General features: G+C 34.5%; 34 protein-coding genes, 1 other RNA gene and 3 pseudogenes. 24 read left to right on the top strand and 14 right to left on the bottom strand.

The genetic code is table 11. The features are described from left to right. Positions 1-365: 365 nt before the first annotated feature. Positions 366-1187: a methyl-accepting chemotaxis protein gene (locus AC1RNS_RS07330; protein ID WP_492991651.1), complete on the top strand. Its 822-nt coding sequence runs from the start codon at positions 366-368 to the stop codon at positions 1185-1187. A gap of 212 nt (positions 1188-1399) precedes the next feature. On the opposite strand, the gene AC1RNS_RS07325 is transcribed toward AC1RNS_RS07330, so the two are convergent. From AC1RNS_RS07325 to AC1RNS_RS07290, 8 genes are all read right to left on the bottom strand, one after another. Beyond that, positions 1400-1921: a MerR family transcriptional regulator gene (locus AC1RNS_RS07325; RefSeq protein WP_492991650.1), complete on the bottom strand. Its 522-nt coding sequence runs from the start codon at positions 1919-1921 to the stop codon at positions 1400-1402. 199 nt (positions 1922-2120) lie between these two features. Then, entirely contained in the window at positions 2121-3296 is a 1176-nt protein-coding gene (dltD, locus tag AC1RNS_RS07320) for a D-alanyl-lipoteichoic acid biosynthesis protein DltD (protein WP_492991649.1), read from the bottom strand. Then, positions 3293-3526, bottom strand: coding sequence for a D-alanine--poly(phosphoribitol) ligase subunit 2 (gene dltC, locus AC1RNS_RS07315; protein ID WP_492991648.1), 234 nt, complete (start codon positions 3524-3526; stop codon positions 3293-3295). The genes dltD and dltC overlap by 4 nt, the downstream gene beginning before the upstream one ends. 47 nt (positions 3527-3573) lie before the next feature. Continuing rightward, complete coding sequence (gene dltB, locus AC1RNS_RS07310) at positions 3574-4737, bottom strand: D-alanyl-lipoteichoic acid biosynthesis protein DltB (protein WP_492991647.1); 1164 nt, start codon at positions 4735-4737, stop codon at positions 3574-3576. Continuing rightward, on the bottom strand, positions 4734-6206 hold the full coding sequence (gene dltA / locus AC1RNS_RS07305; RefSeq protein ID WP_492991646.1) for a D-alanine--poly(phosphoribitol) ligase subunit DltA: 1473 nt from the start codon (positions 6204-6206) through the stop codon (positions 4734-4736). The genes dltB and dltA overlap by 4 nt, the downstream gene beginning before the upstream one ends. 16 nt (positions 6207-6222) lie before the next feature. After that, positions 6223-6360 carry a teichoic acid D-Ala incorporation-associated protein DltX gene (locus AC1RNS_RS07300; RefSeq protein WP_054770455.1) on the bottom strand — a complete coding sequence of 46 codons (138 nt, stop codon included), beginning with the start codon at positions 6358-6360 and terminating at the stop codon, positions 6223-6225. Positions 6361-6677: 317 nt separating this feature from the next. Then, the gene (locus AC1RNS_RS07295) at positions 6678-8324 is read right to left on the bottom strand and encodes an alkaline phosphatase (protein WP_492991645.1); all 1647 of its coding nucleotides are present in this window, start codon (positions 8322-8324) and stop codon (positions 6678-6680) included. A 99-nt stretch (positions 8325-8423) separates the two neighbouring features. Then, positions 8424-9668 carry a transglutaminase domain-containing protein gene (locus tag AC1RNS_RS07290; protein ID WP_492991644.1) on the bottom strand — a complete coding sequence of 415 codons (1245 nt, stop codon included), beginning with the start codon at positions 9666-9668 and terminating at the stop codon, positions 8424-8426. 194 nt (positions 9669-9862) lie between these two features. On the opposite strand from AC1RNS_RS07290, the gene secG reads away from it, so the two are divergent. The 5 genes from secG (at position 9863) to ssrA (ending at position 14981) form a co-directional block, all read left to right on the top strand. Beyond that, a complete protein-coding gene (gene secG, locus AC1RNS_RS07285) occupies positions 9863-10090 on the top strand; it encodes a preprotein translocase subunit SecG (protein ID WP_492991643.1) in 228 nt (75 codons plus the stop codon). 220 nt (positions 10091-10310) lie between these two features. Then, the gene (locus tag AC1RNS_RS07280; protein ID WP_492991642.1) at positions 10311-11057 is read left to right on the top strand and encodes an alpha/beta hydrolase; all 747 of its coding nucleotides are present in this window, start codon (positions 10311-10313) and stop codon (positions 11055-11057) included. 33 nt (positions 11058-11090) lie between these two features. Further along, entirely contained in the window at positions 11091-13682 is a 2592-nt protein-coding gene (gene rnr, locus AC1RNS_RS07275) for a ribonuclease R (RefSeq protein ID WP_492991641.1), read from the top strand. Positions 13683-13800: 118 nt separating this feature from the next. Next, positions 13801-14268, top strand: a complete 468-nt coding sequence (smpB, locus tag AC1RNS_RS07270; RefSeq protein WP_492991640.1) for an SsrA-binding protein SmpB — start codon at positions 13801-13803, stop codon at positions 14266-14268. A gap of 357 nt (positions 14269-14625) precedes the next feature. Next, positions 14626-14981, top strand: a transfer-messenger RNA (tmRNA) gene (ssrA, locus tag AC1RNS_RS07265). Positions 14982-15113: 132 nt separating this feature from the next. On the opposite strand, the gene AC1RNS_RS07260 is transcribed toward ssrA, so the two are convergent. Continuing rightward, the gene (locus AC1RNS_RS07260) at positions 15114-16250 is read right to left on the bottom strand and encodes a site-specific integrase (protein ID WP_492991639.1); all 1137 of its coding nucleotides are present in this window, start codon (positions 16248-16250) and stop codon (positions 15114-15116) included. Between the two features lie 223 nt (positions 16251-16473). Here AC1RNS_RS07260 and AC1RNS_RS07255 point away from each other — a divergent pair, with 223 nt between their 5' ends. Beyond that, entirely contained in the window at positions 16474-16857 is a 384-nt protein-coding gene (locus AC1RNS_RS07255; RefSeq protein ID WP_036221140.1) for a cyclic-phosphate processing receiver domain-containing protein, read from the top strand. Between the two features lie 121 nt (positions 16858-16978). On the opposite strand, the gene AC1RNS_RS07250 is transcribed toward AC1RNS_RS07255, so the two are convergent. After that, positions 16979-17419 carry an ASCH domain-containing protein gene (locus AC1RNS_RS07250; protein WP_036221091.1) on the bottom strand — a complete coding sequence of 147 codons (441 nt, stop codon included), beginning with the start codon at positions 17417-17419 and terminating at the stop codon, positions 16979-16981. Positions 17420-17941: 522 nt separating this feature from the next. On the opposite strand from AC1RNS_RS07250, the gene AC1RNS_RS07245 reads away from it, so the two are divergent. The 4 genes from AC1RNS_RS07245 (at position 17942) to AC1RNS_RS07230 (ending at position 20818) form a co-directional block, all read left to right on the top strand. Next, positions 17942-18064: a hypothetical protein gene (locus AC1RNS_RS07245; protein WP_492991638.1), complete on the top strand. Its 123-nt coding sequence runs from the start codon at positions 17942-17944 to the stop codon at positions 18062-18064. A 542-nt stretch (positions 18065-18606) separates the two neighbouring features. After that, the gene (locus tag AC1RNS_RS07240) at positions 18607-18948 is read left to right on the top strand and encodes a hypothetical protein (RefSeq protein ID WP_107949305.1); all 342 of its coding nucleotides are present in this window, start codon (positions 18607-18609) and stop codon (positions 18946-18948) included. Positions 18949-19221: 273 nt separating this feature from the next. Continuing rightward, positions 19222-19446, top strand: coding sequence for a hypothetical protein (locus tag AC1RNS_RS07235; RefSeq protein ID WP_036221088.1), 225 nt, complete (start codon positions 19222-19224; stop codon positions 19444-19446). Between the two features lie 805 nt (positions 19447-20251). Beyond that, positions 20252-20818 carry a recombinase family protein gene (locus tag AC1RNS_RS07230; protein WP_492991637.1) on the top strand — a complete coding sequence of 189 codons (567 nt, stop codon included), beginning with the start codon at positions 20252-20254 and terminating at the stop codon, positions 20816-20818. Between the two features lie 316 nt (positions 20819-21134). On the opposite strand, the gene AC1RNS_RS07225 is transcribed toward AC1RNS_RS07230, so the two are convergent. Next, positions 21135-22286 (bottom strand): tyrosine-type recombinase/integrase, encoded by a 1152-nt coding sequence (locus AC1RNS_RS07225; protein ID WP_492991636.1) that lies wholly within the window; start codon positions 22284-22286, stop codon positions 21135-21137. Positions 22287-22320: 34 nt separating this feature from the next. Beyond that, entirely contained in the window at positions 22321-22701 is a 381-nt protein-coding gene (locus tag AC1RNS_RS07220) for a helix-turn-helix domain-containing protein (RefSeq protein WP_492991635.1), read from the bottom strand. 2614 nt (positions 22702-25315) lie between these two features. Here AC1RNS_RS07220 and AC1RNS_RS07215 point away from each other — a divergent pair. Then, positions 25316-25423 (top strand): annotated as a pseudogene (locus AC1RNS_RS07215) (hypothetical protein); the annotation flags it as partial. A gap of 214 nt (positions 25424-25637) precedes the next feature. Here AC1RNS_RS07215 and AC1RNS_RS07210 read toward each other — a convergent pair. Both AC1RNS_RS07210 and AC1RNS_RS07205 read right to left on the bottom strand, forming a co-directional pair. Continuing rightward, the gene (locus tag AC1RNS_RS07210; RefSeq protein WP_492991634.1) at positions 25638-27338 is read right to left on the bottom strand and encodes a DUF2357 domain-containing protein; all 1701 of its coding nucleotides are present in this window, start codon (positions 27336-27338) and stop codon (positions 25638-25640) included. A 9-nt stretch (positions 27339-27347) separates the two neighbouring features. Further along, positions 27348-28937, bottom strand: a complete 1590-nt coding sequence (locus AC1RNS_RS07205; protein WP_492991830.1) for a DUF8727 domain-containing protein — start codon at positions 28935-28937, stop codon at positions 27348-27350. A gap of 160 nt (positions 28938-29097) precedes the next feature. Here AC1RNS_RS07205 and AC1RNS_RS07200 point away from each other — a divergent pair, with 160 nt between their 5' ends. The 12 genes and pseudogenes from AC1RNS_RS07200 to AC1RNS_RS07145 all read left to right on the top strand — a co-directional run bounded on the left by AC1RNS_RS07200 (position 29098) and on the right by AC1RNS_RS07145 (position 43311). Continuing rightward, positions 29098-30972, top strand: a complete 1875-nt coding sequence (locus tag AC1RNS_RS07200; protein WP_492991633.1) for a DNA methyltransferase — start codon at positions 29098-29100, stop codon at positions 30970-30972. Further along, positions 30954-32111 carry a DNA cytosine methyltransferase gene (locus tag AC1RNS_RS07195; protein ID WP_492991632.1) on the top strand — a complete coding sequence of 386 codons (1158 nt, stop codon included), beginning with the start codon at positions 30954-30956 and terminating at the stop codon, positions 32109-32111. The genes AC1RNS_RS07200 and AC1RNS_RS07195 overlap by 19 nt, the downstream gene beginning before the upstream one ends. 625 nt (positions 32112-32736) lie before the next feature. Beyond that, positions 32737-32958: a hypothetical protein gene (locus AC1RNS_RS07190; RefSeq protein ID WP_492991631.1), complete on the top strand. Its 222-nt coding sequence runs from the start codon at positions 32737-32739 to the stop codon at positions 32956-32958. Positions 32959-33075: 117 nt separating this feature from the next. Beyond that, positions 33076-34845 (top strand): DUF262 domain-containing protein, encoded by a 1770-nt coding sequence (locus AC1RNS_RS07185; RefSeq protein ID WP_492991630.1) that lies wholly within the window; start codon positions 33076-33078, stop codon positions 34843-34845. Positions 34846-35520: 675 nt separating this feature from the next. Then, positions 35521-36444 carry a hypothetical protein gene (locus AC1RNS_RS07180; protein WP_492991629.1) on the top strand — a complete coding sequence of 308 codons (924 nt, stop codon included), beginning with the start codon at positions 35521-35523 and terminating at the stop codon, positions 36442-36444. A 251-nt stretch (positions 36445-36695) separates the two neighbouring features. Next, positions 36696-37703, top strand: coding sequence for a YcjF family protein (locus AC1RNS_RS07175; protein WP_492991628.1), 1008 nt, complete (start codon positions 36696-36698; stop codon positions 37701-37703). 637 nt (positions 37704-38340) lie between these two features. Next, the gene (locus AC1RNS_RS07170; RefSeq protein ID WP_492991627.1) at positions 38341-38535 is read left to right on the top strand and encodes a hypothetical protein; all 195 of its coding nucleotides are present in this window, start codon (positions 38341-38343) and stop codon (positions 38533-38535) included. 46 nt (positions 38536-38581) lie between these two features. After that, positions 38582-38884 (top strand): annotated as a pseudogene (gene tnpB, locus AC1RNS_RS07165) (IS66 family insertion sequence element accessory protein TnpB); the annotation flags it as partial. A 187-nt stretch (positions 38885-39071) separates the two neighbouring features. Next, positions 39072-39302 (top strand): hypothetical protein, encoded by a 231-nt coding sequence (locus AC1RNS_RS07160; RefSeq protein WP_492991626.1) that lies wholly within the window; start codon positions 39072-39074, stop codon positions 39300-39302. Positions 39303-39457: 155 nt separating this feature from the next. Further along, positions 39458-40006 (top strand): annotated as a pseudogene (locus AC1RNS_RS07155) (DUF559 domain-containing protein); the annotation flags it as partial. A gap of 342 nt (positions 40007-40348) precedes the next feature. Beyond that, positions 40349-42721, top strand: coding sequence for a RecQ family ATP-dependent DNA helicase (locus AC1RNS_RS07150; protein WP_492991828.1), 2373 nt, complete (start codon positions 40349-40351; stop codon positions 42719-42721). Then, positions 42709-43311 carry a hypothetical protein gene (locus tag AC1RNS_RS07145; protein WP_492991625.1) on the top strand — a complete coding sequence of 201 codons (603 nt, stop codon included), beginning with the start codon at positions 42709-42711 and terminating at the stop codon, positions 43309-43311. The genes AC1RNS_RS07150 and AC1RNS_RS07145 overlap by 13 nt, the downstream gene beginning before the upstream one ends. Positions 43312-43862: the final 551 nt, after the last annotated feature.

Genomic DNA, 43862 nt, shown 5'->3' with positions numbered 1-43862 from the left:
CGAGAACTGCTCGGGTAAGAAAGAAAATCGCTCAGGAAGAGTCGAGAACTGCTCGGGTAAGAAAGAAAATCGCTCAGGAAGAGTCGAGAATTGCTCGGGTAAGAAAGAAAATCGCTCAGGAAGAGTCCAACTACGCTCAGGTCGCGAAAAGAACTGCTCAATAAGAGCCCCAATATCCGTAGTATCACAAATTTAAACCCTGTCTAAAAATTAAAAAATACCTATTCATCAATTAGAACTTTACATGTCAAGAGATACAATTTTCTTAAAATTAAATATTACAAAATGACTAACATTTACCAATATTTATAACTCACGTACCATCCTATAAGGTATAATTGAGAGAACAAAGGGAGGGAGTTGCAATGGGGGTCATACAAGCATTAAAGGAAACATTACCAATTTTTCATGAAATATTTAAGAAGGAAATATCTATCACATTAAATGACCGTGTGACAAGAGAAGTGCTATTTGTTTTAGATGGGATAAAAGTAAAAACACATTTAAAAGTGGGCTTTATACCAGAGGATTCATCAGATTTTCGTCGCGTTGCAAAGGGGGAATTTTTAAAGCGTAGTGTTCCAAAAGAGTATTTTGGTATCCCGATGAATAGTGAGTTGTATCCTATACGAGAAAATGGTGAAGTCGTAGGAATATTAAGCTTGCTTTTTCCACTAGAGGCGCAAGAAAAAGTCGGAGCGTTTATGGAAAGTCTACAAGCAATTATTCAAGATTTACAATTAAAAATACATACAATAGCTGCACATTCTGAAGAGCTATCCGCAACGAGTGAATCCATCTCAGAAAAATCACGTCATGCTCTTGAAAATTCCTCACGCTCCAATGAGGTGACAGATTTCATTAAAACCATTTCCAAGCAAACCAATTTACTTGGCTTAAATGCATCCATAGAGGCAGCACGTGCTGGGCAATATGGAGCAGGGTTCAATATTGTGGCACAGGAGGTTCGGAAATTATCGAGTGAAACATCTACAGCTACAGAACAAATTGAAACTTCTCTTAAGACCATCACTAATAATGTTCAATCCTTGATGGAGAGCATGGAGCAAATTGAAGTGGCATCCAATGAACAAGCCGAACTAGTGCAGCAATTTAGTGAGGCAATTGAAAAATTAAGCAATGTTAGTACCCAAATGTCGTATTATGTGAAAGAAGTATTACGATAATTGATATAAAGAAATCGTTCTTTTGCCGTTTTAACATTGGACTATTTTTGATCAAACGGGTGGTTATAATGTAATGAAAGGAACATGGAACGCTCAAGAAGTAATAGACCGTTTGATTTGAAGACAGAAACGATGCCGAGAATTGTTTTGAATAAACAATAAAAGCTAAAAACTGTTTCTGTAGCTGATGTGGGGGTTGTCTAAAAAGTCCTTTATAAGAAATCGAATTTCTTTGATGAACCTTTTAGCCAACGCCTATTAGGGCTTCCTATATATTGATCCAATTGTCGAAACATTTCTGGAATTTCGCTTAATGAGGTTTTCTTACGATAAGAGATTACATGCTGTGATTTAATTTCCTTTAAGACAACGTCAAGTGACGATAAATCTTTTCGCTCATATTCAATGGTACGTAGGCTTTCTTTAATACGAAAAAGCTTAGCCTGTTCCTTCTCTAATATAGATTGAATTTCGTTTTGCTTGACTCTAAACATACCTCGAATATGTTCTAGGGGAATATTTTCGTCCATCATTTGTCGAATTTGTTCTAATGAAAACCCCAGCTCCTTGAAAGCCAAAATGCGATGAATTTGAAACATTTGCTCAGCTGAAAAATATCGATAGCCTGAAAATTGATCGGTATAAGCAGGCTTAAGTAAACCCAATTGGTCATAGTAACGTAATGTTTTGATAGAAACTTGGCTAAGCATTGAAAACTCGCTAATTTTAAACATTGAGTATCATCTCCTTTTAGAAAATCTAAAACATCGGGCTGTGTAACGCTGCTGCTTGAAGTTTACTTTATAAGTATATCTGTCCAGTTAAGGGGAGAGTCAAGAAGTAAGAAACAGATATTAGTAAAGAACAGTAAAAAAGACAGCCTTCAGTGATTAACACTTTAGACTGTCTTTTCATCTGTTAACAGAAAATAATTTATGATTGTGTCCAATAGTTATCTAGCTCTTGATCTACATAGACCCAGCCCTTCCATGCAATATGAATCGTATCCATAATAAAATAAGGGTCATATTCATGATCGGAGAAATCAACATATGGAACATTAGCATTTGTTAATACTTGCTCCATTTTTTCATAATATTTTTCACGACGTTCCTGTGGATATTCGTTGTAGTCATACCAATAGCCATTCACAGGAATAGAGATAAATAGCGGCTTTGCACCAGCATCCTTTAAAATATCTATGACGAGCTGAAAATCCTCATATTCGGGTGATACTGTATAATCTTCGTTCTTACGAGAGCCTTTAAACTTTGTTAAATCGGCATTAACAAGACGTTTATAAAATTTATTTTCAATCATTAAATCATTAGATACACGCTTCTTGCCATATTCTTCCGCATTTTTCAATTGCTGTTCAAATGTTTGATTTGCCACCAGCTTGTCATTATTTTTTAATTTATGTGACTCTCTAGGGAAAATCGAGTAATACAAATCTTTTTTCTCCAGCAGTGCTTTTTGGAAATGGCCTGCCATCATCGCAAGGCGTCCAACAACAGGTCGTTCTTTGCCATTCGATAATTGATACTGATAGATTGTTCTTAATAGCTGATCCCGATTCACCGTCTCAAATTCTAGCAGACGCTTCATTGCACGATTTCGAACCTCTACATCAATGTCCTTATTGTATGCTAAATCATAGGCATGCAGCATGGAATAGTTAGGAGAAAAGTGAAATTCACCCATTCCTTTTTCCGTAAACCATTGAGGAGAAACGATGAAAACAATTTTTTTATCCTTTAAATTTTTCTCCTGCGTAGCAAAATTTAAAAAGTGTGTAATAGACTGCATTCCCCCTCGTCCTATCATAAATGTCGAATACGGTGCATCTGTTGCCCGTGCATAATTATAGGGGTGGAAGGGGTCAAAGCGATTTAATTCTGATGAGCCGTATAAAGGCATTGAGTTCGGCTCCTGTAGCATTCTCTCCTGTAAATACATGCCTTGGAATACTAACGGAGACATGTTCGTTTTTGCCTGTTCTACATCTTCATCTGAAATCCAAGCTTTGATCCATGAATTTGGCAAAAATACGAAGACCGCAAATAGAACAAGGGCAATGAATAGTGATAAAAAGCCTTTCTTAATCATTGTCTTTCAGCTAATTTCGCTACAATACGATTTGGCGTGTTCCATTCCTCACGATTGAAATCAGTTATTGGTACTGAGATATCAAAGCGGCTTTCTATTTCCACTAATAGATTAATGGTACCGAATGAATCAAGTAGCCCTTCTTCAAATAAATCGATATCTGGGTTTTCTACAATGATATCGTCCTCGCATAATTCCACTAGCATTTCTAAAACTTGTTGTTTCTCCATAGTTAAAATTCTCCTTTATATTTAGGCTGTGTTTAATAAAGCCTTGTTTAAAATAATTTTCCTGAAAAAATATAAAAGCCAAAACAAACAGCATTAAAAGTGATAAACACGCCAATTGCATGTGTCCATTTATTTTTCGGCCAAAGCTTACGTTTTTTGTTCCAGCGTTCAAACTTATCGAAGCTAATGATTAACAGGGCATGGTAAAGACCATAGACTACAAAGTGCCATTCTAGTCCATGCCAAATTCCCATTAAAAAGAACAGTAAAAAGAAACCAATATATGAGATTGTAAATTTATTTTTAATCCATTTTTTCTTAGTCATCCAAAGCACGAAACGCATATAAACATAATCTCTAAACCAGAATGAAAGGCTCATATGCCAACGATTCCAAAAGTCTTTAATATTGCGACTCGAAAATGGACGATTAAAGTTAATTGGCGTTTGAATGCCCATAATGCGACTGACCCCAACGGCAAAGGCACTATAGCCAGCAAAATCGAAAAATAAATAGAAGCTATACATATACATATACGCTATTTGCCCTTGAAAAGGTGTCAAATAATTATAGGTATGATTTGGCAAATAGATAAGTGTGTAATTATAGATTAAATAAGCCAAAATGAATTTATATAGAAAGCCTACAAATATATAATTAATCCCACTTAATAGTAGTTTTTGATAGTCCTGATTAGACGGAACTGCATGCATATCTTTATAAAAACGTCGCCAACGATCGATAGGTCCTGATGAAACGGTTGGAAAAAACAGTAAAAAATAGGCCAGCTCGATTGCTGAAATTTTATCCTTTATCAGTCCGTCACGTGTTTCTAAAATCATTTGAACAGATTTAAAGGTAATGTAGGACACTCCTAGGAATCCAAATAAATGATGTAGCCCAAGAATCGGAAGAACCTTTACTAGCACGAGCGGCAAGATAGACAGCAGTACAGCCACAACAAATACTGTCCCACTATTCTTTTGTAGTCGGTATTTTTGATAAGCAATGATTAATAGTAGCTGAAATACTGTAAAAAGTATGAGAGAGATTGTGCCATTTAAAGAATTACCAAAAATAAGTGCCAAAACAATAATGGAAACATAGATATTATAGCCTTTTGCAGATTTTTCACGTAATCCTAAAATAATTGTTGGCAGCAATAACATCCCAATAATGATGAAAAAAACGATATTTCCGTAAGGCGTCATACTGTTTCCATAACCGCCAATCCTTTACGGTCAACTTTACCATTTGTATTTAGAGGTAAAGTGTCCATGTATTTGAAGGTTTTCGGAATCATATAGGTTGGTAAATACTCTGATAACAACGATTTAAGCTGCTTCGTCATTTTAAAAGCAGACTCCATTAATGGCTCACGTAGAACAACGAACGCATTCAGTGAAACAATCTCGCCATCTTTTAAAACAGGTACAACAACACAGCTAGAAACAGGTGGTAGATTGCCTATTTGCTTTTCAATTTCTTCGATTTCTAAACGATAGCCATGTAATTTTACCTGAAAATCTTTACGACCTGAAAAGAACAGATAGCCATCTTTTTCATAGCCAATATCCCCAGTTTTATAAATGTGCTGCTCATTTATTGTAGGAAAGGCCTTTTGCGTTAAATCAGGTGCACCAAGATAGCCAGCACTAACAGTTGGTCCTGAAATAATAATCTCCCCATCCTCTAATAGCGAAAGATTTGGTTCTGATTGGGGGGCGATTGGTAATTGATCAAATTGCTCCAACAGTTCTGGTGTGACCTCTACAAAAGATACAGCAACGGTTGTTTCAGTTGGCCCATATAAATTAAAAATAGTTGCCTGTGGGAAGCGTTGCATTAATTCCTGTGCAACGGAGACTGGTAAAACCTCTCCACAGAATAAAAATGTATCTAAAGTGGGCATTAACTCCTGATGCCACTCTTTGTTCATTAAGCACATTTTCGCAAAGGACGGTGTGGAGGTCCAAACACGGATTTCAGCTGTAGCTAATGCATCAAATAACGACTTTGGATAAGCAATTTGCTCTTGAGTAATCGCATAAAGCGTTTGCCCATTTACCAATGCAGGGTATAAATCCATTACGGATAAATCAAAGGAGTAGGGGGCCTGATTTAAAAACACGCCAGATTCCTGTAATGGGAAGTACTTATTCATCCAATCAACAAAGTGTGCTAGGTTATTGGCTGTAATTTGGACACCCTTAGGTTTACCAGTTGAACCAGATGTGTAAATAATATAATAAACATCTTGCTCCTGAACCCACGAGGAAGGCTCTACCGAAATAGTAGAACGCTTCGTGATAATATCACTTACCTCCAACTCAGGAATAGACAATGGAGCACTTAATGATTCTGTTTTTAGTAGCATGCAGGCTTCAGAGGCTTCAATAATAAGCTGTAGTCTTTCTGAAGGTGTAGACGAATCAACTGGTACATATGGATGCCCAGCCTTAACAGCACCTAAAAAGGCAACAATTTGCAATGGTGACATATGACCGTAGACGACAATTGGCTGTTTCCTTTTTAAGTCAAGAGCTAGTAAATAATGTGCTACACAATCAGAGAGATACCAAAGCTCACTATACGTTAAGGACTCATGATTGGTTTGATATGCAGTTTTTTGTGGCTGCTGAAGTGCCACATTTTGAATTGCCGCTAATATACTTAACATCTATATTTCTCCTTTTTTAAAATTCCGTATATATAAATGGACCAGCGTTCATATCATGGAACCCATGAATAATAAACAAAAGCACCAAAATGATAAAGTAAAATAACGTAAAGCCTATAAAACGTAATAGCTCATTATTTTTAATGGATTGCATCAGTTCACCTCCAATTTAATAATGAAAAAGGATTTTAACTTTGTAAATATACTAAATATATAGATATTTTTTCAAGTTATTTTTTATAATCCTTCTATTAAAATTTTTAACACTGTTTTGACGGAATGTGGAGAAAAATGTTGCTGCATTTCGCTTTATTCATTAAATCATAAGATAAATTTAAGATTAAATTAAGGTTTGGGAAAAATTGATATTTAACAAAGCTCTTCAAACAAAAAAGTGCCATCAAAAGTTAATCAAATCAACTTATGATGGCATCTATATATTTATCCCGTTAAACGGTATGGATAGATCATTTAGTTAACAGCATCTAACACTTTTTTGGAAACATAAAAATCTGTTCCATTGTAGACATTAATGGTATCAAATGTATAGGTTTTGGTCGTATTGCTTGAAGCTTGCTCATAAATCATGATGTTTTTATTTACTGGGATTGTTAATGTAACATCTTTTTTTTGTGCAATAAATTTTGGGTTTTCATGATCTGTTCGATCTATCTTTGTCGTATAGCCCTTTTCAGTAAAGGCCTTTGTTGCAGGGATATATAAATCCTTGGTCAGCTTATTTAAATCAAAGCTCATAGATTGTGCCATTGCATGTGCTATTTCCGTGTTTTCAACAAGGCCAGTTATTGCGGAAGGGCCAAATGTATAAAGAAATACATCCTCACCAGTATGTCCGCCCGTTGTAAAACCAATATTTGCTCGTTTGGCAAGCATCTGTCCCATATCTTTGCTAAGATTCCTAGAAGCTGTTAAGGTTGTCCGCTCGTCTTTAGATAAGTCTGATAAACCATATAGTGCTGCTACCTCAATCATATTGGATTGGTCTTGCTTCAATTGGCTTAAGGCACCTTCAAGGGTCATTTTCGCTTTCTTTAATGGATTAACAAAGGCAGAAACAGGTATACTGGCATAAGTCTTTGTTGTATTCATATTGCCCATGGTAATACCGCTATTACCATGATCTGTTACGGCAATAACCGTTGTATGCCCATCCTCTTTGGCAAAATCAAGTGCTTTTTGGACAGCCCCATCAAACGCTAAAATTTCACTGATGATACCAATTGTGTCGTTGGCGTGTGCAGCCCAATCTACCTTACTGCCCTCTACAAATAAGAAGAAACCTTTGTCATTCTGTTTAAGCGTTTGAATGGCTTTGCTTGTCATTTCAGCAAGCGTCGGCTCAGATGCTCTAGTGATAGGGCGATCTATATTGTAAGCAAGGGCAGTAAGAGCAAAGCTTCCCCAAATTTTCGATGAGGTACTTTTTAAAAGCTCATCACGTGTTTTGACAATGTCATAATTTTTTTCTTTTAGGACATTCACTAAGTTCTCGCCATCTTTACGAGCATTATTAGCAGCACCAGGAATGAGAGATGCGAAGCCGCCGCCTAACACGACATCAATGTCTTGATAGACCTGCTGCTCAGCTATGTCATCATATTGGCTTCTATTTTTAACATGTGCTGAAAAGCCTGCAGGTGTTGCATGTTGAATTTCAGAAGTAGAAATCAGCCCAGTTGCCATGCCCTGCTGTTTCGCTCCTTCTAAAACATTGGCTACAGGGCGCATAGTATCACCTTTGGCTAATTGCGCTAATCCTGGAGAATTAATAACCGCTGGTAGCACACCAACAAATTTACGATTTGATTTATGCCCTGTGGCTAATGCAGTAGCAGCAGGCGCAGAATCGGTAAGGGCAGATTCTGCAGAGTAAGTACGAACTGCACCAGTTAAAATCGCGTCTAATGCCAAATTTCCACCCTTATACCATCGAGAGAGTGTGACAGCATTATTACTACTTCCATCCATCACCATCATAATAACATTTGACGGCTGAGTGTTTTTCGCAGCTTGTACTTGTGGTAGGGCAATATTTGTCGCCGAAAAAATCATTGCACTAGCTATAACCCATGAACGCCATTTTTGTAAGTATTTCATGATGTAGTCTCCTTTAGGTTTATTTCAAAAGTAGTGTAACGAAAGTGACAATCTTCATCAGCTGTGTTGAAGCGTTAAATTATAGTGCAAATTCTTACATTAAAGATCTTGTTCATACTCCTCACCGTCTACTGTTTGATAATATAAAATGCCATCAGCAATAAAGAGATTCAATACCTCTTCTTCTAGTAACACTTCCTCTGAGCCATTGCTAACATTAATTTTTGTTAGATAGCCTGCATTGTCATAATCACTGCAATAAAGCACATCCTCATAGGTAGCCAAGTAGTAGCAGGCTGTTTCTGAGATTTGCTTATTTTGCTGTGTTGCTAAATCATAGGCGTATACCATGTTGTCACGAATGCTATTATAGTAAATAATATCTTCGTCTGTATCGGCATACCACATATCATGCATAAAATCATAGTTCTTGCTTGTTGCCGCAAAATAGTTTTCTTTGACCCATAGATGATCTTGACTTAGTTTTTCATCATTCACTAAAAAATATTCGTAGGAAATTGCATAAGGTTCATTTGGATCAACATCATTCCATGTTGTATCGAGATGATACCAATTATCGTTAATGCTTACTAAATTCCATGCATGCAGTTCATTGTCGCTATAACCATATACATATTGAGCATCAAGATCTGAGGCTACCAATAAACGATAGGCGAGTAAAGCATAGGCCTGACAAACAGCCGTGTTCTCTTGAATTAACTCATATACTGTCTGACCCTCCGTAGATCCCTGCTCGGTATAAGTGGCTAATTGTACAATCATATCGTTAATAGCCTTGGCACGATGGAAGTCATCCATATCATCGGTAATATACTGTGCTACAAATTGATTGACAAAGGTATCAATTTTTTTCTCTTTTTTAGCATCTGTCAAATAGGTAATCGTAAATTCAATTAAATATCCATTGTCTTGATCCCAGGAGGTCCATTCAAAATTCAGGAAATAACCAGCCGTATAAGGATTCACATAGGAAAGTAAGCTATTCATGTCGTTTAGCTGAACCTCGAATTCATTCCAATCCAGTTTTCCTGTATAAGCAACCTCAAATGTTTTATCGAAATTAGCGATATGTTTTTCTACTTTCTTTGTAAATTGTAATAAGGCAGGGTCCTTTTTAAATAAAGAAGTAGAAAAAAGGTCTGAATCGGAAAAAGAGGCAGAGATAACTTTACTCTCTGGCTTTTTAATGTCGTCCATTGTGTTGGTCTCTTTTATGGAAGAATCCGTAGCTTCTTCAAGGTATGTATCTAGTGTTTCGGAGCAGGCAATTAGCAAGACAGATAAGCACAATATACAAAGCATAGAAATGATTTTTCTTATCATAAAGTTCCTCCAAGCAATATTTTTTCCATTATAAGCGAGGAGGATGTGTAAGTGCATTGTAATTTTCCTGTGATAAGGACAATAAGCGAAATTGGGCAATTTACAGATTATTTTCAATCTAAGTTTGTCATGGCAACCTTTTTTTGTTATAATGTGGTGTGTTGTGATGTTTCAAAGTTCGGGAGGTGCAGTGTATGCATACAGTAGTATTAGTTTCATTAATTATCATATCATTAGCGTTGATTGTAGTCGTATTACTTCAATCTAGTAAAAGTGCAGGCTTGTCAGGTGCCATCTCGGGTGGAGCTGAACAACTATTTGGAAAACAAAAAGCACGTGGTATGGATCTTATCCTTCACCGCGCAACAATTGTGTTAGCAATTTTATTCTTTATTTTAGCAATCGCTATTACAAAAATCTAATAGTTGAAGATATATCGCCTAACCGAATTGGTTGGGCGTTTTCTTTTATCCAAGGTAGAAAAGCGTAAGTGGCGGATTGAACCATTGAACAGAAGGATAGAAAGCCGAAATTGTTGGATAGGACCATTAAACAGCAGGATAGTGCATCATCACTGATGTAGAATCTCTAGTAAATGGCTATAATGGTGATAGTATGTATTGGTATGAAGGAGAGCTTGCAATGAACAAAACTTTATCTCAGCCATTTTTCTTTCAAGCAGGACCACGAGCAGTATTACTGTTGCATGGTTTTACAGGAAGCTCCGCAGATGTCCGAATGCTTGGTAGATTTTTAGAGAAAAAAGGGTATACTACATTAGCGCCTCACTATAAAGGTCACGGTGTGGAACCAGAAGAACTTATCACAACAGGACCTGCTGATTGGTGGCAGGATGTCGTAGCTGCCTATAAGCAGTTACAGGATGCTGGTTATCAGGAAATCGCAGTTGCAGGTCTTTCATTAGGCGGTGTGATGGCACTTAATGTGGCATTAAATAACCCAGTAAAAGGAATCGTTACAATGTGTGCCCCGATGACCATGCGTACAACCGACGTCATGTTTGAGGGAGTCCTGAAATATGCAAGAGACTATAAAAAATTCCAAGGCAAACAGGATGAGCAAATCGAAGCAGAGGTTTTAAGCATTGCTAAAAAAGGTATGCCATCTTTACAGGAGCTACGGGAATTTATTGCCCATACTCGTCAAGAAATTGACATGATTTATGCCCCAATTTTTGTCGTTCAAGCAACAAATGATGAGGTAATTGAGACAGAATCTGCCAACATTATATATAATCAAACTGAGTCACTTGAAAAGCACATCAAGTGGTATGAAAACTCAAAGCATGTTATTACATTAGATCAAGAAAAAGATCAGTTACATGAAGATATTTATCACTTTTTAGAAGGCCTAAATTGGGCACAATAAACAAATAGGATTTTCTCATGAAGGAGGGAAATTATGAAAGACCAAAAGGATTCACTACAAAGTCGTTTACTCGATTTTTTCGGTGAAGAAGATTATAAACCATTAACCGTTGGCGAAATCGAGGACGTATTTGGCTTTGAGGATGCTGACGAGTTTAAAGAGCTTGTAAAAACTTTAGTGCGTATGGAGGGACAGGGCTTAGTTGTCCGTTCACGTTCTAATCGTTATGGCTTGCCAGAGCGTATGAATTTACTAAGAGGTAAATTTATCGGTCATGCAAAGGGCTTCGGCTTTGTGACACCTGATATTGAGGGGATGGATGATGTTTTCATTCCCCCGCATGAAGTAAATGGTGCCATTAACGGCGATATCGTCCTGATCCGAGTGTTAAAGGAATCATTCGGTGATCGTCGTGAAGGAACTGTGACAAAGGTAGTTGAACGTGGACAAACAAGCTTTGTTGGTACATTCCAGGCAAATCGTGGCTTTGGCTTTGTTGTCTTAGACGATAAAAAGCTACCAATGGATATTTTTATTGCCAAAGGTGATACATTGGGTGCTGTTGACGGACACAAAGTTGTTGTTGAGGTCGCTACTTGGCCAGAGGATTTAAAATCAGCTACAGGCTATATTACAAAGATTTTAGGCCATAAAAATGATCCAGGTGTAGATATTCTTTCTATATTATATAAGCACGATATTCCACCAGAATTTCCAGATGAGGTGATTGCTGCTGCACAACGAGTGCCAGATGAAATCACTGAGGCTGATTTAGAGGACCGCCGTGATTTACGTCATGAAACGATTGTCACAATTGATGGAGCAGATGCAAAGGATTTGGATGATGCAGTTACTGTAACAAAAAATGGTGATGGCACTTATAAGCTTGGCGTACATATTGCAGACGTTAGTTATTATGTAACGCAAGGCTCTGTCATTGACATTGAAGCCTATGATCGTGCGACAAGTGTGTATTTAACAGACCGTGTAATTCCAATGATTCCACATCGTTTATCGAATGGTATTTGTTCCTTAAATCCTCAGGTCGATCGTTTAACATTGTCCTGTGAAATGATAATTGATGCCAGTGGGAATGTGATTTCACACGAAATTTTCCAAAGTGTCATTAAAACAACAGAGCGTATGACGTATAAGGACGTTTACAAAATATTAGAAGAGCAGGACGAGGAGCTAATTGCCCGTTATGAGCCTCTTGTACCAATGTTTAAAAACATGAAAGAGCTATCATCAATTTTACGTCATAAACGTGAAATGCGTGGAGCAATTGACTTTGACTTTAAAGAATCCAAAGTTATTGTCAACGAGGATGGCTGGCCAGTAGATATTGAATTACGCGAACGTACAGTAGCAGAGAAATTAATTGAAGATTTTATGCTAGCTGCCAATGAAACCGTAGCAGAGCATTTCCACTGGATGAATGTACCATTCCTATACCGTATTCACGAAGATCCAAAGCCAGAAAAGCTCCAACGCTTCTTTGAATTTGTCACGAATTTCGGTATTTTAATTAAAGGTACTGGCAATACCGTTCATCCTAAGGCTTTACAAGATGTTTTAAAGGCAATTGATGGTATGCCAGAGGAGCCAGTAATTTCAACAATGCTCCTACGCTCTATGCAGCAGGCAAAATATTATCCTGAAAGCCTTGGTCACTTTGGCTTATCGACAGATTTCTATACACACTTTACATCACCAATTCGTCGTTACCCAGACTTAATCGTGCATCGTTTAATCCGAACGTATTTAATTAATAAAGATACATCGAGAGAAACGGTTGCACAATGGAGTATGGCAATGGATGAAATTGCTGACCATACATCAGAGCGTGAACGTCGTGCTGTCGATGCAGAGCGTGATACCGATTCACTGAAAAAGGCCCAATATATGTCCGATAAAATTGGCGAGGAGTTCGAAGGAATCGTCTCATCCATCACAAACTTTGGAATTTTCGTGGAGCTGCCAAATACGATTGAAGGACTTGTCCATATTAGCAATATGACAGATGACTACTACCGTTTTGACGATCGCCAGATGATCATGATTGGCGAACGAACAAATCGTCAATTCCGCATTGGCGATGAGGTCATGGTTCGTGTAGCAAATGTTATTATTGAGGAGTCATCCATTGACTTTGAAATTGTTGGAATGGTAACTTCATATGGACGAACACGCAAAGCAGCCCCTACTGTTATTCACGCCCGTAAAAATTACAACGATAACAAAGGCGGTAGTGGCAGCCGTAGAGGTAGTCGTAACGAGGACGAGCGAGGTGGCCGTGGAGGTCGCAGAGGCGGTCGCAACGAGGAAGAAAGAAGCAGTCGTGGCAGTCGCAGAGGTGGACGCAACGAGGAAGAACGAAGTAGTCGTGGCAGTCGCGGAGGCGGTCGCAGCGAAGAAGAAAGAAGCAGTCGTGGCAATCACAGAGACGTTCGCAACGAGGAAGAAAGAGGCAAACGAGGAGAGCGCAGTGAAAGCGACCGTGATCCTAGAGGCAGCCGCAAAGATAGCTCAAGCCCAGGTCCTAAAAAACGCGTGAAACAAAAGCAAAAGTTCTATGAGGGCATTGCTAAAAAAGGCAAAAAGAAAAAATCAAAACGTAAATAAAGTAAAAGTATAGGTGAAAGTACCAATAAGCGCTTTAAAGCAATTTGAAGCGGGTGCTTTCACTTTATCAATAAGAGCAGGTTGATCCTGCTCAACCTTTATGTAGAGGGTGAATAATATGGCAAAAGGTACTGGGAAAGTATTAGCACAAAATAAAAAAGCCGGGCATGACTACTTCATTGAAGACACAATTGAAGCAGGCATGGTGCTAACAGGCACAGAAATAAAATCCATCCGTGCAGGAAGGGTTCAACTAAAAGAATCCTATGTCCAAATCCGCAACGGTGAAGCATGGATCAGCAATATGCATGTCAGCTCATTCGAACAAGGCAACCGCTTTAACCATGACCCACTGCGCGCCCGCAAGCTACTGCTTCATAAAAAGCAAATCGGCGAGCTAGTTGGTGCCGTTAAACGAGACGGCTACACAATCGTCCCATTAAAAATGTACATTAAGGACGGCTACGCCAAACTCCTAATCGGCGTAGGTAAAGGGAAAAAAGATTACGACAAACGCGACGACATGCGCAAAAAAGAATCAAAACGCGAAATGGAACGTGCCTTTAAAGCGAAAAATCAATATTAATGGATTGGGAGAAAGCTCACTGTTGCTGGTGAGCTTTTTGCTTTGGGTGTGGTGGAGCGGGTGAGAGCGTAGTGCGTGGTGAGGCGGATAGATTGGGGAAAGCGACGGATAGGGGTTGAAATGTGACGGATAGAACTGCGAGAGTGATGGATAGAATGGTGAAATGGATGGATAGGCTATGATGTTTGCGCCAATTTTTTCTAAGTTATCGGGATACTTGAACTATCGTTAGTTTTGTTTTATAATAAGTATTACTGATTGCCAGATTTCATGGAAGCGTACGTTAAGCTCCCACCGTACTAGAAGCAAATCTAGCTCTTTGTTTGAACGAGGCCAAGCGCTTCGATTCATATTCAAGGGGACGTTACGGATTCGACAGGGATGGTTCAAGCTTTGGTCGCGCGTCGGAGGTCTCGGCTCCGTCATCAACGGAAGTTATATAATAACTGGCAAACAACAAAACTTAGCTTTCGCAGCGTAAGCTCGTAAGCGCTCTGCCTCTCTATCGCCCATGTAGAGAACGTGGGGCCCAACTTTAGTGGGATACGGTCGATGGTGCCACCTGAGTCACCGACAAGAGATTTCCAGGTTAGCGTACAGGACGCCTGTTTGTCGGCATAATGCTACGTGAATCGTAAATAGGCAAACTACACGCGTAGAAGCTGAAGTATTGGAGTTTCTGGACGCGGGTTCGACTCCCGCCGTCTCCATAATTGAATTTTCTAGAGTTGTCTAGAGTGGTCAAAACCCTTGTAAATCAAGGGTTTTTTCTATTTTTGTTGTACTGAGTTTTCTGGGCTTTTCAGCAGAAACTGGCTAAAAAACTGGTCACTTTTGGGTCAAGTTTATGAGTTTAAGTACGTCACAAACTTATTAATTGTATCGTTTTTTGCACGCTTTGATAGGTGCGTATATATGTTGAGCGTTGTTTGCACATCTGTGTGACCTAATCGTTCTTGTACTTCTTTGACACTTGCACCTGCTTCGAAAAGTAAAGAGCAATGCACATGACGAAATGAGTGAACATGTGTATAGGGCAAGCTGTAATTGTCGATGATTTTCATGAGCCATTTTCTAGGAACCGTTTGTTGCAATAAGCCATTTTGTTCGTTTGTAAACATTAATTGGCTTTTATCTTTCGCATTTGGAAATTTAACTTGCTGGATCTTTTTCCATTCGGATAAGATGTGGCATGTTTCATCATCGATTAAAAGCTGGCGTATCGTATCGGTTTTCGTTGATTTAATATAAAGCTTGTTATTTTTACCTCTTGAAAGAGCTTTTGTAATGAGCAGTTCCTTTGTATCGAAATTTAAATCCGCCCAGGTTAATGCAAGTGCCTCCCCTTTACGGATACCTGAAAAAGCAAGTAGGTAGAAAAATGCGGTTATTTGAGCGTTACCATACTGCTTTAAGCATTGAAGAAAGTAAATTAGCTGCTCTTTTGAATAGTAGTTGACCTCGGTATCTAATACAGTAGAAGCTTTGATTTTTGGGAGATCCACTAGCTTGAATGGATTAGAACTGATGTAATCACGCTTAATAGCAAAATCAATTACTTTAGATGCGTAAGTTTTAACCATTCGAAATCTTTTTAGTTTCAAGGAACAGTCATCAACAAAGCTTTGGCAGATTGCTGCACTCAATTTCTCAATTCGATAATGCCCAATTGCGGGTAGAATATGGTTCCTGAAAATGCCTAGGGTTTTGACAAAGGTGCTTTCTTCGACAGTTCTTTCGTAGTGCTGAATCCAGACATTATATATATCCTCGTATGTTTCTGTTTTAGGTTTCTTAAATTCCCCTTTACTAACTTCGACTCTTAATCGAGCTAAGGCAAGATTAGCCTCTTTTTTTGTTTGAAAGCCGCGTCTAGTAACGTGAATTTGTTTGCCTGTTTCGCTATCCATTCCTAAATAAAGCTTAAACATGTAGTAGGTTTTGCCATCTTTTTTTGTATATGATTTAATATTGTCTTTCATTGAAATGCCTCCTAGAACCATACAGGGAAACTAGGGGTAAAGTTAATGCTGCGATTAACTATATTGTAAGTATAGCGTATAAAAAATGGTTTCCCAATAAATCAGCTACCTTTATTTTGGTAGCATTTAATGTAGAAATAATGATGATAGTAAAAAGGCTATTCGTAATTAGTGGTTGAATATTTGCAAAATATTTTATTACACTACACAATTGAAACAAACGATGCATAAAGGGGGGATTATTTTGGGTACACAAAAAATAAATCTCTATGTGGATGATTTAAGAGATTGTCCGAGTGGTTTTGTTGTGGCAAGAACGTTTCAAGAAGCAATTCACTTACTTGAAAATCACGAAGTAGATATGCTTTCTCTTGACCATGATTTAGGAGAGGATCTACAAGGTAATCTATTGCCAACAGGTTATGACTTAGTAAAATATATTTGTGAAAAAGGGTTACGGGCAAACAAAATATATATTCATACGGACAACCCTGTTGGTAGAGAGAATATGTATCACACACTACGTGGAGCGAAACGGAGAGGTTTCATTGATTCAGATATTGAAATTTACCATTATCCGATTACTAAAAATAAGTACTCTGGTTAGTTAGTTGTAAAATTTTTGCTACACTTTCGTTTGGAATTATTGAGTGCTTCATAGTATTTAAATAACGTTCCCAGATACTTTTGGAACGGGATTGGACTGGATTAGGTGGTGCATGTTTTAATTATTTTGGATAAACCTTCTCAAACCGAGTACAAACTGTCAGCATATCTTCCGTAAACTCCAAGTTATACTGAGGCAAAATGCGGCTAAAGAATGCCACATGTACTTCCTTCCATTCCTCATATGTACCTTCGCCTTCCGCTAGTGCAAAGTCTAATGGTACCTCGTTAAACGGATAAATATCGATGGCATAGGATTTTAAAATTGCAACTGGCTCATTGTGATTGTTCAATGCAATTTGATAATCGCCCATTTTAGGTAGTGGATTCCCCTCAATTTCATATAATGGATAGCTTAAGCATGTTGCTATTTTTATTTCATTCATTACTAAACTTGTAAGCAAATTTGCTTTCTCCCCAAATTGTAGTGTTTCCGTATAACGAATGTTTTCCAAACCTTCTATTTCACAATAATTTTGCCAAAAAGCTTCGATTTTGTTCATTGTAATAACTCCTTTTATTAAAATTTTACCCATTGTTGGGACATTAGTATTGTAGAATCGTGAGGTGTATAGTAAGGGCGAAGCAATGATGATAGCTATACGATTTTCAACACTTATCGTATCTGTAATTGCATTGTCATTTGCTTTTACAAAAAAAATAAACCGCCCTCGCCCCCAAAGTTGAGTAGTGGTTTAATTTTTTACTTTTTATTTGCGAATCGTCTTTGGATCGATTCTGCTTATTGCTAAGATTGTTTGGTGTACCACCACTAAACAGTCTTATTTATAATCTCTTCACACCGGATTATAGCGTGATTTTTGAATTTACTCAATATACTTTGAATTGATTTATTAATTATGTTGCTCTCAATAATGTATGATTTAGCCCTAGTAAAATGTGTTATTATATGATTCTTTAAAATGATTTTTCGGAGCATCTCAGAGCGTTATTTAATGTTAAAATTGAACCAACCTTGTCTTAAAGGAGAATTTTAATGAAAAAGCTATACAGGAGGGTCAAACATGGGCTTGAAACGTACTATAAAGAGAAAATCTACACAGCCTCACACCAAAATAACTAATTTTGGATTTGATAACACGATTAAGAAAATTGATAAGGCGATTGCTCTGCTTGAACGAAAATAGCTCATTTAGTAAGCTTAAAAATTAGAAATTACTTAAAAAGTTCTTTGTGTGTATTTAAATTAATTCAAAGCGACATTTGAGGACATTTTGCAATTAATCCATGCAAAAAATAAACACAGAAAAACCGCAGCACTCATGACTTCGATTTAAAATAAGCAAAAAAACTACAGATGATAGAACATCCGTAGTCACTTTCACTAAAAAAAGTAAACCGCCCTCGCACCCAAAGCCGAATAATGATTTACTTTCCTCGCTAATCGCCTATAAAGCACTTTTAATATATCAAAAAAAGAACGTTTGTTCCAATGGATTTTCTGTATTTTATTTTTTCTAATGTCGGTCGGTAGTAAATATATGTACAATTTTCTCGTTTTTTGTCTGTACCCCAGGTAAAATAAAAAGATTAAAAAACCTCTTTTGTATTTGTCCTGTGGAGAACGTTTAATTTATTCGACAATCTAGTTTATTTACCTACCAATTGAATATCGCGATTCAAAGCATGTGGATTGACGATACGAACACACTATGAAAGGAGCGATTCTTTGCAAGCACAGCAAATTAAGCACGATTTAGCAGTAGCATTACAAGACGATTTCAATACACATAACCTGTACAAGCATGTAGCTCAGACGATTCGAACGCTACTTGACGCTCAGCTAGATGAAAAACAATATGTAGAATGCCATTTTAATGACTACATGGTGAAGGCTGGGGTAATAGAGCGTTCCGAAAATAAAGAACTCTCTATTATTGTTCTTGTATTTCGAGAAAATATTAACGGTGAAATATTGATTCAACTAAATATCGCTGGCAATTGGTTAATCTTGTACAATCAGTTTTCAAATGCAACGATTGAGATCATTGATTGGCGAAAAATAGAGTAGATGCATATTTTGCATCTCTTTTTTTTGCACAAAATGGGTAGGGGAGATTTAATACATGAATAAATACGAAGGGTGTATGCTGCTGTTTAAGCTATAGTATAAAGTTACTTTCTAAACAATTAAAAACATGTCTGATGGTGTATTAGAGAATATCGCAGTACACCACTTTTATAATATAATAGAGGAAACATTAGATATTATGGAGGTGATTGTATTATAAAAGAAGAAACAAGAGACATATTATTATATATTGCATCAGGTTTTTATTCGAGTATGCAACAAACCGCTAGATGCTTAGCCTACTTTTTTATCGTTTTCTATGTTCCATATGTGCTCGCACATTGGGTGATGGTAACATATGCACAGGTTGATCCGCTACAATTCATACATGTATATGCGTATACAGTGACGCTGGCATTCCCATTAATGATGATCGTATCGCATTACATTCCAATGGAGCTAAATTTTGAAACGATGCAATTTGAGGTCGTTGACTAAATGGCTCTCAGTTGAATCGGGAATTAACTTTAAAAACAAACTTATCCATCTGAATTCATCTCATGCTTATTGGTCATATAGGATTGATAAGCTTTTTTTATGATTAAATACTTTCTCTCTTCAATTTACATAGGTATTAATTTTTTGGACATTAGTATTGTAGAATCGCGAGGTGTAAGTTGTTGGTAAGGGCGAAGCAATGAAGATGGCTATACGTTTTTCAACACAATCGTATCTGTAATTGCATTGTCATTTGCTATTACTAAAAAAAATAAACCGCCCTCGCCCCCAAAGCTGAGTAGTGGTTTATTTTTTGCTTTTTATTCGCTAATCGCCTTTGAATCGATTTTGCTTATTGCTAAGATTGCTTGGTGTACCACCACTAAACAGCCTTATTTGTAAAATTATAGCATGAACTTTGAATTTTCTCTATACGGTTTGGATTAAATTATTAATTTTAATGTTCTCAAATTTGTGTGATTTATCCCTAGTAAAATGTATGTTAAGTAACATTTTTACTACTCCTTTTAAACGTGAGTTATGCCCGCAGAGAATCCGTGTAAAGTACACGAGTAAACTTGCTGTCTCGATAATCTTCTCTACCAGAATGGTCTAGTATTTCAGTTGCGATTAGGCTCACATTTCAATCGCGAAATACACGTCTATAAAACCATCGTTTAGTAGACGATTTGAAGATGGAGCTTAAATTAACGTTTAGGCTTCCTTTTTTATTGTATTTGTCTATAAACTCGTCTATTGTTTATTTTATATAAAATATATAAGTTAATAGATTGAGGTGTCGAAAATGGGACGTGTAATTGGATATTGTCGAGTTAGTACGGAAGATCAAAATTTAGATATGCAGGAGCAAGCAATTGAAAAATATGCTAAAGAAAAAGGATTAGAACTAATCATGTATGTAGAAAAGATTTCTAGTCGTAAAGTAGAAAGGCAAGAACTTGAACATGCTATAAAAGCTGCAACTAGTGGAGATTTATTTGTTGTGTTTAAATTAGATCGTTTAGCTAGAAGTACTAAAGAGTTATTTACATTAACAGGTGAATTAAATGAGAAGGGCGTAGAATTTGTTTCAATTAATGATGCATTTGATACTACTACTCCAACAGGTAAAGCAATGTTTGGTATGTTAGCTGTATTTGCTGAATTTGAAAGGGATATTATTCAGCAAAGGACAAAAGCTGGATTAGAAAGTGCTAGAAAACGCGGGCGTGTTGGAGGCAGACCCGCTATTGATGATAAAGTAAAGAAGCATGTACGAGCATTGTTTGAAGCAGGAGAAAGTGCTACAGATATTGCAAAGGAGTATGGTATTGGTAGGGCAACCGTATATAAAATTATTAAAAATAATTAAATGTAAAGTAGGGGGAACTTGTATTAATGATTTGAGAGCGTACTGCATGACATCACTTCTAAGCCACCAGCAACAATTGAGACAATTGAGTGAAGATAATTAATAAAAATATAAAAAGCCTGGTAGAGCCTTATCTAATAAGGTTTCTGCCAAGCTTTTTTTATAATTAATATATAAATAAAAGGGTTAGTTTTGAGTATTTTTATACTTTTTGCGAATACCTGTAAAAAAATTAGAAAGAAAAAATGCCAAAATACAAATGTACTTTGGCATGAATTGAGATTCAACTAAGAATCCCTTTTGCAGTATCATTAAATTACTCATCTGATAGAGTGTGTAATTCAGGAATACAATGAATATACGTATCTATCGTTGTTGCTATTTTTGAGTGACCTAAGAAACGTTGAATAAATTTTACATCATTCGTTTGATAATAGATACGAGAAGCACAACTGTGACGTAAGCCATGAACTGAAACGAGCTTTAAACCATGTTGGATTTGGAATCTTTTTAACCAGGCATTTAACTTGCAGTTATTATAAAAAGTATTTTTATTGTTTGGAAAGATAAACTGCTCGCTGCCTTGATGCTCAAGATTTTGCCACTTTAATTGCTCTGCTTGATATTCCTTCCATTTTAATAATGCTTGGAAAGTTTCCTCATCAATATCAAGTGTTCTTTCCTCCGTGTTCTTTGTACTTTTAATATAGGGTTTATTCCGTTCAGCTGTACCAATAGCTTGATGAATAAGAATTTTTTTGTTTTGAAGATCAATATCTTGCCATTGCAGTGCAAGAAGCTCCCCTTTGCGTAATCCTAAATTTACAAGCACGAGGAAAATTGCAATTTTTGAAATATCATCTGTTGCTTTCAGTTTTTGAATAAATACATCCAATTCATCTGGTGTATAGAACAGTTTTTCAGTTTGTTTATTACCATTCTTACGAAGTGCCATTTTTTCATTAGAACGCAATTCCTCGAGATCAACGGGATTTTTTGAAATAATTCCATACTTGACTGCATGTACTAAACATTTGTTTAATTGACTCGCTACCTTTGAAGGTCTTTTTAACTTCTTATCCCATACTTCAAATGACCGTAAAGTATCTGGGTAGGAAATATTTTTAACCTTTAAATTTCCATAGAAGGGTAGGATGTGATTTTTAAACATTCCTTTAATTTTCCCTAAAGTACTTTTTTCGATACTACTTTTTTCAAGGTGTTTTTCATAGCGATTATGATAGAATTGCTCAAATGTAATATTTGAAATATCAGTTGCACTTTTTTGTAGTACTCCCGCTTGTTTTTGGGCATAAAAAGCTTTTGCTTCAGTTTTTGTTTTAAAACCACGCCTTGTAATGTCGATTTGCTTTTTCGTATAAGGGTCGATACCCCCATACATTTTCACCATATAATGAGGAACGCCTCTTTTCATATATTCTTTAACTGCTTTGTCCATTGTTGTCATTAGAATGATCTCCTTTTGTGTTTTCCATTATTTTTTATGCTTGTACATTTTTTAAAAAGTGATTGATTTCCGTTTTGGAGAATCGCTTGCTGCGACCAATTGAATTTCCTTTAAGTCCTTGATCAATAAGCTTTTGTAAACTTTTATAGGAAATTCCGATATAGTCGCAAGTTTCTTGAACGTTCAGCCATTCTTTAGCTGCATGCTCATTATGCTGTCCAATTGTTTCACCAAGTTTTTTTTCAAAGATTTTTTCAAAGTTTTTATCAGGAGAATATCCAAGCTTTTTTCCAAGGTAAGAATCAAGCTTTGTATCAAGGATTAATTCGATATTTTTTACAAGGATTTTCTCAAGGCATTGTGTAATTAAGTTTTCCATTTTTTCTTCGATTGATTTTTCAATAGTTTGTTCCAAATGTTTGTTCCTCCGTAATAGATGGTAAGTGTTGTTATGTCAGTAAAGAATTGCTACTCCATGCTATACCCTTGCAGAAATGAATATTCATAAAAAAAGTGTCGGACACATCTGAATGTCGGTTATAAGATGTGAAGCCAGCCGAAGTATAGATACGACACTCTACAAACTTGCAGAAATGAATATTCATAAAAAAGTGTCGAACACATCTGATTGTCAGTTATAAGATGTGAAGCCAGCCGAAGTATAGATACGACACTCTACAAACATGCAGAAATGAATATTCATAAAAAAAGTGTCGGACACATCTAAATGTCGGTTATAAGATGTGAAGCCAGCTGAAGTATAGATACGACACTCTACAAACTTGCAGAAATGAATATTCATAAAAAAGTGTCGAACACGTCTGAATATCGGTTGTAAGATGTGAAGCTAGCTGAAGTATAGATACGATACTCTACACACTTGCAGAAATGAATATTCATAAAAAAAGTGTCAGACACATAGAACCAGCAATTCATCAGCACTCTAAGTACGACAGAAACCAGGATTAAGATAATTAAATTGTTTACTTCTAAACATTTGAATTACGTAGCTATGTTGTTTGATTGGAAACTTTATATTTGAGGAGAAGGATTACAGAGAGATGTTTATTTTGTATTTTAGGGTTGGAACCGACAGAAAATGTCATATAAAGTATAAGAAAGTGGACTCTAAACGATTTGAAGTAATGAAAGTAATTCTAAAATCTTAGGGGAAGACTTGCATCAATTGAGGTATAAATACCGATTTCTTTTAATTAACAGTGATTTGATATTCCATGATACGTGCTAGTTAACGAAATGGTATTAGCGTGCTTGGAGCGAATGTAATCTGTAAAGCTCGCTTGTAGTGATCCGAGAACAAGTAGGCTTACGTACGCACGAATATACGCCAATATCTGCTTCTAGTTCGAAGGAGGAAGCGAGTGCGTGCACATATAGGAATTTGGTGTACACAGTTGTAACATTTTAGACGCGATTGTGGCATTCCTGCTGTAAAGCTAAATAAATTATAAGCCAGTAAATTTAAATAAGTAGGGGATATAAGAGCATTCAGATCAGCAGATTCATTTGAGGTCTAAATGCCTTTTTCTTTTTAATTAAAAGTGTTTGGGTTTTCCATGATACGTGCCATTAAACGAAATGGCATAAGCGTGCTCGGAGCGAGAGTAATACGTAAAGTTTGCTTGTTATAGTGATCCGACAACAGGTAGGTTTACGCACGTATGAATACATATACCTGCCTCTGGTTCGAAGGGAAAAACGAGTGCGTGCACACATATAGGAATTTGTTGTACAGAGTTGTCACATTTTAGACGCATTTTTGACATTCCTGCCGTAAAGTGAACTAAATTAAGAGACGATAATTTCAAACAAACAGGGGGTATAGGTACATTCAGATCAGCAGCTGCATTTGAGGTCTGAATGCCTTTTTCTTTTTAATTGATAGTGTTTTGGTTTTACATGGTACGTGTATTAAACGAAATGGCATAAGCGTGCTTGGAGCGAAAGTCATCCGTAAAGCTCGCATTAAGTGATACGCCAATAAGTAGGTTTACGCACGGACGTATGTACATCTATACCTGCCTCTAGTTCGAAGGGAAAAACGAGTGCGTGCACACATATAGGAATTTGTTGTACAGAGTTGTCACATTTTAGACACAAATTGTACACATTTATAGCACTCCTGCCGTAAAGTGATCAAAATCAGAAGACAATAATTTCAATCAAATAGAGGCACTAGAGCATTTAGATTAGCAGCTACATTTGAGGTCTAAATGCCTTTTTCTTTTTAATTGATAGAGTTTTGATTTTATACTGCCAAAAAGTTATATAACATTTATACAACTTATATCGAAAAAGTCATAGGGTGGCTCTCGAATAATAGTGCCGTAATTATATGAAAAATGATATAAGTTATACAACATTTATATAACATTTATACAACTGTTATATAAGTTTGAAGAAAATTCAATAAGAAGAGAATGACCGAAAAAACTACAACTAGATTCTTCCAGTGAAAAAGCTCATACAGAGCAAAATAATGCAAAAAAAGTTATATAACAATTATATAACTTATGCAAAAAACAATATAAGTTATATAACTTCTATACAACTTATATCAAAAAAGCCATAGGATTTCTTGAATATTCAAGCCGCATTTATATGAAATTGGTATAAGATATACAGCATTTATATGAATAGAGGGAATTATCATTGGAATAAATTGACTAGAAAAACTATTGAATCATTCCTCCAGGACAAAGGGGATTAATTAGCGATGGAAGGATTCGACTAAAAAAACTATTATTTGATTCCTCCAGGGATTTTAGCCTAATTAGAGCTTAAATTCTGAAAAAAATTTCGGAAAAAAGTTGAAAAAAATATTTCATTTTTTTATTGTAAATCCTTTAGTATCAAGGGATGAAGGGCAAAATTGCTTCGGCAATATCCCCCTATCCAATCGCTTACACATAGGACAAATATTGCATTACTAAACTTGCTGACATGGTTGAAGTTAAAACGGGAAAGTAGAAACGATTGCTTTCCGAATTTAGTGAAAGGATGGAGTATTTACAAAAATTGTTCAGCAGCAATGTGGGAAAAGACGACTTTCATTAATTAAGAAAATTGTGGAAATTAACAAGTGGATTAGTCGTGATAGAAGGGGCGATGCATAGTCTCAAAAAAGAACAACTTCCCTATAGGGGAAAGTCTGTTAAAAAGGAGATTGAATTCATACATAGATTATTTGACGTATTATCATAATTCATAGATGAGAAGAATGAGGTGCTATGTTTCTGCAAAATCATATTTGCACCAGAATCATAAAAAGAACCTCCAACAAATGTAGAATATCTACTTTTGTTGGGGGTTAAAATTAAACAGCAAAATTTAATTTTTCATATGCCATTCAATTATACTTTTTATAAATTGCTTTAATTCGTTATTTTCTTCATTGATCTGTAAAGGAATAGAACCTACGCCCGAATTAGGATTAATGCTCTTGTTTGAATCATTGAAAACTCGACTATCTGTATAGATAATCTTTTTTGAATTGTCATTCCCAGGATACAATACATAGGCACCAATAGTACCTATAATCCCATCCCGATATGCATGCATAGACTTTAAATCTTCCTCTTTAGCATACCGTTTTTGTTCTGTCAGCTTTTCTTCATCAATATCAAACAGTTTCATTTTAAATTTCGTATCAAAATGGTACATTGCAAGTTGCCCATTATGCTCAATAAACAATGAAAAATCTGGATTTTGTGTAATTGCATAAGACGTACTTTGCTTACGCGTGTAACTTCTTTGGAAAGAAAGCGTCGTTGTGGGATAACCCTCTTTTGAGTATTTATACTTAATCTTATCATTCGCTTCATTTAAAACGACTGAATAATTTTTATGACTGATGCTCAACTTTTCCTCTTGTGGATCAACTCCATAAATTTCTTTCAAGTAGTCGTCTAAATAAAACAAAGCAACATACTCATATAGTTTATCAATTGATTTATTTTCAAAAAGCTCGACGAAATCGTTCTCATCGATGCTATGTTTCGGTATCGACTTCATATTTAAATAGAAATTATACAATTGCTTGTACCCTGACCGCTTTGTTAAAACTGTTGAACTTCGGTTGATAACACTTAACCGTCCAACCTCTTGGAAAAATCGTCCTTTAGTAATCCTTGAGAGCTGTGCCTTATACCCTTTTAATTCAATGATGAATTCTTTATTCACAATTTTTTCTTTTGCTGCATGTTGCTCGAATATTTTAATATATTCAGCGAGAATTTTTATACATTGTTTTAAAAAGAACAATACAAATTGATTTTCATTATTATCATTACTTACAATTTTTTCATACTCATTTATTTTTTCTGGATAAAAGCCTTTTAACTTTTTTACGATTGGTAAATCTCTCGAACATTTAACTAACGGTGATTGCCCTGAAAAAGCATCAATCATATTTTCTGATGAAAATTGTGTAACCTTCGAAAAGTCAATCACTTCTACGTTGCTTTGAAATTGTTGATAAGGATTCCTTAATATTAATTGCATAGCATTTAACAATTTATCTTTCTTCAACAAATGATACAGAAATATAAATTTATTAAAGTCATTCTGTTCGTTTTGCTCTTTAACAAATTTATTTTTTGAGATAGCATTACTATTAAATGCTAAAGACAGTTTTGTAATCTTTTCATCAACATATCGGACTAAATCATGTACCTTCTCATACGATAGTTTTTCGCTATGCACTTCGAAAATTTGATGACGAAACTGAATAACACCAACAAAATTTTCCAACTTCAATATAGCAGTATTGGATAACTTATTTTGTTTCCCCTTATAGAAGTAGTCCGTCTCATTAAACGGTGCATCTTCCATCGCCATTAACTCATACGTTTTCCATTCATAAATAAAATAAGTTTGTTTTTCCTCATCAAACCCTAAAGTAGTTTTGGTTGGTGAACGTAATTCAGATGATTCCCCATTTAAAAATGTTTCTACTTCCGTAGTGGTTGCATCTTCAGTGACAACTATAAATGAATCAAACCTTTTGATTTTATAATATATTTTGGCCAAGTCATTCACCTACTTAATGAAAGTAACGTACCCTGTCGATTGCAATGTATCAATCATTTCATCTAGCTTTGTAATCGATTTCGAATATGTAGCTGGAATAATTGATTTCAATTTCAATAAAATATCTTCTAATTCTTCTACATCACCATTCAATTTTGGTAAAACCTTTTGCAAGATTTGATTGTCTATTGCTTGATCTACATCTGACGGGATATGTGTCACATAATTTTTCATATACAATGAAATTTCATTAAACACACGATAACCGAAATGTTTATTTTTGCTCTTAAGTATTTCAAAGATATCTACTAATGTTTTAAACTCTGTAGGATAATTTCTTGATACCCAAATCGTTTCTTTTGAGGTAGCAAGGTTAATAATTAAATTCAACTCATCTTCAGCTAAAGTTAAATCTGTTCTCGAGTTACCTTCACCACCAGTTGGATCATACCCATAGGCACCATAAAGGTCTATTTCATTAAATTCAAGCACATTAGATCTATCTAGAACTTTTGGACTAAACATATATGTTGTTTCATCAATATTTACTGTACCTACTACATAAACATTCAAAGGTATTATTATTTTATTTGGTACATAATAGCTTTCTAAACTCTCATCATACAATGGTGTATTGACAATGTAATCACTTTGGCTTTCATTGACCTTCAAAGGCATATTTGATTGATGCAACACAATCGGTTCTTGAACAATTGAGCTTGTTTCTTCTACAACAATCTCATTAAAATAATCATTTAATAAATTTTTAAATCGTTCTACTTCTCGTTGTTTTAAAACTGTTTCACCTGGTTCTCCAGATTTAGGGGTATTTAATAATTCTTCAATTTCAGCTTCCGTTCTAAATCTATATAACTCAGCATCATTTTCTGAAGACATGAAGAATTTAGGAGCAAATCTACCTGGTTGTCCCTGCACTTTATTATTTACTTCTGTACGAGATCTTGGTGTCCAATTCTCTTTTACAACTTCTCCAGGATTATTCTCCATCCAAAGACGATAAAGTCTACTGTTCCTTATATCTGGGACACTGGCATAATTTGTGAACAGGTTCATTTCAATTGCAGAAATTAAGGTTAAGTCTGGCAATGACAGTGTCGGAATTTCACTTAATTTTTCTTCTTTAAAAATATAAGTTACAGAACTGCTCTCACTAACTATATTTTTTCTACTTTCAATTAGGCTCAAAAAGTCTGAAAAATAATGCTCGACTTTTGCCAAATTCATTTCATCTAAAACTAAAAAATAAGGTTTATCTGGGTTTTGCAATGCTCTTAAGAAAAGCTTAATAACTGGTGTAACCGCATATGTATCATCAATAATATTATGATAACCAAATATAGCACGGCTATCTGTCCAATTTGGTTTAACAGGTACTAATTCATAATTCCCTTCATACGCTAGCTCTTTTGAAAAGTACGCCGCAAATAAATCTATAATTTTTGATTTCCCCGAACCAGAAACGCCAGATAAAATAACGAATGGTTTTGTCTTTAATGAATTGTATAAATTAAATAGTACTTCATCTGAATAGTAGAAATGTTGTGCTTCATAAAACTGCTTTAATCCTGTAAATGTCACTGACAAACTGCTCATCTCCTAACAAATATTCCTATAATGTAGCTACTATTATACCACAATATCCTGATTAAAAATTCTGAATCTATATATTGGTATTGTAAAACTATAGAATTATAATATATAATTTTGTTACTAACTTTTTTTGAAAGGGTTGAAAGCTTTGGATGTTAATTCTACAGTTAGTAGCGAAGATTTTATAGGTACTAAAGAGGTTGCAACTATTTTAGGTGTATCTCAGTCAACAGTTCGTCGTTTAGCTAATACAGGTAAATTAAATTGCTACACAATACAGTACAACAATTACAGAAAATTTAAATTAGCAGAAGTATTGGCGTTTAAAGAGCAAAATTTAAAAATAGCTCCTTGCTCTTCAAATGATGAAAATTTACCAATATCACAATTAGCTTTAGATTTGGATTTTTCCGATTCTCAAAAAAAATCTTTAAAAAATATTACAGCTAAATCACACCCGGCACATTACTTAATGCATAAATACTGGGGTCGTAAGCCTCATAATGTTGTAGCAGATTATATTGAGCACTACACGAAACCTGGGGATACTGTTTTAGATCCTTTTGCTGGAAGTGGAATGACTCCTATTGAAGCGATTAAATTAAATCGCCATGGGATTGGCGTGGATATTAACCCTATGTCAAAATTTATTGCCCTAAATACAGTATCAAATGTTAACTTAAAAGATTATACTAATATATCAAATAACATTTTATCTACTGTCTCTCAGAAACTAAATCGACTATATGAAACTACTTGCCCTCATTGTGAAAATGTTGGATATATAGAAACAGCTATATGGGAAAATGGTAGCTTAATTCGTATAAAGGGAAAGTGTATAAATGATGGCACATTCATTAAAGATGCGGACGAACGAGATAAGAAGGCTTATGAGGAAATTCATAAGGAAAAATTAAAACTAGATTCAGAGGGTAAGATTTCTTACCCAAAAGATAAAGTACTTAAATATGTAAAACGTAGTGGTAAAGAATCAATTGACGAATTATTCACAAGTCGAGCTCTAATCATCTTATCCCATTTAAGAGATGCGATTTTCGAAGTTGAAGATGAGGAAATTAAATCTCTCTTACTATTTACCTTTACATCAATGCTAGCAAATGTTTCGAATATGCTTCCTGGAGATATTGAAAAAGCTACATATAAATCAGGTTGGGTAATCAGTAAATTTTGGACACCAAAGATTCATACAGAAAGAAATATTTTTCATTGTTTCAAACTAAGGATGAAAGCTATAGCCAAAGGGAAAAGTGAGTTATTAGACATTTCTCAGGGCTTATTAACATATGAAAACCAAGACTCTTCTAATTTACTTTTTTTAGCGGATAATTCTATTGATTATATTTTTACCGATCCACCCTATGGTGAAAGTATCGCTTATCTAGCGTTAAGCCAATTCTGGAATAGTTGGTTAAATAATAACGTTGATTATGATAATGAAATTATTGTCGATTCCTACCGAAACAAAGATTACATCGATTACGCTCAAAGAATGTTAAATACATTTAAAGAACTGTATCGCGTATTAAAACCAGGTCATTATTTATCATTCACATTCCACAATCGAGATTTAAACGTTTGGAAATCAGTTATTGATGCATACAAAGAAGCTGGTTTTATTTTACAAGAAATTATTTTACAAGAACAAGCCGTTAGTTCTGGTACACAAGGTATCAATAAAATGAATACACTTACTGGTGATTTTATCTATACATTATGGAAACCACTTGAACAAAATTCAGTACGGCAAAAGAAATACGAAAACAGAGATAATATCGAATTTTTAAAACAACTTATTTCGAATATTATTACAACACATGAGACAATTACACCTTCAAAGCTGTATGAAAAATTAATTCCACTTGTCACGGAAGAAGAGTGTTATTTCGACGAAAATAGCAAAGCAATCGATATTGAAAAAATACTTAAGGAAAATTATCAGTATATTAAAGATGAGAGCAACACAAAGTTAGGGGATTATTACGTATGGAAAATAAAAAAATAAACGCATTAGACCTTTTCTCAGGTGCCGGAGGATTTTCTTTAGGCATGGAATTAGCCGGTATAAATGTAATAGCAGCTGTGGAATATGATGAGAAAATCGCTAAAACATATGAATTTAATCACCCCCATACTGTAACTATTAACGATGATATTCGAAATGTTCCTGCATTAAACAAAGATATTTCTGAAGTAACTAATCCTCTTAGTATTGAGAGCATATTCCAAAGCCAGAATAAAGAGGTTGATGTTATTTTTGGTGGTCCTCCTTGTCAAGGTTTTAGTATGGCTGGCTATCGCATCCGAAATCAAAAACCTTTTTTTGAAGATGAAAGAAATTTACTGTATTTAGAATACCTAAGAATGGTTGAAAAATTATTACCAAAAGTTTTTATTATTGAAAATGTACCAGGAATTTTAAACTTCGATAATGGCAGAATTTATAAAGAAATAACAGAGCGTTTCGACAAATTAGGTTATAATGTTCATGCTGAAATTTTATCAGCAGAGCAATTTGGTATACCTCAAAAAAGAAAAAGAGCATTCTTTATTGGAAATCGCCTGGGTAAAAATTCTAAAGATTTATTCCCAAAAAGTACATTAAATGCAGAACAATATACAACAGTATGGCAAGCTTTAAGTGATTTACCATCTTTAGAAAGTGGACAAGGTATTGAACCAACTCAATACACTTTAGAAGCACAAAATGAATATCAAGAGTTAATGCGTGCAAATGTAACCGATGAAGGTTTTTATAATCATATTAGTGCCATTCATAAACCTGTTACAATTGAAATTTTAAAAATGATTAAACCTGGTCAAACTATGAAGGATTTACCGGAACATATGCGTACAAAATCAGTTCATAGCGGAGCTTATGGGAGAATGGATCCTAATGAACCAGCTTATACAATCACTACAAGGTTGAATACACCTTCTGTTGGGAGAATTACTCATCCTATAGATAATCGTACGATTACACCACGTGAAGCAGCACGTATCCAATCGTTCCCCGATCATTATCGATTTTTAGGAGATATTACAACAATTGGCATGCAAATAGGGAATTCCGTACCTCCATTACTTGCTAAAAAGATAGGTGAAAACATTGTAAGCTCATTAAATGATGCTACTCAAATTTAATTATTGGTCGTAACAGATTTTCTGTTGCGACCATTTTCAATTCAAACACCTTTTGTAAAACCAATAAATTGAATGTTCGTCTCATTCCTAAATTTAAAAATGTTTTCATATGTAATGTTCCCCATATCAACACTATACTCATTTTCAACATTCCGAACAAACAACAGTTTGCCAGCCAACTTATTTACATCACCATATACCCTTTCAATCTAAATTTTTCTTATTTAGATATAGTAACGATGCAAGAAGAGCATGTTGCTGTTCCTGAGCAGGGCGGTGGAAAGCTTATTGCAAAATGGATATTACGACCAGGGCATGTCTGTTGTAGGTCAAGAACTGACAGGTATGATAGGTGTCTATAAATTAGAAAACCAAGTTATCAGTGGCACAGGCAAGTTTGAGTAAAGCTGGTATAGGCTCTAATCGAGAGGTAAAAGATAGCCTTGATACCGCATTCCGTTATTTCACTGCCAATAGTAAGAGTGTCAGCAGGTCGATTAGTACCAAGACGAAGGATTATTTAATTGATCTTACAGACTTATAGGGCATTGGATTAACTGCTCAGGTTGCAATTGCAGCATTAATCGGTCTTTGTTCAGGAGAGAAACCTGTACAGGAAGGTCTTGTGATTGTTGGAAATATGACAGTAGGCGGGACGATTTCGAAAGTAGAGGAATCAGCAAATATTCTTCAAGTTTGTGTGGCTGCAGGTGCAAAGATAATTCTGCTACCAGCACCATCAGCAGGTGACTTCTATACAATCCTAGCAGATTTAATTGTAAAAGTTCAATCAATCTTCTATTCAGATCCGATAGATGCGGTTTCTAAGGCATTAGGAGTGAGTTGATTAGCTTTAAGTATTGGTGAATTAACGTATTTTTGATGATTAATATTTGTAAATAGTAAAAGATGTATTAAAATTGTATTTAGTATTATTGGGGTGAAACAGAAAGGGGAATAGGAAGTGGCAACGACAATAGAAGTGAACAAACAAAGTGTTAAACAATTATTAGAAACAGGAAAAGTTAATAAGTTCATTATTCCTGAGTATCAACGTCCATATGCTTGGTCAGATGAACAAATTCAAACGATCTTTGAGGACTTAGTAGAATATACAGAAAATAATAACGAAAGTACTTATTTTCTAGGGACAATTGTTTCTTATGAAAATGAGAATGGCGAACAAGAAATTATAGATGGTCAACAGCGAATTACCTCTTTGTTTTTATTACTACGTGCACTTTATTCAAAACTAAATTCAATGACAGAAACAAAAGAAGTTAAAAACTTTAAGGGACAAATTGAATCTGCATTGTGGGAACAAGATGAATTAACTGCTGAGGTCGATTTCGAAAAAACACTTATTGAATCCAGAGTAATGAGAGACGAAGGAAACAAAGTTTTTTCAGAAATACTTATTACAGGCAATGTTGAGAGTTTGGCTAAAGATAACTATTCGTTAAACTACAGATTATTTACAGAGCTAATAGAGAAGTATGCTACAAGTGAGCCAGAGTTGTTTTTCTGGTTCATTCGAAATGTACTAAATAAAGCGATTTTATTACCTATTACGGCAGATTCCCAAGATACAGCATTAACAATTTTCTCCACTTTGAACGATAGAGGATTAGCTTTATCAGATGCAGATATTTTTAAAGCTAAGATTTACAATCAGTTAGATACTAATGGGAAAGCAATTTTCATTGAGCAATGGCAGAAACTTGACGATGAAGCAACTAATGCGAATGAAAGTATTCAAAAACTGTTTTATTATTATATGTTCTATTTGAGAGCGTTAGAAAACGATAGAAATACCACAACACCAGGGATAAGAAAATACTATTCAAGAAATAATTTTGAACAGTTATACAAGAGCGATGTGATGGGAAATTTGAGTACTGTGCTTAACCTATGGCTTGTAGTGAATAATCGTGTAGAAATTGAAGATGAAGAATGGTCGAAAAATATTGAAATTAAACAAGTACTAGATATATTAACTTCATATCCTAATGAATTTTGGAAGTACCCAGTTGTTATATATTATCTTAAATACAATGATTCGGAAGATTTTGAAGAACTATTTTTGAAATTTCTAAAGAAACTACTTGCAGTATTGGCAGCGAGATATATAGTTACCCCGACTATTAATGCTGTCAAGAGAGGGATTTTGAATTTAAACTCTGAAATAATCAAATCTCCAATTCCAACATTTGATTTTTCTAAAGTAAGTGAACAAGAATTAAAAGATAAAATCAAGCACGCTCATCGTAATACGGTTCGAATGATATTAAAGATTCTTGCTTATCAAAGTCAGAACGATATACTACCTGAAAAGTGGGAAATAGAGCATATCTTGCCTCAAAAATGGCAAACAAATTACTTTCCTAATAACTCTGAAAGCGAAGTACAAGAATTAGTAGAACATATTGGAAATAAGGTTCCATTTGAGAAAAAACTAAACATTATTGCAGGAAATGGATATTTTAAAAAGAAGCAACAAAGCTATGAAAAATCAAAAGTCCAACTAGTACTTAATCTTTCTAAAAATCATAATGATTGGGGGTTAAATGAAATTCGAGAGAGAGATATTAGGATTTCTGAGGAGCTATTAATCATACTAAATGATTGGGGATTAAATCAACCTAATACCTCTGCTCAGGATGAAACCTCTCCAGTTCCAACGGCTGAAGAATTAAAGATGATTGAAGAACTTAAAAGTAAAGGTTTAATTTAAAGTGTACTGCAAATCACGTTGACTATCTTATTAACTGTATATATTCGATTATATGATTCTCAATGCGATTAGCATGGATTAAAAAAATACTAATCAACTTATAAGACAACATTGCCGAGAATAACGGTCATAAAAACCTACTTTCAACTTATATTAAATGCCTACCCTACATCGTAATTGGTGTAGGATTTTTTTTGCATATTTTTTTAACTCCCTCCGTTTTTTCTCTCTTAAATTGTTTTCAAAGTAACACTGGAAATAGATTTTGTCTAAATGAATTTGGCATTCAGTTTATATCATAAATGGCAACGAAGTATACTCGTTTTTTTGTAATATTATTCAAACGTCTTTTTGTTAATTTAGGTTGATAAATACTATTATAAATCTCCTTCGGCAAAGTATTTCATCATAACGAACCCCTATGTAAAGCATAAATATTCATATTTTTATGCATAACCAGATTATTGTGTATAGCATTTTTTAATTGACAAGCATAGTGTGGAGAATATTTTTTGAATAGTTTCTCTCGGACTTTTGTAGAATGAAAAGTCACTTGAAATATGAGCAGTTAAGAGACGTAAATAAGCGGGTGATTTGGCGTAAGAAAGAAACGGAAATGCGTTGATATAAATACGTTAAATAGAAAATCATCTGCTTCAAAAGAGGAGGGAAAATATGATTCATACAGCAGAGTTTTCAATACAACTAGATTACGAACACATAAATTTTAGAAAGGATCACTATGGCAAGGAACCGATAAACCAAATTTTACACAGGTATATGATGAAAGGGATTAGTAGTGTGGAATACTCAAATAACCTTAATGCATCTTGCAAGATGGTAATAGATATTCCTTTGATTTTAAATAAAGGGAATATAGAAGAAAGTGATTATGAGCGAGTTGAACGTTATATTAAAGGAGCATTGAGTATCGTTTATGGGGATGAACAGTTATTCGAGGAACATAATCTTAGTAGAATTGATTATCGATTTGATATTGAGGTTTCCGATGAAAATATTAGGAACATTTACTTTGAATTATTCAGGAAGTTAAAAAAGAAAAAGGTTCACTTGGAAAAAAAGATTTATTTTACTTCACAATATCATCAATGTAAAAGCATTCATGTTATCTTCTATGATAAGGAACAAGAACGTAGAGATAAAAATGAACATGTTGAGATGTGGGAAAGAGGGATGATGAGATTTGAGGTGTGTGTTAAAAAAGATCATTTGAAGTACAAAAAATATAAAAAAGGAGAGCTACGGTTTTTAAAGGATTATTTTAAAAAAGAAAAATACACCAACTATGTGAACAAGTACATCTTGAACATTTGCCCTACTGGTGATTTTTATTCTTATCCTATGTTAGAGGCAATGATTGCTGCAATGGATTTATCAATTAGAGAAAAATTAGAAATGAAAAAATTCGCAAAATATGTTTCTAAAGGAAACTTAGATACACCTGCTAAGTATTATTCAGATAGCACTTATCGAAAATATCTGAAGCTGTTTAATGAGCATGGAATAAATCCGATTACGATTCCGCCTAAGTACAAGCTTGATTATTTAGAAAGCTTAGTGAAGCAGGCTGTTTTTTAAGTAGGAGAAATTTCTTCAGTGAAAAGCAAAATACGATTGCCTAGTATGTACTAAGCAATGGTATTTTTTAATTTATAATAGCGTGGTCCTTTGAAATATTAAACAGCAGGCATTATTGGTTTTGTTGTATAAAAAAATCGTACAAAACAATAAGTGTTATATATTTGTAGTATTTAAATAAAATAATGTTATCTTAGTTATATATGTTAAAAAATGTTATTATTAAATTATTATATAACCGAGGTGAGATTATGACGAATCTAATTAATATGGAAGAATTTAATAAAGTATTTGAAGAAGCTTTTGAAAAAGAAACAGAAGAAATAAATGCTCAGTTATCTCAAAAAATTTTACTGGCTTTAGTAGGAGACGTTAATTGTGGAAAGTCTTCTACTATTAATAAACTAATGAATGAAGAAGTGGCTATTGTAGGAGCCAAACCTGGAGAAACGGTTGAAATTAAAGAAATACCGTATAAAGAAAATATTATTTTTGTAGATACTCCTGGTTTAGATGATGTTCATAAAGAAAATTCCAACGTAACACTTGAATACTATAAAAATGCAGATGTTATCTTATTTTTTTTAAATGCTGCTGGTACAGTATTATCAGAAAATGAACTGAAAAATCTTAAAGATATTTCTAAAACTAATAAAGATATAGTTATTGTTTTGAATAAGATAGATGCGGCAGAAGATGTACCTTCATTAGTCAAATATATAGAAGATAAAACTTATAATCAGTATCCAATCGCACCAATATCGTCTAAAACAGGTGAGAATATAGAGATGTTACAAAAACATCTTTTAAATATACTTAGAAAAAAGTCAAAGGATATTTTAATGGGAAAGCATTTAAAAAATAGAAGTTCTGTTGCAAATAAATGGATTGTTGGAGCAGGGGCTTCAGCGGCAGTTATAGGTGCTTCTCCCATTCCTGGGTCAGATATTATACCTATAACAGGAATTCAGGTGGGTATGATGCTTAAGTTAGCTACGTTATATGATAAACCCTTATCAAAAGATAACGCAAAGGATTTAATTTTAGCTACTGTAGTTGGTAATTTAGGTAAATCTGCATTTAGACAGATTGTAAAGTTTATTCCAGGTGCTGGATCAGCTATAGGGGCTAGTGTTGCTGGTGCTACTACGCTTGCTTTAGGATACGCAGTTAAATACATGTACGAAAATAATATAGAAATAAATGCTGATCAATTACAATTGATATATAGTATGTTTTTGGAAAAACAAAAGAACTAAACAGAGGTGCTAGGTACATACCAAGGGAGTTACCTATAACATTTGATTGGATAGGACTTTCTAGAGAATTTAGCTGGTATATCTGTGCCTAACTCTTTTTTATTTATACAAATAGCTTAAATGGTCGAAGTAGCTATAATTACACTTGCTACAGATGAATTTAAATTCTTCTAATAAGTACAAGAATGTTACCTAACTAACATTTCATTCGAATGATTATCGTAAACCATAATATTTATAGGATTCACGAATTTTGTTAAGTATTTGCTTTTAACAATAAGAATAAGCTAATTTCCCTGTATGGTGGTTTTTAATACGGTGTTAACACGTCTGGTTATAATCTGGCTAATAATAATTAGAAGTGCTTAGAAACGTTGATGTGACTAGATTTATAAGCAATCAGTTTAAATTCCCGCCGTCTCCATACATAGTATTTAGCAGTAGAAATGCTGTTAAATCAATGTTTATAAGAGTTAGGGTAACTTGATGAAGGTGTTTATAAACCTTCTAATTCATATGATGAATAGGGGGGTTTTTTGAATATAAGCAGAAAGGTAAGCCCATATTCAAATAACGCATATAAATAACTAGGCACCTCCGGTACGATAGACGTATCAATTAAAGGGGGTGCTTCTTTATGTCAACTACTAAACTAACAATCGTCCCTGTGACACTGGATCCCATCACGGACAAGTATTCTTTTATCAATTCAACGCAAGTTTCCTCTGAACCAAGCTGTATCATTAAAACAAGTGGTATTGAAATTTCCTTCTTCAACGGCGTAGATGAGCGCATCATCCAAATGATCATAAAGGAGCTGAATAAACAATGAAGCATGATTTCACGAAAGTGCAGAACATCTATATTTTTGTGGCAAGACGGATATGCGAAAAGGCATTGATGGTCTCGCTACACTTATTCAGGATTCTTTTGAACTGGACCCCTATAGCGATTCCATTTTCTTATTTTCTGGAACGAACAAGGATCGCTATAAATGTTTGTACTTCGATGAGGTTGGCTTTGCCATACTCTATAAACGGTTAGAAAATGGGAAACTGCAATGGCAAAAAGATGAAAAGGAAGTGCGTAACCTTTCACAACAGAAGCTTTGCTGGCTCTTAGCAGAATTATCACTCCAGCGACCAAAAGCTATTGCAAAATCAGCAAAAAATGTATTTTAAATCCATTTATCAAGATGGTATAATCATCCATATCTGATACTGAACGAAATGTGGTGAATGATTTGAGAAACACTTCTATTACAACTGATAAAGTTGTTCAACTTCTTGAAGAACAATTAGCGTAAATGAAACAGCAAAATGGAGATTATCTAAACAAAATAAAGAATTACTGCAACGAATTGAAGCGTTGACTGAACAAGTTCGCCAATTAACAAAGACGTTATACGGTTCTAAATCAGAAAAGTCAAAGTATCCAGCACCGGATGGGAAAGGCTCTTTATTCGAAGTCGTCACGACGTCAACTGTTACGTATACAGTTGTTCGTAAACTACATAAACGTTTCGTGATGGAATGGAAATCGAAGAAATTCATCATCATCCTGAAAACACACAATGTGACTGTTGCCTTGGTCAAATGACTGAAGCTGGTACAACGATTGCGCGTGAAGAAGCAAAATTCCTGCAATAATGATGCGCATCCAGCATATTGAACATGCATATAAGAAGAATGTGTTAAAGTATACATAATAATTTATTTTCGTGTAGACAATATATATTTTAAAGGGTGTATTTAATGTTTCATTTTAATTCAGGTTACTCGAAAGTGAATAACCATTTTGTAATTAAAAATTTACCTCACCATGTTTCTCAGACTATGGATAATCCTATCCTTTCTATAATTCAAAATTTTATTGTGAGAGGAAATCCAACGATTGCAACACCATTCATACGTAAGAAGCTTAATTTAGAGCGATCTTACCTACGTGAAATGGATGATGTTCGAATTATTCAATCTTTACCAACAGATTGGAGTCGCTCTATTCGGGGAGATGAAGTGAATCAGTTTTATCCTGCTTTGAAGTTTTTTGAGGATTTACGTCAAATTTTTAAGCAAAAGGGCTTTTTAGCAGATTTATTTATTGCAGAATGTCCAATCACTTCAATTATTCCTAATATTAATTTTGAAAAGCAGCAAGTAGATTTTTATAGCCCACTGCTAAAACTAGTTATAGAAGTTGATGGTATTGGCCATGAAGATAGGCAACAAAAAAAGTTGGATCGAGTGCGAGATAAGTTATTAAATAAATACGATATTGATGTTATTCGTATTTCGACTGTACAAATTAAAAATAATGATTACAGTGAACTTATCATAAAACTTAGAGATATCTACTTTAAACACGAATCAAACATTAAATTGTTCGAAAAGTATTTAGAAAACCCATCTACATATAAATTGCACTATCAATTAACTGAAATATACCGCTTCCAAATTTTGCTTATAGAATTAATTAAAGGTGAGCGTCTTAGATTTAGCGATAAACAATGGGATTTTGCAGTAAGTAACCAGCAACAGGCTCAATCACTTCAACTAGCTTTGGAGGATTTAAATAAATGGTTAGAAGTTATTGGAGGACTGTTTAATGAATTCTGTTCACTTCCTAAAATATATGTGCATTCTTCAATGAAAAAAGAATACATTTGTATTGATAATTTAGTTGGGAAGTATTGGGACGACACATTAAATGACCCCTCTATCATTTATATACGGGATGATTATTTTGAAGAAAAAAATTATCGTGTAATGAATACAGGTTATATCGTAAATTATGCAATAAAAGAAGAGCAACATTTGCCGTCTCTTCAATATATATTAGATATGCTTTATGGATTTAAATCATTTAATGCAGGACAAACTGATATTATTATTAACACATTAAATCGTAATGACACTGTGGGACTTTTACCAACAGGTGGAGGAAAATCTTTAACATATCAAATTTGTATTTTTTTACAGCCAGCGATTAGCTTTGTCGTTGCACCAATAAAATCGTTAATGGTCGATCAAGTTGAAAACTTAAAGAAAAAACACTTTGTTGATTGTATTGATTATATTAATGGAGATTTGCCACCTCAAATAGCATCAGATAATTTAGTAGGTTTTACAGTGGGGAGAATTTTATTTTTAGTCATTTCGCCTGAAAGGTTTCAACAGCAAGAATTTCGCAATCGTATCCAGATGATTCAAGCAAAAAAGCAATTCGCATATGCTGTTATCGATGAAGCCCATTGTTTATCAGAGTGGGGACATGATTTTCGTACATCTTATTTAGCGCTAGCTCGAACAATACGAAGATATGCGCCAACAGCAACTTTTTTAGCATTAACGGCAACAGCTTCATCAAAAGTATTACAAGATATTCGTAATGAATTAGATATTTCTAGCCAAAACGTAAAAACGATTTCGGACTTTACACGAAAAGAGTTACATTTTCATGTTGTTGAGGCGACCAAATTTGAAAAACAAGATAAGTTAGCTAAGTTGGTACAAGAAAATAAACACTCTCACCTTCACGCCCCATTGATTGTTTTTACACAAACAGCAGGTGGGCATAACGGATGTTTCAAGCTAAGTAATCAATTGAGAAATCAATTGGGACTAAAAACAGCTTTTTATAGTGGGAGTAAACCAAAAGACTTTGAGACACAGGACTTTGCAAAATATAAAGAGAGTGTTCAAAGAGCATTTATGAATAACGAAATAGATGTATTAGCTGCTACTAAGGCATTTGGTATGGGGATTGATAAGCCAGATGTACGTACAGTAATTCATTATGGTATTCCATCTTCTCTTGAATCATATTATCAAGAGGCAGGTCGCGCAGGAAGGGATCGTTCCGAATCTGACTGTTATATTTTATTTACAAAAGATCGGTTAACAGACGAACAAAGAAACATTTTATTTGGTTTAAATACGAAATTAGCTGAAATAGAAAAAACTACAAGAGTTTTACAAGGCGATTTAAATAGTATCATGTTTTTAATGAAACAAGGATTAAAGGATGTTGAGGAAGAAACATCAATAGTCTGTCATTTTTATTATGAGTATCTGAGAGATAATGCAATAGTGCATATCCCAAAACAAGGCGATAATGAAAAAATAATATACAGGCTGGCATTGCTTGGACTTGTAGATGATTGGGTAATCGATTGGAAGACAAATATTATTATTGTGAATGTGAATGATTATGATGAAGCTAAAATTAAGGAAAGTGTTTTTAAACATATTCAAAAATATGATTCTACATTTACTGAAGCAGCTATATCCAACAACCCGGAGTTGTTGGATTATTTAAGGGTTTATGAAAGTCATACTGTCTCACCTTTAAATAAATATGCTTATATTTTACTCAAATGGTATAACGATAATGTTATATATTCTCGTAAACAATCATTAAAAAATATGTTTAATTATGTATTAGAGTTTAACGACTCAAATGATTTTCAACATAAATTAGAAACATATTTCAAACGTAATGACGATGTATATTTATTAGAAAAGACAGTTGCGAATCCACATAATTTAAATAATTGGTGGAAAATCTATTATGTTGAAACAAACGAGAAAATTGTACCTAAAAATGAGATTGAGATAAAAGATTTATCTATTACACTAAGTCGGTTTTTAGAAAGTTATAAAAATGACCCCGCTTTAAATTTAATTGAAGGATTTACTTCTTTAATTAGTAAAGGTTCTTTAAATCAAGAATCTAAACAGCGTTTAATCCAATCTATTAAACATATTGTTACATTAGAAGAAGGGCTTCGAAAAGAAATATTGTTATCAATTGTAGATATAGCAAATGGGTTTTTAACAAAGGAAGAAAAAGTAATTTTAAGTGAAGTTCTATTAACTAGCGGATTTGATTTGGTAGAAGATAAAAAGATTGTTTATAAATCATTCGAAGATGACTTCTCTTATGGTCAACTTGTAAAACATGTTAGTTCAAAAATTAAAGAAGTTAGAACTGGTGGTGATTATCCATGGGACAATTAGATAACATTGAAACATTGGAAACATATATTGATGAATTAGGCAACGAAATTAAAAATGTTAAAAAAGCATCAACATATTTACAGGAAATCGAGGCTCAACATCTATTGGTGGAGAAGCAGTTAGTGCATGTTAAGGAGACAACTGAAACGCTTGAAGCTATCCAATCGCAATTTACTGATAAAACGGAGGAATTCCAATCTCAATTAAAGAAAAATGAAGATCGGTTTAAAGAACTAAATTCTACGGTGGTAAGCTCTTTTTCAGAGACAGAGCATTACTTAAAAGAACAAATTGGGATGATTAAGCAAGAGGCATCTATAGTTGGAAAAGATGTCCGCGAACTTCAATTAAAAACTAATTTACTTGAACAACAGGTAGTTTCTATGTCTTCTACGGTATCTACAGTAAATAATTCGATTATTGAGTTACAATGCCAAATCAATCAGCTAGAGCAGAAAAATTTGGATCTGAAAGAAACAGTTCAACTATCTACTGAAAATCAGAGGCAGTCGGTAAAACGAATAGAGAAAATTGGAATTTTTATGACATCTATTCTTTTAATAGCAATTATATTAATAAGGATTGTGTGAATCCTATAAGTTTGATACAGAGTATAGTAATTATTATTTTGTTACAATTTACTGGAGGTATTAGAAAAATATATGGAAGTCTATGAAAAAATTGTGACTGAAGGAATCGATAGAAAATCAGATTAGTCATGAAACATTGAAACTACATAAAACTAGTTTATTACAATAAAAACATTGAATCAGTTTGTTGTACTAAAGATAGACATAATTTAACAGGAACTGGATAATAAAAAAGTCTTATCTCCGTAAGCTATTTTAGTAAACCTTATTAATCTCTTTGTAAGAACATTTTTTGAATGTGAAAATGACTTTATGAACGTTGCTATAATAAAGTTTCTCGAATTAGTAGGTAGACCCCCCATCTCCATACATTGGAGACAGAATAGTTCCAAAAAACGTTATGCTTTATTGTATCTTTTGAAAACCCTCGCTATTCGAGGGGGAAAGAGCTTCTAGCTATGAACAAGAAAAAAACCCCAGCCGTACAATGAATTCAGGTCTGGTCAACCGACTTCGTACGAAAGGGGATCCAAATGGATAATAAAAGTTTA

Source organism: Lysinibacillus sp. GW821-FHT14F06, from assembly GCF_058803665.1.
Note: the sequence above shows the minus strand (reverse complement) of the source record. Positions and strands in the feature narration are given on the sequence as shown.

What these genes read in the sequence shown, in the direction of transcription:
- AC1RNS_RS07250 (WP_036221091.1), bottom strand. Translation starts at nt 17,419, where the DNA reads ATGAACAAAATCGAAGCTTTTTGGCAAAATTATTGTGAAATAGAAGGT.
- AC1RNS_RS07170 (WP_492991627.1), top strand. Translation starts at nt 38,341, where the DNA reads ATGTCAACTACTAAACTAACAATCGTCCCTGTGACACTGGATCCCATC.
- dltD (WP_492991649.1), bottom strand. Translation starts at nt 3,296, where the DNA reads ATGATTAAGAAAGGCTTTTTATCACTATTCATTGCCCTTGTTCTATTT.
- rnr (WP_492991641.1), top strand. Translation starts at nt 11,091, where the DNA reads ATGAAAGACCAAAAGGATTCACTACAAAGTCGTTTACTCGATTTTTTC.
- AC1RNS_RS07280 (WP_492991642.1), top strand. Translation starts at nt 10,311, where the DNA reads ATGAACAAAACTTTATCTCAGCCATTTTTCTTTCAAGCAGGACCACGA.
- dltC (WP_492991648.1), bottom strand. Translation starts at nt 3,526, where the DNA reads ATGGAGAAACAACAAGTTTTAGAAATGCTAGTGGAATTATGCGAGGAC.
- AC1RNS_RS07235 (WP_036221088.1), top strand. Translation starts at nt 19,222, where the DNA reads ATGCAACAAACCGCTAGATGCTTAGCCTACTTTTTTATCGTTTTCTAT.
- AC1RNS_RS07180 (WP_492991629.1), top strand. Translation starts at nt 35,521, where the DNA reads ATGATTCATACAGCAGAGTTTTCAATACAACTAGATTACGAACACATA.
- AC1RNS_RS07245 (WP_492991638.1), top strand. Translation starts at nt 17,942, where the DNA reads ATGGGCTTGAAACGTACTATAAAGAGAAAATCTACACAGCCTCACACC.
- AC1RNS_RS07150 (WP_492991828.1), top strand. Translation starts at nt 40,349, where the DNA reads ATGAAAAAAGAATACATTTGTATTGATAATTTAGTTGGGAAGTATTGG.
- secG (WP_492991643.1), top strand. Translation starts at nt 9,863, where the DNA reads ATGCATACAGTAGTATTAGTTTCATTAATTATCATATCATTAGCGTTG.
- AC1RNS_RS07330 (WP_492991651.1), top strand. Translation starts at nt 366, where the DNA reads ATGGGGGTCATACAAGCATTAAAGGAAACATTACCAATTTTTCATGAA.
- smpB (WP_492991640.1), top strand. Translation starts at nt 13,801, where the DNA reads ATGGCAAAAGGTACTGGGAAAGTATTAGCACAAAATAAAAAAGCCGGG.
- AC1RNS_RS07290 (WP_492991644.1), bottom strand. Translation starts at nt 9,668, where the DNA reads ATGATAAGAAAAATCATTTCTATGCTTTGTATATTGTGCTTATCTGTC.
- AC1RNS_RS07175 (WP_492991628.1), top strand. Translation starts at nt 36,696, where the DNA reads ATGACGAATCTAATTAATATGGAAGAATTTAATAAAGTATTTGAAGAA.
- AC1RNS_RS07325 (WP_492991650.1), bottom strand. Translation starts at nt 1,921, where the DNA reads ATGTTTAAAATTAGCGAGTTTTCAATGCTTAGCCAAGTTTCTATCAAA.
- AC1RNS_RS07195 (WP_492991632.1), top strand. Translation starts at nt 30,954, where the DNA reads ATGGAAAATAAAAAAATAAACGCATTAGACCTTTTCTCAGGTGCCGGA.
- AC1RNS_RS07225 (WP_492991636.1), bottom strand. Translation starts at nt 22,286, where the DNA reads ATGACAACAATGGACAAAGCAGTTAAAGAATATATGAAAAGAGGCGTT.
- AC1RNS_RS07295 (WP_492991645.1), bottom strand. Translation starts at nt 8,324, where the DNA reads ATGAAATACTTACAAAAATGGCGTTCATGGGTTATAGCTAGTGCAATG.
- AC1RNS_RS07145 (WP_492991625.1), top strand. Translation starts at nt 42,709, where the DNA reads ATGGGACAATTAGATAACATTGAAACATTGGAAACATATATTGATGAA.
- dltA (WP_492991646.1), bottom strand. Translation starts at nt 6,206, where the DNA reads ATGTTAAGTATATTAGCGGCAATTCAAAATGTGGCACTTCAGCAGCCA.
- AC1RNS_RS07300 (WP_054770455.1), bottom strand. Translation starts at nt 6,360, where the DNA reads ATGCAATCCATTAAAAATAATGAGCTATTACGTTTTATAGGCTTTACG.
- dltB (WP_492991647.1), bottom strand. Translation starts at nt 4,737, where the DNA reads ATGACGCCTTACGGAAATATCGTTTTTTTCATCATTATTGGGATGTTA.
- AC1RNS_RS07255 (WP_036221140.1), top strand. Translation starts at nt 16,474, where the DNA reads ATGCATAAAGGGGGGATTATTTTGGGTACACAAAAAATAAATCTCTAT.
- AC1RNS_RS07260 (WP_492991639.1), bottom strand. Translation starts at nt 16,250, where the DNA reads ATGAAAGACAATATTAAATCATATACAAAAAAAGATGGCAAAACCTAC.
- AC1RNS_RS07230 (WP_492991637.1), top strand. Translation starts at nt 20,252, where the DNA reads ATGGGACGTGTAATTGGATATTGTCGAGTTAGTACGGAAGATCAAAAT.